The following is a 57509-nucleotide window of genomic DNA, read 5'->3' as shown; positions in this document are numbered from 1 at the left end:
AGCATGGGTTGTTAAGCATGCCAACAGTCTTACGAGGGAAATCAATCCTTTTTATGCCATCATGCCGAACGGTTTTCTTTTCTTTGGTATTGTCATGGCTACCATTGCTGCTATCATTGCCAGCCAAGCGCTTATCAGTGGCTCGTTTACTATTTTCGGTGAGGCTATGAATTTAAAGTTTTGGCCACGACAGAAGATAAAATATACCACCGACGTGAGGGGACAACTCTATATTCCGTTTGTGAACACTGCGATTTATTTGCTCTGTATTCTCGTCATCCTTTTCTTTAAAAACTCAGAGAATATGGAGGCGGCCTATGGCTTGGCCATCACTGTCACGATGCTCATGACCACCCTATTGCTGCTTGCCTACCTACGACAGCACCGGGTGTCGCTGTTTGTAACCTTGCCTTTTGGGCTTTTCTTCATTGGCCTTGAAAGTATCTTTCTAATAGCGAATATGTTCAAGTTTGTTCATGGAGGTTGGGTGACAATGCTTATGGCTGGTGGTATGTTTGTAATAATGTATGTTTGGTACAATGCCAACATGATACGTAACCAACAGGTGAAAAAGTGTGATATTAGGGATTCGTACAATGTAATTTCTGACATCAAACACGATACGACGATTGCCAAGTTTGCTACCAATATTGTATATCTTAGTAAATTTTCTGGTATCTTTGATGTTGAACAAAAAGTACTTTATTCCATTATCCATAAACACCCTATGCGAGCTGACCACTATATTCTGCTTCACATAGAATATCAAGATGAGCCATCTACGTTGGAGTATGAGTTTGCCACGTTGATACCCGGTACGCTCTACCGTATCAACCTGAAGTTGGGATTTCGTATACAACCCTTGGTGAACCTTTACTTTCGACAGGTAATAGAACAATTGGTGGCCAACAAGGAATTTGAGCTTGACAGCTGCCACCCGTCACTAAGGAAACACGATATTCCTGGCAACTTTATCTTTGTCATCATCAATAGAATTTATATGGCTCTCAACCACTTCTCTGCGAAAGAACGTCTCGTTATGGGGCTATACTCTATAATATCCCATTTGAAACAGAGCATGTCGCGAGCGTTAGGGCTTGACACAAGCAACGTGTTTATCGAAAATGTGCCATTGGTGGTGAAGCCGCACAGACAGCGTGTTATTAAGCGAATTGACAGCAATAAAGACAACGAGCCGTCCATGCCGTAAGGTTTGTGCAACTCCGTAGCAGTATTGTTTAACCACTGAACAATTTGAAGATGAATGATGTTTACCCTAATTCCGGTTTCATATACGATAATAGAGAGTTTTTGTCATCGTCATTTACAAATATAAAGCCTTTGGCCGATAACAGCAGCAAGTTGTTTGTTTTATATAGGGCGGAACGCCTTGGAAAATGGTTTCTTCTCAAAGGCCTGAAGTCTGCATATCAAAAAGACGCTCATATCGTGTCTATGCTTCGTAAAGAGTTTGAAATAGCCTACCAACTTTCGCACCCACATATAGCACAAACTATAGGGATAGAGGAGGTGGATGGCATCGGCCTTTGCATAGTCCAAGAATACGTTAAGGGAAAGAACCTTAGGCAAGTTATGGCATCGGAGAGATGGGATGAGAAATCATTGGTAAGAATGATGAGACAGATAGGCGAGGCTTTGGACTACCTGCACGACAATCAAATTGTGCACAGAGACCTGAAGCCTGAGAACATCATGGTAACTACCAATGGCAGGAACGCAAAGTTGATAGACTTTGGGCTTGCGGACGCTGACGATTATACCATCCTTAAGAGTCCGGCAGGAACAGTCAACTACATTGCTCCAGAACAGGCCAACGGTATCGAAGGATTGGATGGTCGAGCGGATGTCTATTCTTTTGGAAAGTTGTTGGACGAATTAACCACGTGTTTCGGATATCAAAAGAAATACCTGCCTATCATCAACAACTGCATACAGTATGACCGTACAAAACGTTACGACCGTCTTTCGGAAATCCATTGGACTGAAAAAACAAGCTCGAGACAATTCGTGGTATATGGATTGGTGGGAGCGGGATTGGCTGCGGTCATCTTTGGCGTTTTGCTCATCTATCTACAACACGTTGCAAATACGCCGTCAGCTATAACGCCAACCGCTATACAAGTCGAACAGGCGGGCAGCGTCAAACGTCCGGTGATGGTGGCTACAGACAATGTCTCGACAACTCACACGAATATGCCGAAGGCAAATGGTAAAGGTAGAGCTGTTTTTCGAGACGACCTTACAAGCAATCGTGAGCGGTCACGCATGTCGCGCGCGGAATCGTTGCAAACACCCAATAGCAGGCAACAACTCTCCAATGAGCAATATAAGCAATTTATGGAGGATTCCAAGCAGCGTGCATTTGAAATCATGAAGCAAAGCCTTGAGTGGGACAGAACCGTCTATCATCAACTAAAGACAGACAAAGAGCGATTGAATTTTGGTGTAACAGTAGTGAAACGTGAACGCAAACTCATGCGAGAGAGCAATCGCAAGGCTTTGTTGAAAATCCTTGATGCCAGCGCTCCAAATTTTAACAGCATTCTCGACATTGCCGATACCTACTCGGAAAAAGGACGAATAGCTTTTTTCCAAGATCCCGATTGCTTATCACAGTGGCAAAACGCTTTGGGTGGCAAGTAGTAAGAAAGGGGCTATCGCACTAAGTTAATATTGATCCTTTTTAGTGACAGTGCTACTCCCGTAAATACTAATAGAATTTGTTCAACTCTTCTTGGGTGAATGATTTAAAGCTTACCTGTCAATAAAGCGACTACTTTTTGTCAAACTGGCCTCTGTAAATTCTTAATTCATGAGATGTGTGCAAAATCGGGTTATTACCATCGCCCATGTTTTCATTCCATGTTAGAAGTGCCCGCCTCCAACTACGTTTTGTCCCGTTGCGTTGTAGAACAGCCAACTTCAGACAGACGATAGCTTCATGCTGTCCGAAATAAAAGAAGGCGAGCCTTTGTTGGTGGTCGGATTTGTTCGTGACGGAACTTCTATGCCTGACTATGTCATGGGACGAAATGGCGGAATAAGCATCATTTAGAAATGTCGACGTAGTGGTAGCCATTGTTGGAGGTCTCGCTTCCGCGCCGCCGTCCGTAATCCGCCCACTGTAACTATTGCCACAATGTGCTCCGCATAAGCTGGCTTTCGTTGTCGACGTATAGCAATGACAATAATCACAAATGAGAACCTGCTACCAAGCCACCGCCCACCAAAGAAGAACTTGCACCTGTTTTGTCAATTTTATATCAAAAAAACAAGTGGTATTAATAGTAGCCTTTTAGCAAAGTTTTGAACGTATTTTTTGCTTTGCCCGCGCAGTTTCTCAGTTGTTTCGCGTGGCAATTTTTGCCATTGGTGTTTATTGGCCATGCGATTCGAACCGAAAGGCTCGGCCATTAAGCCTTTTTCAGCGTGCCTTTAGAGTCCATTCACGGCGGCATTAGCCACTAATCGTAAAGTCAGCTTGTGTCAATATCTTGCAAATTTTATAGATATCTGTGTAAGGTGTTGACACACTGCTATCTGTGAAACGCTCTCATTTCTTGCCTATTTGCGTCAGTCATACTTCTTTTTTCAAAATAAGCCATTCTCATAAGGTGTTTTGTCGTGTTTTTTACCTGCACTTTTTAAAAGCAAGTACATGCCATCTTACACTTTTTTTGTTGTTTTGAGAGATTGAAGGGATGGCGCCATCATTATGTTAAATAATCATAAATTGGGACGATATATTTTATTTTGTTTCTAATAGGGTGATATTTTCCATGTATTCTTTGTACCTTTGCACCCCGAAACGGGTGTATTGTATATATATGTCAAGTGGGCATGTAGTGTTCGCTCGCCCGTAATGCATTGATTTCAAATAATAAATATATAAATTAAATAATTAAATTATGCCTACAATTCAACAATTGGTACGTAAAGGCAGAAGCGTTTTGAAGGAGCAGAGCAAGTCTCCGGCCCTGGACGGATGTCCACAGCGCCGCGGGGTTTGTGTCCGCGTCTACACAACAACGCCTAAGAAGCCTAATTCGGCAATGCGCAAGGTTGCCCGTGTTCGTTTAACAAACCAGAAGGAAGTGAACTCCTATATACCGGGAGAAGGTCACAACCTTCAAGAGCACTCGATCGTTTTGGTACGTGGTGGTCGTGTAAAAGATCTTCCCGGTGTGCGTTATCACATCGTGCGAGGCTCTCTGGACACCGCAGGCGTGGCAAACCGCACGCAGCGTCGTTCCAAGTATGGAGCCAAGCGTCCAAAAGCTAAGAAGTAAAGAAATCAATGCTGAGAGTCGGGGGCAATCGTTAAATTTTAACGGCCAAGGACTCGAGGCTTTTTAAGAAGTTTATTTTATTTAGTTTTGCTGGAGAAGTTAAAGATGGTTGAGTAAATGCCCGGGAGAGGGCGTTGAAGAACAAACGATGACAGCCCCAGACAGAATATAGTTTATTAAGAAATGAGAAAAGCAAAACCAAAGAAACGTGTGATCCTTCCGGATCCAGTGTTTGGCGACCAAAAGGTCTCCAAGTTTGTGAACCACTTGATGTATGATGGCAAGAAGAACACCTCGTATGACATTTTCTACAAGGCTCTTGACATTGTAAAGACAAAGTCAGAAAAAGAAGAGAAGTCTCCGCTTGAGATATGGAAGCAAGCGCTCGACAATATCACCCCTATGGTGGAGGTTAAGAGCCGCCGTATAGGTGGAGCCACATTCCAAGTTCCTACAGAGATACGTGCGGATCGTAAAGAGAGCGTGTCTATGAAGAATATGATTTCTTTCGCGCGTAAACGTGGTGGCAAGAGTATGGCTGAAAAATTGGCCGCGGAGATAATGGACGCATATAATAATCAGGGTGGCGCTTACAAGCGTAAGGAGGATATGCACCGTATGGCCGAGGCCAACCGTGCGTTCGCTCACTTCCGGTTCTAATCAAGGTATTTATAAAGGATAATAAGACAATGGCAAATCGCGATTTACATTTGACTCGCAATATCGGTATTATGGCCCACATCGATGCCGGTAAGACAACAACGTCTGAGCGTATACTGTTCTATACAGGCAAGACTCACAAAATAGGTGAGGTGCATGATGGCGCGGCTACGATGGACTGGATGGCACAGGAGCAGGAGCGTGGTATTACGATAACATCCGCTGCTACTACTTGTAATTGGAACTGGAATGGCAAATCTTTCAAGATAAACTTGATTGACACTCCGGGTCACGTTGACTTTACCGCTGAGGTGGAACGCTCTTTGCGCGTGCTCGATGGCGCAGTCGCTACATATTCGGCAGCTGATGGCGTTCAGCCCCAGAGCGAAACGGTGTGGCGTCAGGCAGACAAATACAACGTTCCTCGTATAGGATATGTTAACAAAATGGACCGTTCGGGTGCAGACTTTTTTGAGACTGTGCGACAGATGAAAGATATTTTGGGGGCAAATCCTATCGCCATTCAAATACCAATTGGTGCAGAGGAGAACTTCAAAGGTGTGGTAGACCTTATCAAGATGAAAGCCATACTTTGGCACGACGAAACGATGGGAGCGGAATATGATATAGAGGATATACCAGCCGATCTTGTTGACGAAGCTGCCGAGTGGCGTGATAAACTGCTTGAGGGTGCTGCCAACTATGACGATGACTTGATGGAGAAATATCTTGAAGACGCTTCCACAATTACAGAGGAAGAGTTAATCAGGGCTCTCCGCAAAGGATGTATCTCTATGGAGTGCACACCTATGCTGTTGGGTTCATCGTATAAAAACAAAGGCGTGCAGCCATTGCTTGATTATATTTGTGCGTTCTTGCCTTCGCCTCTTGACACTGAGAATATTGTTGGTACCAACCCAGAAAACGACCAAGAAGAAGATCGCAAACCCAGTGAGCAAGAACCTACGGCTGCTTTGGCTTTCAAGATAGCCACAGACCCATTTATGGGGCGTTTGGTATATTTCCGTGTATACTCTGGTAAAGTAGTGGCTGGTTCGTACGTTTACAATCCACGTACAGGAAAACGTGAGCGCATCAGTAGGTTGTTCCAAATGAACTCACACCAAGAAATTCCTATGGAAAGCATTGATGCTGGTGATATCGGAGCAGGTGTAGGTTTTAAGGACATTCGTACGGGTGATACCCTTTGCGACGAGAACAAACCTATCGTTTTGGAGTCTATGACATTCCCAGACACGGTGATTTCTATCGCAGTGGAGCCGAAAAGTCAGGCGGATGTTGCCAAGCTTGATAATGGCCTGGCCAAGTTGTCAGAGGAGGATCCTACGTTCACGGTTCATACAGATGAGCAAAGTGGACAGACTATTATCTCTGGTATGGGCGAGCTTCACCTCGATATTATCATCGACCGTTTGAAACGTGAGTTCAAGGTTGAGTGCAACCAAGGTAAGCCACAGGTTAACTACAAAGAAGCTATTACCAAGAACGTTGACGCATGGCGCGAGGTTTACAAGAAGCAAAGTGGTGGTCGTGGTAAATTTGCCGATATTATTGTTAATGTGGGTCCAAAAGATCCCGATTATACAGAAGGTGACTTGCAGTTTGTAAACGAAGTCAAAGGTGGTAACGTTCCTAAGGAGTTTATCCCCTCTGTAGAAAAAGGTTTCAAGGATTCTATGAAAAATGGTATCCTCGGCGGTTTCCCAATGACTGACATGAAGGTTACGCTTGTTGATGGTAGCTTCCACCCAGTGGACTCTGACCAACTCTCGTTTGAGCTCGCTGCTCACGCAGCTTTCAGAAACGTTTGCCAAAAAGCAGGCCCTGTCTTGATGGAGCCTATCATGAAGGTAGAGGTAGTGACACCTGAAGAGAATATGGGTGATGTGATTGGCGACTTGAACAAGCGTCGTGGCATGGTTCAAGGCATGGACGAGGCTCGTAGTGGCGCTCGTATCGTGAAAGCCATGGTACCATTGTCAGAGATGTTTGGCTATGTGACAGCTTTGCGTACCATTACGTCTGGTCGTGCCACGAGCTCTATGGAGTATGATCATCACGCACCTTTGTCCCAGTCTCTTGCAGAGCAAGTGCTGGAAGAACTAAAGAAATAATAAAGACAGGAGAGCGCTGCTTAGCGAACGACTCTTAAGCAGAGCCCTCTTTGATATATAAATAACAATAACAAGACACATGAGTCAAAAAATTCGTATCAAGCTGAAAAGCTATGACCATCAGTTGGTTGATAAATCGGCTGAGCAAATTGTAAAGGCTGTCAAGAGTACGGGAGCCATTGTAAGTGGCCCTATTCCATTGCCAACACACAAGCGCATCTACACCGTGAACCGTTCTACGTTTGTTAACAAAAAAGCGCGTGAACAGTTTCAGTTGTCTTCTTACAAGCGTCTTATAGACATCTACAGCGCCACAAGCAAAACTGTGGATTCTTTGATGAAACTTGAGTTGCCCTCAGGTGTAGAAGTAGAAATCAAGGTATAGTTTTGCGTAGCGCATAATAGCAGCTATGAAGTTTAGGATACACAAAAAAGAAATTTTATATCTTTAATAAACATTTATTGAAATGCCAGGATTAATTGGAAGAAAAATCGGAATGACATCCGTGTTCAGTGCCGACGGTAAAAATGTGCCGTGCACTGTTATCGAAGCTGGTCCTTGTGTTGTAACCCAGGTTAAGACTGTAGAGAAAGATGGCTACAAAGCTGTTCAGCTTGGTTTTGGTGAGGCTAAAGAAAAAAGAACCACCAAGCCTATGGCCGGAATTTTTAAAAAGGCGGGCACAACACCAAAGAAGCACTTGGCCGAGTTCAAGTTTGACGAGGAGTATAACCTCGGCGATACTATCACAGTGGAGCTATTTGCTGACGCTGATTTTGTTGACGTGGTTGGCACCTCTAAGGGAAAAGGTTTCCAAGGAGTTGTTAAACGTCACGGATTTGGTGGTGTAGGCCAAAGCACACACGGCCAAGATGACCGCGCTCGCAAACCGGGTTCTATTGGTGCCTGTTCTTATCCAGCGAAGGTCTTTAAGGGCATGCGCATGGGTGGCCAAATGGGAGGTGATCGTGTTACCACACAGAACCTCAAGGTGTTAAAAGTAATTCCGGAGCAGAACCTCCTTATTGTGAAAGGTTCTTTTGCCGGTTGCAATGGTTCAACTGTTTTAATTGAAAAGTAATGGAAGTTAGTGTTTTAAATATCAACGGTCAAGAGACTGGAAGAAAGGTAACCTTGAATGAGGCTATCTTTGGGATTGAGCCTAACGATCACGTCATTTACTTGGATGTAAAGAGGTATCTTGCTGGCCAGCGTCAGGGAACTGCTAAAACTAAGGAAAGAAGTGAACGCTCGGGTTCCACCCGTAAGCTCGGTCGTCAAAAAGGTGGTGGTGGAGCACGTCGCGGTGACATCAACTCTCCTGTATTGGTGGGTGGCGGTCGTGTGTTTGGACCACAGCCACGCGATTACAGTATAAAACTTAACAAAAAAGTAAAAGTTCTTGCTCGCAAATCTGCGTTGTCTTATAAGGCTCAAGAAAATGCGATCATTGTAGTAGATGATTTTGACTTGGCCTCTCCGAAGACTAAAGATTTTATAAATATAGCTAAAAATCTTAAAGTTGAAGGTAAAAAGACGCTTGTGGTTTTGCCAGAAGTTAATAAAAACGTATATTTGTCCGCTCGTAACATTCAAAAGGCAGAAGTTATGACAGCAAATGCAATCAATACGTATAAAATTTTGAATGCAGATGTTCTTGTCATGGCTGAAAGTTCGTTGAAGACAATCGACAATATCTTAAACAAGTAAAGAGGAGAACTATAATTATGGCATTTATAATCAAACCGCTGGTCACTGAGAAGATGACCAAGATTACAGACAAACAGCCCAGCCGTTACGGTTTTCTGGTTCGCCCCGAAGCTAATAAACTCGAGATAAAAAAAGAGGTAGAGAGCCTGTACAATGTTACGGTGTTAGATGTGAATACGGCGCGCTACTCGGGCAAGCGTTCGAGTCGCTATACAAAAGCAGGTCTTGTGAAAGGCCAAAAAAACGCGTTCAAGAAAGCTATCGTCACTTTGAAAGATGGCGATATGATTGATTTTTACAGCAATTTATAAATAAGAAATGGCAGTACGTAAATTAAAACCGGTTACACCGGGACAAAGACACAAGATTATTGGCACGTTCGAGGAAATTACTGCATCCGTGCCAGAAAAGTCTCTCGTTTACGGAAAACGTAAGACCGGTGGTCGAAACAACACCGGTAAGATGACTGTGCGCTACATAGGTGGCGGTCATAGACAGAAGTATCGTTTTATCGACTTCAAGCGAGAGAAAGATGGTGTTCCTGCTGTAGTTAAGACAATCGAGTATGATCCTAACAGATCTTCTCGAATTGCTCTGTTGTACTACGCAGATGGTGAAAAACGTTACATTATTGCTCCTAACGGACTGAAGGTGGGTGCAACTTTGATGTCGGGAGCTGAGGCAGCCCCTGAGGTTGGAAATGCATTACCATTAGCTAACATTCCTGTAGGTACCGTGATTCATAATATTGAGTTGCGTCCAGGACAGGGTGCATTGCTTGTTCGTTCGGCTGGTAATTTTGCTCAGTTAACTTCTCGTGATGGCGCTTATTGCGTTATTAAACTTCCTTCAGGAGAGACACGTTTAATTCTCTCTACTTGTAAGGCTACTGTGGGTAGTGTTGGTAACTCTGACCATGGATTGGAACGCTCTGGTAAGGCAGGACGTTCTCGTTGGTTGGGACGTCGTCCACACAACCGTGGTGTTGTTATGAACCCTGTGGATCACCCAATGGGTGGTGGCGAAGGTCGCCAATCTGGTGGGCATCCTCGTTCTCGTAAGGGATTGTACGCAAAAGGGCTCAAGACTCGCGCACCAAAGAAGCTTTCAAACAAGTATATTATTGAAAGAGCTAATAAGAAGTAATTAAGATAATCAGAGTAAAATTATGAGTCGTTCACTTAAAAAAGGTCCATATATCAATGTTTCTCTTGAGAAAAAAATTCTTGCGATGAACGAGAGTGGAAAGAAAAATGTTGTAAAGACATGGGCTAGAGCTTCAATGATTTCCCCGGATTTCGTGGGTCACACTGTTGCAGTTCATAACGGAAATAAATTTATCCCTGTTTACATTACTGAGAACATGGTAGGTCATAAGCTCGGAGAGTTTTCTCCTACCCGCCGTTTTGGTGGTCACTCTGGTAATAATAAAAAGTAAAGGGGACTAAGATTTTTTAAACAAGTAAATTAATAATGGGAGCAAGAAAACATATCGCGGCTGAAAAATTAAAAGAAGCCCGCAAAAATCAATACTTCGCTAAGCTAAAGGGTGTTCCCTCCTCTCCACGCAAGATGCGCTACGTTGTAGATATGATCCGTGGAATGGAAGTGAACAGAGCCCTTGGAGTATTGAGATTCTCCAAGAAGCACGCTGCTGCTGATGTGGAGAAACTGCTGCGCTCTGCCATCGCAAACTGGGAGACGAAGAATGAGCGCAAGGCAGAAGATGGTGAACTCTATATAAGTAAGGTCTTCGTTGACGAAGGTGTCACAATGAAACGTATGAGACCAGCACCACAAGGTCGTGGTTATAGAATACGCAAACGTTCTAACCACGTAACACTCTTTGTTGATGCCAAAACTAACGACGTAAAAGAATAAATAGAATGGGACAGAAAGTTAATCCAATAAGCAATCGCCTCGGCATTATCCGTGGTTGGGATTCAAATTGGTTTGGTGGCAAGAGCTTCGGAGAAAATATCGTAGAAGATAAAAAAATCCGCAAGTATTTGAACAAACGCTTGGAAAAAGCCAGCGTTTCGCGAATTGTCATTGAGCGCACTTTGAAATTGGTTACCATTACTATTTGTACTGCCCGTCCGGGTATCGTTATTGGTAAAGGTGGTCAAGATGTTGACAAGCTGAAAGAAGAGTTGAAAAAACTTTATAACAAGGACATTCAAATCAATATTTTCGAGGTTAAGAAACCTGAGCTTGACGCTACTATTGTCGCTAATAACATAGCAAGCCAAATAGAGCATATGATGGCTTACCGTCGTGCTATTAAAATGGCTATCCAAAACACTATGCGCGCCGGAGCAGAAGGTATCAAGGTCCAAATCAGTGGACGTTTGAATGGTGCTGAAATGGCAAGAAAGGAAATGTACAAGGAAGGACGTACCCCCCTGCATACTTTCCGCGCTGACATAGATTATTGCCAGACAGAGGCGTTGACCAAAGTAGGTCTTCTTGGAATAAAGGTTTGGATATGCCGTGGTGAGGTTTACGGAAAACGTGACTTGGCTCCTAACTTCTCTCAGGAACGCCAGAGTGGCAATCGTGGCTTAGGAAGACAAAGTCGTGGTGGTCGTAGAAGAAGTAATAACCGTTAAAAGAAGAAGTTACTATGTTACAGCCGAAAAGAGTAAAATATAGAAGGCCGCAAGATGGGCGTGGCAACAAAGGCAACGCACACCGTGGCACACAACTGGTCTTCGGTTCGTTTGGTATCAAAACGCTTGAGCCAAAATGGATTGATAGTCGCCAGATAGAGGCAGCACGTGTAGCTGTCAACCGTTACATGAATCGTGAGGGGCAAGTGTGGATACGTATCTTCCCGGATAAACCAATCACACGCAAACCTGCTGATGTGCGTATGGGTAAAGGTAAAGGTGACCCAGCTGGATGGGTTGCACCTGTTACTCCTGGACGCATCCTTTTCGAAGTAGAGGGCGTAAGTTTTGATGTTGCCAAGGAGGCACTTCGACTTGCCGCTCAAAAACTTCCTGTTAAAACCAAGTTTGTGGTAAGACGTGATTACGATAAAAACGCTTAATTATGAAGATTGAAGAAATAAAACAACTCGCCGACAAGGACTTGCGCGAGAAGCTGGAGCAAACAGAGGCAGCTTTGAACAATATGAAGCTTAACCATCAAGTTACTCCGCTTGAGAATCCGATGCAGATTAAAGCTGTTCGTCGTGATGTCGCACGCATGAAAACTGTACTTCGTCAAAGAGAACTTGTTAAGTAAAAAACAGATGGAAACAAGAAATTTAAGAAAAGTAAGACAAGGTGTAGTGGTGAGCGACAAGATGGACAAGACTATCGTGATCGCTGCTAAGTTTAAAGAGAAGCACCCAATTTATGGTAAGTTTGTCCAAAAGACAAAGAAATACCACGCTCACGACGAGAAAAATGAAGCTCATGTAGGCGATACCGTACAAATTATGGAAACGCGCCCTCTTTCTCGTACTAAGAGATGGAGATTAATACAAATCGTAGAAAAAGCTAAGTAATTATGATACAGGCATTAACTAAACTTACAGTATGTGATAACAGTGGTGCGCGTGAAGCCATGTGCATTCGTGTACTTGGAGGCACGGGCCGCCGTTATGCGAGCGTTGGTGACGTGATTGTCGTTTCTGTCAAGAACGTTATACCAAACAGCGATTTGAAGAAGGGTGCGGTATCTAAAGCTTTGGTTGTTCGCACAAAAAAAGAAATCCGTCGTCAAGATGGATCATATATACGTTTCGACGACAATGCTTGCGTGTTGTTAAACAATGCAGGTGAGCTTCGTGGAAGTCGTATTTTTGGTCCTGTTGCCAGAGAGTTGCGTGCTATCAATATGAAAGTGGTTTCCTTAGCACCTGAGGTTCTTTAATATATAAAAAATTAAAGTAATGAGTAAGTTACATATAAGAAAAGGTGATACCGTGATTGTCATTGCTGGTGCGGACAAGGGTAAGACTGGCAAGGTGCTCAAGGTTATGGTTGATGATAACCGCGCCATTGTAGAAGGTGTCAACATGGTGTCAAAAAGCACTAAGCCCTCAGCGAAGTATCCTCAAGGAGGAATTATTAAGCAAGAGGCGCCAATACATGTATCTAATTTGAATCATGTCGACCCAAAGAGTGGCAAGGCTACTCGTGTTTCTATAAAACATGAAGGTAAGAATGTCATTCGTATCGCAAAAAAATCAGGGGAGGTAATTAAGTAATGAATACAGCACAATTAAAAAAGCAATATAAGGATGAGATTGCTCCTGCTCTGAAGAAGCAATTCAATTATTCCTCAAGTATGCAAGTACCTGTATTAGAAAAGATAGTTATTAATCAGGGACTGGGTGACGCTACACAAGATAAGAAGATTATCGATGTGGCTATCAACGAGATTAGTACCATCGCCGGTCAAAAAGCAGTAACTACATATTCTAAGAAGGATATTGCAAACTTTAAGCTTCGTAAAAAAATGCCTATTGGAGTTATGGTTACATTACGTCGTGAGCGCATGTATGAGTTTCTTGAGAAACTTGTTCGTGTGGCTTTGCCCCGCATCCGTGACTTTAAGGGTGTTAATACTAAGTTTGATGGTCGTGGCAACTACACGCTTGGCGTGACAGAGCAGATAATTTTCCCGGAAATCAATATTGATCAAATAGATCGTATTCAGGGTATGAATATAACGTTTGTTACTTCTGCGAAAACTGACGAAGAGGGCTATGCACTTCTGAAAGGTTTCGGACTTCCTTTTAAAAATGCTAAAAACGATTAATGTAATATGGCAAAAGAATCAATGAAAGCTCGCGAGGTAAAGCGTGAGAAACTTGTTGCTCGATATGCAGAGAAACGTGCGGCTTTAAAAAAGATTATCGCGACTACTGAAAACCCTGCAGAGGCGTATGAGGCTGCTCGTAAGCTTCAGGCAATTCCAAAGAATGCAAATCCCATTCGTCTTCATAACCGTTGTAAAATCACGGGACGTCCAAAGGGATACATTCGCCAATTTGGAATCTCTCGTATCCAGTTTCGCGAGATGGCATCACAGGGACTTATACCAGGAATTAAAAAGGCAAGCTGGTAGAATCTTTATGGAATAGTTAAGGCTTGTTAGTCATGTGGGACCGCTAACAACCTTGATTTGTATAGGAAGATATTTTTAATATTGTCGGGGTAGTCCCGATTAATTAAACTTTATATTTATGACAGATCCAATAGCAGATTATCTGACAAGATTGAGGAATGCGATTATGGCACATCATCGTGTCGTGGAGATTCCTGCATCTAACATGAAGAAATCGATTACTAAGATTCTCTTCGAAAAGGGTTACATCTTAAACTACAAGTTTATCGAAGATGGACCACAGGGAACTATTAAAGTAGCATTGAAGTATAACCCTGTATCAAAACAAAATGCTATCAAGAGTTTGAAGCGCGTGTCTTCGCCAGGTTTACGAATGTATACTGGATACAAAGATATGCCGAGAGTAATTAATGGACTGGGTATTGCTATTTTATCCACGTCGCAAGGTGTAATGACAGACAAAGAAGCGCGCGACTTGAAGATTGGTGGTGAGATTCTTTGCTACATCTATTAATTGGAGGATTTGAATATGTCTAGAATAGGAAAATTACCAATTAGCATACCATCAGGAGTTACGGTTAGCTTCGATGAGAAAAGTAATATCGTTACTGTAAAAGGGCCCAAGGGAGAGCTTGCCCAAGAGATTAGCTCTTCTATTAAATTGAATAATAACGACGGTCAAATTGTTCTTGAAATTGACGAGAGCAGCCCTATAGATTATAAACAAAAACAGGCTTTTCATGGTTTGTACCGCTCTTTGATCAATAATATGGTTGTTGGTGTTAGCGAGGGCTACACAAAAGAGCTTGTACTTGTCGGTGTTGGTTACCGTGTTTCAAATCAAGGAAATCTTATAGAGTTCTCACTTGGCTATACTCACCCAATCTATTTGGAGTTGCCGAAAGAAGTCAAGGTTGAAACAAAGTCTGAGAGAAATCAAAGTCCGGTCATCACTCTTCAAAGTGCAGACAAGCAGTTGTTAGGGTTGATTTGTGCAAAAATTCGTTCTTTCCGTAAGCCTGAACCTTATAAGGGTAAGGGTATCTTGTTTAAGGGCGAAGTTATTCGCAGAAAGTCTGGTAAGACAGCAGCTGCTAAGTAAATTTTATTAAGAGTTTATGATTATGACAACAAAGAAAGAACAAAGACGAATTAAGATAAAGTTCCGTATTCGTAAGAATGTTAATGGAACAGCAGAGCGACCACGTCTTAGCGTTTTCCGCTCAAACAAGCAAATATATGCTCAGATCATTAATGATTTAGAGGGTAATACTTTGGCTTGTGCGTCATCTCTTGGAATGGAGAAACTCCCCAAAAGTGAGCAAGCCGAAAAGGTTGGAGAAATGATTGCTCAGAAAGCTAAAGCCGCAGGAGTAGAATCCGTTGTTTTTGACAGAAATGGATATCTTTATCATGGTCGTGTGCAGGCACTTGCTGATGCGGCACGTAAAGCTGGTCTTAATTTTTAAACGAATATGGCAATGAATAAAGTAAATATAAATAGTGACACAGAATTAAAAGACCGTTTAGTTGCTATTAACCGTGTAACAAAAGTTACAAAGGGTGGTCGTACCTTCACTTTCGCTGCCATTGTCGTAGTAGGTGATGGCAAAGGTGTTATTGGCTATGGTTTGGGAAAAGCTGGTGAGGTTACTGCTGCAATAGCTAAAGGCACTGAGGCCGCTAAGAAAAATTTAGTTCAGGTTCCTGTCCTTAAGGGTACAGTACCTCATGAAGTTGAGGTAAAATATGGTGGAGCTCAAGTGCTTCTTAAACCTGCAGCAGAAGGTACTGGACTGAAGGCCGGTGGTGCTATGCGTGCTGTATTGGTGAGCGCTGGTATTACTGATGTGATAGCTAAATCTAAAGGTTCTACAAATGCTCATAACCTTGTTAAGGCCACTATAAAAGCATTAGCGGAAATGCGTGATGCCTATCAAATAGCTGGTGAGCGTGGAGTTACAATGGATAAAGTGTTTAACGGTTAATCAAGGAGAAATACACAATGTCAACTATTAAAGTAAAGCAGATAAGGAGCGCCATTGGTTATCCTGTTGATCAGAAAAAGACACTTCGTTCTTTAGGACTACGTAAGATTTCTCAGGTAGTTGAAATAGACGATACTCCCAGTAATTTAGGGATGGTTCGCAAAGTTCACCATTTGGTGGAAGTAGTCAAGTAATAAGTTTTAATTCAGATAATTCAGACGAAATCATGAAACTAAATAATTTGAAACCAACAGAGGGTTCTACTCATTCACGTCGTCGTATAGGTCGTGGCACCGGCTCAGGCCTGGGTGGCACCTCTACCCGTGGACACAAGGGGGCCAAGTCTCGTTCTGGTTATAAAAGAAAGATCGGATTTGAAGGAGGACAGATGCCTTTGCAACGTCGTGTTCCAAAATCTGGTTTTAAGAACATTAACCATAAGGAATATTTGGCTATTAATCTTTCCGTTCTTCAGAAATTGGCAGAAGAGAAATCCCTTGCTAAGATTGGCATCGCGGAGCTTGTTGATGCACGCATAACCAATGGTAGGGAACTTGTCAAAATACTTGGAGATGGTGAGTTGAAAGCAAAACTTGAAGTAGAAGCTAACGCTTTCTCAAAATCTGCGGAAGAGGCTATTAAAGCTGTTGGTGGAAAAACAACTATAATTTAACAATGAAAAAGTTAATAGAGACACTAAAGAACTGTTGGAGAGTGGAGGATTTGCGTCAGCGACTTCTCGTCACTCTTTTGTTTACGGCTATATACCGTTTTGGATCTTTTGTTGTATTACCAGGCATCGATCCAGCTAAACTTGACCAATTACAGTCGCAAACGGCGGGTGGCTTGATGTCACTGCTTGACATGTTCTCTGGTGGAGCATTTTCTAACGCATCTATATTTGCGCTTGGAATTATGCCTTATATCTCAGCTTCTATTGTTATGCAACTTCTTGCTGTCGCTGTACCTTATTTTCAAAAAATGCAGCGTGAAGGAGAAAGTGGCCGGAAAAAAATACAGTGGTATACTCGTATTCTTACAGTAGCTATTCTACTGTTTCAGGCTCCGAGTTATCTTATTAACTTGAAGATGCAAGCCAGTGGTGCTTTAGCCAGTGGTATTTCTTGGAGCGTATTTATGATCCCGGCAACAATTATCCTTGCAGCAGGAAGTATGTTCATTCTATGGTTGGGTGAGCGTATTACAGACAAAGGAGTTGGAAATGGCATATCTCTTATCATTATGCTTGGTATTATTGCTCGATTGCCACAGGCGTTCGTGCAAGAGATGACATCACGATTTACGGCTATTTCTGGTGGTGGACTTGTGATGTTTATCGTTGAGATACTCATCCTCTACGCTGTTGTGTGTGCCGCTATCCTTTTAGTTCAAGGAACAAGAAAGATCCCAGTGCAATATGCAAAGCGATTGGTAGGCAATAAGCAGTATGGTGGTGCTCGCCAGTATATCCCTCTAAAACTTTTCGCTGCAAATGTGATGCCCATTATCTTTGCTCAGGCTTTGATGTTTATTCCTTTGGCAATAGTTCAATATCAAGCGGAAGGAGCATCTTGGTGGGTTAGAGACATGATGAACAATAGAAGTTTGTTGTATAATGTCGTGTATGTTATCCTAATTGTGGCTTTTACATATTTTTATACAGCCATCACCCTAAATCCAACTCAGATGGCTGAAGATATGAAGCGTAATAATGGATTCATTCCGGGTGTTAAACCTGGAAAGGATACAGCAGATTACATTGATATTGTTATGTCGCGTATAACTTTGCCTGGTTCATTGTTCATAGCGTTTATAGCAGTTATGCCAGCTCTTGCGGGACTTTTGGATGTTCAAAGTGCATTTTCACAGTTCTTTGGTGGTACATCATTGCTGATCACTGTAGGTGTTGTCATCGACACTCTTCAGCAAATTGAGAGCTACCTCCTTATGCGTCACTATGACGGACTGTTAAATTCTGGTCGTACTCGGCAAGGGGGCACTGTTAGTGCCTATTAATTTCTCTTTTGGATGAAGACCTCTCTGAAGACAGAAGATGAAATTAACCTTATGTAAAGGCAAACCAGTTAGTAGGTGCTACAATAGCGGAGGTAGGACGATATATAAGGCCAGGTGTTACGACACTTCAACTTAACAGAATTGCTGAGCAGTATACTCGTGATCATGAAGCCGAGCCAACATGTAAGAATTTTCCAATCCATACGGAGGTTCTTTTCATGACTCCATTTACATATCTGTTAACAAGGTTACTAATTATGGAACTTGATGCAGTGGCATAATGCTTAAAGCAGGAATGTGTATAGCTAAAGTGACATTGGTGATGATGGGGTAGTACTCGCAAAGTTTTGATGCTTTCTAATAAGTGGGACATTGTAACACAATATAGCAAAACTATCTGCTCTTTTTGAGCACACAAAAGCAGTCAGAAAAGGTCGTGCTGAGATTTTATCAACGTTTGAGGAAAAAGAAAAACAAGAAGGAAATTAATATTTATGTCAAAACAGTCTGCAATAGAACAAGATGGTACAGTAATAGAAAATCTTTCCAATGCTATGTTCCGTGTTGAGCTTGAAAATGGAGTTCAAATAATCGCGAATATTTCTGGCAAGATGCGTTTACATTACATAAAAATTCTTCCCGGAGACAAGGTGAAGGTGGCTATGAGCCCCTATGATTTGACTAAGGGGAGAATAGAGTTCAGATACAAATAAAATAATTAATAGATAGCTTAAGGATATGAAGACAAGAGCATCAGTAAAGAAGCGTACACCTGACTGTAAGATTGTTCGTCGAAAAGGTCGTCTGTTCGTCATTAACAAGAAAAACCCTAAGTTCAAATTACGCCAGGGTTAATGTTAAAATTTAACAAAAAGGAACTAATTGCGACAATTAATTAGTAACTTTGTGTGATTTTTGACAAATTAAACATTTAATTTTTTTATTCAATCAACAAATGGCAATAAGAATTGTTGGAGTAGATTTGCCCCAAAACAAGTGTGGCGAAATCGCATTGACCTATATTTATGGTATAGGTCGAAGTAGTTCAGCAAAGATATTGGATCAAGCCGGCGTGAGCCGTGACCTTAAAGTCAGTGAATGGTCAGATGACCAAGCAGCTAAAATCCGTGAAATTATCAGCGCAGGCTACAAAGTAGAAGGTGATCTCCGTTCGGAGATACAAATGAGTATCAAGCGTTTGATGGACATAGGCTGCTATCGTGGCGTTCGTCATCGTAATGGTCTTCCCGTTCGCGGACAGAGCACAAAGAATAATGCTCGTACCCGTAAGGGTAGAAAGAAGACTGTTGCTAACAAGAAAAAGGCTACTAAGTAATTTATAGGAGGAAATTAATTATGGCAAAAACAAAAGCAACATCTAAAAAGAGAAACGTAAGAGTGGACGCAATGGGACAGCTTCATGTTCATAGTTCATTCAATAATATCATTGTATCACTTGCCAATAGTGAGGGTCAGGTTATTTCTTGGTCATCAGCTGGTAAGATGGGATTTCGTGGTTCCAAAAAGAATACTCCCTATGCAGCTCAGGTAGCGGCAGAGGACTGTGCCAAGGTAGCTTATGGTTTAGGCTTGCGTAAAGTGAAAGCTTATGTCAAAGGGCCAGGTAACGGTCGTGAAAGTGCTATTCGTGCCGTACATGGGGCAGGAATAGAGGTGACGGAGATTATTGATGTTACTCCACTTCCACACAACGGATGTCGTCCTCCGAAACGCCGTCGTGTATAGTAGTGTGTATTCAAAATACAATAGATTAAAATAATAAAATATTATGGCAAGATATATAGGTCCTAAATCTCGAATTTCACGCCGTTTCGGCGAACCCATTTTCGGTCCGGATAAGGTACTCGCTAAGCGTAATTTTCCTCCAGGGCAACATGGAAATGATCGTCGCCGCAAACAGTCTGAGTATGGTCTCCAGCTTGCGGAGAAACAAAAAGCAAAATACACTTATGGTGTATTAGAGCGTCAATTCCGCAACCTGTTTGTTAAGGCGGCTAAAAGTGGCGGCATTACAGGTGAAGTGCTTCTCCAACTTCTTGAGAGTCGTTTGGATAATGTTGTTTACCGCTTGGGCATTGCCCCAACTCGTGCTGCTGCGCGTCAGTTAGTTAATCACAAACACATCATCGTAGACGGGCAAGTTGTTCGAATTCCTTCATATTCCGTTAAGCCAGGTCAGGTTATTGGTGTTCGTGAGAAGTCAAAATCTCTCGAAGTCGTGAGTGAGGCTCTTGCGGGTTTCAATCATAGCAAGTATCCTTGGGTTGAGTGGGATGAGCATACCAAGAGTGGCAAATTTTTGCATATACCCGAGCGTGAGGATATCCCCGAGAATATAAAGGAACAATTAATCGTAGAGTTGTACTCTAAACAATAAATCATTAAATTAATGGCGATATTAGCATTTCAAAAACCTGATAAAGTTGTGATGCTGGAGGCAACAGAGTGTTTGGGAAAGTTTGAGTTCTCACCTCTTGAGCCAGGTTTTGGTGTTACCATTGGTAACGCCTTGCGCCGCATCCTCCTTTCATCCTTAGAAGGTTTTGCTATCAATACTGTGCGCATTGCAGGCGTTGAGCATGAATTTTCTTCTGTGCCGGGTGTAAAGGAAGATGTAACCAACATCATTTTGAATCTCAAACAAGTTCGATTCAAACAAGTAGTAGAAGAATTCGAGAACGAGAAAGTTAGTATCACCGTAGAGAATTCCACAGAATTCAAAGCAGGTGATATTGGTAAGTATCTGACTGGATTTGAAGTGTTAAATCCTGATTTGGTGATTTGTCATTTAGACTCCAAGGCATCTATGCAGATTGATCTCACTATCAACAAAGGTCGTGGATATGTTCTCGCAGATGAGAACCGTCAGTTCTGCACAGATGTAAATGTACTTCCCATTGATTCTATCTACACCCCTATCCGTAATGTGAAATATAAAATAGAGCCCACTCGTGTTGAGCAAAAAACCGATTACGATAAGCTTTGTTTAGAAGTCACTACGGATGGTTCCATACATCCTAAAGATGCTCTCAAAGAAGCAGCAAAGATACTTATTCATCACTTCATGTTGTTCTCTGACGAAAAGATTACATTAGAAAATCCAGATCAAGATGGCAACCAAGAGTTTGATGAAGAAGTGCTTCATATGCGTCAATTACTTAAGACTAAGTTGATTGATTTAAATCTTAGTGTTCGTGCGCTTAATTGTCTGAAAGCTGCCGATGTGGAAACACTTGGCGACCTTGTACAGTATAATAAGACCGATCTCTTGAAGTTCCGCAATTTTGGTAAGAAATCGCTCTCAGAGCTTGATGATTTGCTTGAGAGTCTGAATCTATCATTTGGAACTGATATTTCAAAATACAAATTGGACAAAGAATAAAATCGTATTTCATTTATGAGGCGTGACCTTTCATTGTGAATACGGATATGATTGTCCTCAACAAGTAACAAAAAAATGAGACATAACAAAAAATTTAATCATCTGGGCCGTACTGCATCTCATCGAGCCAGCATGCTTTCTAACATGGCATGCAGCTTGATCATGCACAAAAGAATCACTACGACCCTCGCTAAGGCTAAAGCTCTTAAAAAATATGTAGAGCCATTGATTACGCGTTCCAAAAACGATACAACAACAAGTCGTCGTGTAGTGTTCCGCTATTTGCAAGACAAGTATGCTGTTAAGGAACTCTTCGGAGCTGTATCCGAAAAAGTTGCGGATCGTCCTGGAGGCTATACTCGTGTTATCAAATTAGGCACTCGTTTGGGTGACGCCGCTGAGATGGCTTTCATCGAGCTTGTCGATTTTGACGAGAATATGGCCAAGACACCAAAGGCCGAGAAGAAGACACGTCGTAGTCGTCGTAGCAAGAAGTCTGCTGATAGCGAGAATGTTGTAGACACGGCTGCTATCGAAAATAAAACAGAGCCTGTTAAGACCAAGACTCCGAAACCTGAGGAAAAGCCTCAAACTACTACTTCGGATGCCGAAGAGCCAACGGCAAAAACTGCCGATAGCAAGGAGAAATAATCCGCAGGATAAGGATGCTTCCGGTATAGGCATTGTTTACAAATAAGATAACGATAGATTAGTTATAAAATCTCTCATATATAAAATCTCCAACTCATAAGAGTTGGAGATTTTTTTTAGTCATTAGTAAAAGGTTATCGCTTGGTTACGGCATTTCAATAGATACGATAATCTTTCTTTATATTTTGTAGACTTTCCTCTTGTTTTGTTTCTTTTTTACTCATAATGATCTTCATCGCAAAAGGCTTAGGTAGTATAAGATACGCCGTCTTTTCGCCTATGGATTTTTCTTGATACGGCTTTGCTTTATAAATGGATGTCACGCTGTAAACATTCTCTCCTTTCCTCTTTTTGCTGTCAAACTGTTCCCATATGTAATTGGCATATTGGCAACTGCTTAGATAGTAAGAATTTCCTAACTGCTGATACTCCACCTCTATGTCTATTTGCCAATCTTTGTACTTATGTCCGTAAAAAACATTAACTGTTGATCGTACAAAGGCATTTGTTCGGTTCTTCATGTTGTACTCCAATCCCATGGATCTTTTAGCTCTAAGTATTACATTCATTATCGTGTCTATACATAAAAAGCCCGAATCTTTCCATTCTTTTTTTGACTTGAATAGAATTTTCGCTACATTATCCCCTAATCCTTCTGTCAGCTCATCTATATAAAATATATGTTCTTTTACGAATTTCTCGTCCATATCAGAAACAAAATCATGATAAAGCGTATTTTTCAGATTGCTGTAATCACACCCTGCGGTTTGATCCTTAAAAGTTATGATGCTCTCCATGGGATGGATTTCAAATAATTCGTTCTTTCTTACCAGCCCTTTACTCGCAAAATGGTACAACATCGCATTACCGATATTCTGTGTCTCGTAGTAATACTTTTGCACTCCATCGTTCCTATATTTTGCTGCTTTCTGCTTGACAAAATTCTTCAGCATCGGCCTGATCCAAGCAGGCTCCCCTGCAAAATTCACCACGATCTCTGAGAGCGTTCGTGTCATCTGCTGCAGAAACAACGTGTCAGGTAGTGTCCTCACGCATACTTTCTGATAGTTAATATGTGATATTATAAGGCTGTCAAAAGTGAAATCCAAGCTCACGCGTCCCTGTTGGTCACTGAATGTGCTTTTCACTTTCCCTTGGCAAATTGTGTAGACACTGGCCCTGCTTACAGGAATGTCATTTATTTTATCCCACAGCACAAAAAGCCTCTGCGCGAATAAATGCGCAGATAAAAACAGGCAAACAATGATGATAGAAATTCTTTTATTCATTTTATTTATCAAATCACTTCTGTCCAAAACAATTTTCCTCAAAAGTCAATAGACCATTTATGGCATAGAGTTCCTTATCTCCAGCACTCGCTTGTAACATCGGTTCAAGTGCTCTATCCAATTCGTGGTGTAGATCATTCGCCTATACTAAGAATAGATAAGTGAAGTAGACTGCGTTGCGCTCATGCTTTAAGCGTTTGATACTCGGATAGCGACTGCCCCAACGTTTGGTAAAGATAGTCAATTTATCGTAACCATGCGCACATATGCAAGAAGAATCTTCCATTTCGAAGAGTTCATTGAGTTCTCGGCTCATCTGTAGCTTGTATTTATGACTCACTGCAACGAGCGCATTCCGCTTGAAATGATCCACACAGAACTGGTGTCGAGCAAAAGGAAAGGTCGAGCACACGGTGTTCTCTATTCCGGTATGTCAGAGAATTAATAATTTTGCTCATCAGAGAGCAATACCCAGACTCTCTTTAAGTCTCTTTGGAAATATTTCCAAAATTTGTAAATGTGTAAGGTCCTTTGTCTTTTATTTTTTTTAATAATTACAAAGATAAGACTTTAATGGGATCTTACACACTTTTTTTAGGACAGTATTGTTTTAAGAGAAAATGAAAAGCCCATAGGAGCAGCATGTTTCCTATGGGCTTGCTCGATTTATCCCAAATCAGTCGTTAGGATTTTCGATATTTGCAATATTCTTTTAGTCTATTTTCATTTAACTTCGAGGGCGTTTAGCGGGCTAAACAACCAAGAAGTTGGAGGAAAAGAGGCAAAAGAAGATGCAAAGATGAAGAATAGCATAGTGCAAATAAAGAAAGAGGGACATCTCGCGTCCTAATGACAGATTTGGGTTTATTGTCTGTCCCGACTTTATAGTTCCTCCGTTTCGGTCTGCCTTTAACAGCCTACGTTCAGCACGTCAGAGCACGAAGTCAAAGCCTATCTTCAAGTTCAGCGAGGGCATTATCTTGCCGTCGATATAATGCGTGGTGACATTAACTCCTACTGTCGGACCGTTTAATTCCTTCTCAATGCCTACCACGGCGGCGGCAGAGAATCCCTTAAAAGTGTCCCCTTCTATTTCATCCACCACCTTCTGTTTGGGGTTGCCAATGGTTTCTATGGAACCCCAGCCGCCAAGCAGCTGAGCAGTGGCACGCAGTCCGTCGGAGAGAGTGTGCGCATATCCAGGACCGATGCCAAACAAAATTGCATAGCGATCGTGCTGTATCTTTGCCGGTTCACTGGCATAGAAGCCGTCGTAGAGACCTCTGCTGAAACCGCCGTGAATGATTGTGCCGAGAAACCACTTATCATTGAGGATCAGACGACCGCCCAAATTGTAGTCCCAACCTATCTTTTTCGTCATCGATGGGAAATATTGCATTCCGCCGGTCAGGTCGATATGAATGATCTGAGCCTTCAGTTCGCTGCTGAAAAACACTGCCGCCGCAAACAGCAGCGACAGTCTTATCTTTCTTAATGATATGTGAGTAGTCATAACATCAATTCGGTCTGCGGCATGTGCCTACCGATTAGGATTATACTCTTGGGCTATTGTTTCGTATTCGAGCGGATTTATCTCCGCGTCTTTCAGCTTCTTGCAGAGCACCGGGTCGTCGCTCAGGTATTCTTGGAAACGCTCTTTCGCATCACGTTTGCTATGGCCGGTATTAAAAATTCCGTAAGGAACAGTTTCGCCTTTCTTCAGTGCAAAGTACATGATGTCGCCTCCCTTTACGCTTGTTATCTTCAGTACGCCGTTCGAAGGAATGGAATAATTGAAGCTGCAGCCATAAATTTTGAGATAGGGACCGCTCGTAAGCAATGCCATCCATAGTGGTTTGCGCACTTTTTTAGGATTTGTTAACTTGTGGGATGGCAGATACTGGAGAACGTGCTTTATGTCTGTGTGGGTCTTTTTCCAAACTACCAGCTCCTTGATGTTCTCACAATTAAGCACCGTCTTCTGTTTGTCGGCGGTCACGATGGTGAGTTTCTTAGTGTTGGCATTAGGCATCTCCACCCTGCCAGTGAGTACTTTGCCGTCGGTGGTGGTAATGCGTCCTTCCTCTTTGTCGGTGATGTCCTTCACAATACTGTAGATTTCGCAGCCGGAGAACATGAAAACGGTAACCAAGGCAAACAATAATAATGTTGATTTTTTCATAATTTCAAATGTTTATATATTGTTTTTATTCTTTCATTTTATCCCAAATCAGTCGTTAGGATTTTCTATGTTTGTAGGATCCTTTTAGCCTATTTTCGTTTAACCCAAATCACCACACATAGGCAACGCCTGCAGTGATGAGGGCGCGACCGAAGTCGCTAACGTAGTGATACTTCGCTTCGCCGAAGACTTTCAACGACTCGTTGATGTAGTATTCGCAGCCTGCACCTGCATTTAAGTATATTTTGCCTTCCGTTTCATCGGCATCGCTTGGGTCAGCTCCTGGTATTTTCAACAGGTCGGGATATTTTCCTTTCACATTCAAAATGGAATACCCCATGCCGGCAATGGGATAAACGCCCAGCTTCTTGGTGAGAGGGAAGACATAATGGAAGTCGGTTCCGAACTCGATAATGCTCAGGCTGTTGTTACGCAGGAAATAGTTGCCGTTGACATTTGCCCTGAATTGATCGCCAAAAAATTTCTGTATACTCAGTCCCACGCCTGCATTTGTGTAGTCGCTGCTAACTCCGAGGTTAGCCGTGGCACCAATAGAGAATGTTCCGAAGTCGACTTTCAGCTGGGCATTTGCCGGCATGTATGTCGAAAGAATTAACAGAGAGAATAATAAAAACTTCTTCATAATTTAGTAATTTAATAATTTAAGCATATAGAAAAATATAAATTTTGGTCACACAGATGACGAAAAAGGCATGTAAGTGGCGATTACTTTAAAATACAGACGCTTACACGCTGTTTGTCTATGTCGCCATTACCTTGATTCATAGTTTATAGTTTTATTCATGTAAAGGTAATTTTTTTTCTCTAAATAAGCAATACTTTTCTCCTTTTTTTTGAATAAAATCCAAAAATTATTTACTTTTGAGTGCGGCGAGAGGGAAGAGGGGGTTTTGAAAATTTGCTCGTTCGGTATATTAGCAAAAAGCTTTCAGGTCATAAACCTTACCTTTTGCCAGCAGTGAAGAGTAAAGAAATATCACAGGAAATTTGTGTTTTGAAAATTTGCGAAATAGAGAGGAATAAGGGCAAATTTTAGCTCTTGGATGGACGAATTTTAGCTCGCGCTTTCCAAAAAAATAGTTCTTAGGCTGCCAAAACTTGGTTCTTGCTTCCCGCGAGCATAGTCTTTGTCAACCATTAAACAACCATCAAGTGCAAATTTAAGAAATAGGTTCATAAAATATCTGTTTGGATGTTTTGAAGTATAACGTTTTATTTTTTTTTGCTTTTTTTATTTGCATTACCTCCCTCGTGACTTCGTAAACTCTATCTTGAGGCAATCTTCCTGTCATTTTGATGTGCGCCACATCGTGATGCATGTTTTTGTGATGCGAAAATAAACTGTTGAAAATAGCTGACAAACATGCCTTTAATTTTTGCGTATTTACAACTCGTTGGGTGAAAGCTCCCAAATATGCGATTTTTGTCAATGTTTAGTAAATTGCTGTTTTATAGATAAATATGAGTTTTTCGATGTAAAAGGGTGGATAAAAGAAAGAATTAATAGTGCCATTAGTGCTTATTCGCCATGCGTTTAGTGCCTACCCGTTGGACGATCAAGTCCGAAACGACGCCCCTTTACGGTCCAAACGCGGCGCCAATAGACTTTAATCGCAAAGCGCGCATGCTGTGATGATTGGTGCGGTCGCAAAAAATGGCCCGTCGTCTCATCATTCCGCTTCTAACAGGGCATGTGTCGACCCTCTTGTTTTTGTGATTTTTTCATGACACAAGAAAACGAGGCTCACTTCTTCTTGCAATAGTTCTGAATTGTATAAGCTTTTGGTTGTGCCTTTCCAGCCCATCAACATCACAGGGACTGCGACGGAGAGGAAAAGGGAAAAACGTTGGGATGACAAAATTAATCATTTTTATCAAAAGACATTTGGCGTAACCTATATTTTATAGTAGATTTGCGATATTAATCAAACCCCAAGACGAGCAATGGCACATTTCATTTCTAAAGACGTATTCCAACACTGGAAAGAAGGTTTGCAAAGCATTGTGCGGAGATTTCCGCTAACCCTGTTTTTCACCATTGCCTCATGCCTATCGCTGATGTACCTCAATCACGATTTGAGCAATGGCGGAGAGATGAAAGGCTTCGAATTCTTCCTCATGTTCTATCCACTCACGGCCACCGTTTTGTCTTTGACACTCCACCTATGGACGGAGAACATGTGTCAGCGGCTCAAAAAATGGGGATGGCAAGGTGCCATACATGCCATTTGGCTGGCTCTGTGTATCTATTGGGCCACTGAATACGAACTGTCCATCGGGCAAAGCATCGCCGCCGGCACATGCGTAGGCGCGATGCTCGTGGGCTGGTTCACACTGCCTTTCGCGCAACAAGCGAGCGACCGTCCAGCCATTAATTTCCTCATCAAGCTCATGGGAAGCGGCATCATCGCCGCTCTCACGTCCCTTGTTCTCTTCTTGGGTATCTTGTTACTGATACAGTCGTTTAAGTATCTGTTTAACATGGACATAGAGGAAACCCTCCATGTCGACACGGCTATCGTGTGTTTCACGCTGGTGGCTCCGTTGTTATTCATGTTCCAGTTGCCGAAAGGCGAACAGAAATACAATCAATACAACTGGCTGCAACACAAATTTGGCAACGGCATCATCCACCACCTGCTCATTCCGCTACACTTAGCTTACGTCATTACGCTTTATCTCTATGCCGGAAAGATACTCGTTATCTGGGAATTGCCCAACGGATGGGTTTCTACATTGGTTTCGGTGCTCATGTTACTCACCGTCATCATTCTGTTCTTGCTCTATCCTATTCACCAGCAAGACCAAGTAAAGCCGGTAGACCGTATGGCGGTTCGCTATCTTCCCATCATCGTACTGCCGTTACTGGTGCTGATGTCGGTAGGCATTGGCCGCCGTTTCTCCGACTATGGCGTGACGATACAGCGTCTGTACCTGCTGTTGTTCAACCTTTGGTGCTACGCTGTCTGCATAGGTCTCATTGCCTGCCGGTCGCGCAAGGTGATGTGGGTGGCATGGAGTTTTGTCGCCATCCTGTTGCTGGTGTCTGTGTTTCCGGTAAACGTATCAAGTTATACCCACAACCGTTTGCAAAAACAGGTACGCGAATTGTTGGCCAAGCACAACATGTCCAAGTTTCCGATAAGCTGTAAAACGTATACAACATTATTGAAACAGGTAGGATACCAACAAGCGAAAAGCCTTGCGGGTAAGCTGAACTACCTGAACAGCAGATACGGCAGACAAGCCATTGAGGACATCATCAACCCCGAGTATCTCCTCACCGACTATCAAGTAGAAAAGATGTACGGGCAGCCAATGGCAGGTAGCTCTTCGACATCCATACCCGAAAACAGGCTCATCAGCGACGAACACGAAGAAAAAATCCTGTTGCCCATTCCGCCGGGTTACCGTTATTTTCAGAACATCGATCAATATCCTCCGGGGAAAGACGTTAAAGTTGAGGGCGACAAACTACTTGTGACCATGAAATATCAACTGAATGGGAAAACACTGACAGACCATTACCAAATGAGTTTGACGGAGATTGAACGAAAGGTAAATGGCAAAGGTAAGTTCTGCATGACTGCCACCGGCAAACAGACACAGCTTGTCATCACTTACCTGTACCTATCCTATGGCGAAGACTTTGTCGACATGCAATGGCAAGGTACGGTCTTCGTGAAATAGCGCACGGCAATGGTCATGGAATGTGCCTAACCAAGTCAGCCTCAAGGATGCTTCCACGGGTGTGAGCGGCGCATCATGTTGTTGATTGAGGGTTCGCCAATATTGGATTCTAATGGGTAACATTACTAAGGAGTCTGGTAGAATTTTGAATCAAATTAAACCAGAAATATTCTGAGTAACTTATTCTAAGTAAACGTTTACACCATCATTGCGGCCCATGATGTAATCTGGCATTGACATGCCATCTCTGATAAAGTCAGTTGCTAATAGTGGTTTGTCGTTTTTTATTTCTGATAACTTAAAACTATCGCCTACTATAAGTTGGCTATTCTCTGAGGCAATAACAATTACTCTACGCGATCCTTGATTCTGTACTTTGATTTTGCGATTGGGATTCCACTGTATATACAATGTGTCACCTATCTTTGTTTTGGTCAAGACATCATCTATATTTGATAGAAAGCCTGATGTTTGTTTTGCAAGTGTTGATTGGAATTTTCTAAATGTATCCCAGTCTTTGTAACCAATAAAGTGCGCTAAGATAGTTAAAGTCTGCTGGCTTGGTTCATGGCTTGAGTTGATATATTTGTACAATCTCTTTATTGTTGATATACTTAAAGATTCATAGCCCTTACCCTCTTTACTTATTTGTAATGAAAGGTATTGGAAATCTGTTGGTGTCCTAAGTGTCCTACCTATTTTACGCTCAACTTCAGCGAGCAGAGTTGATATTAATTGTTGTTTATCCATATTCTTTACAAAAATACATAAAATAAATAGTTTACCATTCTTAAACTTATTATTTGAACCAACTTGAACCATAAATTATTGTTTGTGGAAGATTTTCTATCATATCTTTGCAAAGATGTTTTGAATAAACGAAATGAGGAATATCCACACTCTTTTCTTTGAAAATTATTGTTTGTTATACAAATATTATATATATTTGCAAATGAATAGTCACAAGAAGTGCTTGTGTTCCCGTTCGGATATCGATGTTCAAAAAGTAGAATCTGGTAAATTCAAACTAATAACATTGAACAAAGATATGTCTGGGCGAGTTCACACCTGCATAGGGTGTGGATTCCTCTTTCATGTTTTCTTTGTTATTGGGTTTTACCAGAGCCTTACTTTGAGAAAGTGTGGATTAGGGTCCACACCTCATTTATTATTCGGGCATAGCTGAAAATCATGATAGCATACTATTTAACTCTTTATTAATAATTATCATCAAATTAAAGCTATGAATGAACTGAGTTTGAAAAATGCCATTCAGAAGTATTTATCGTCTGGTAAAAAAATTAGCAAGAACGTTTATGTTGGTGACGCCATAACGTCAGAATTAATTGAAAAACATTGCAACCGTTATGCTGATGGTTGTAAAAACGAGCAACCTCTCCTTATCGTAAATGATAAGATTCCTGGGTCATTTAAAGGGTATGGCTGGTCTGGATTAATGATTACGGATAAGACTTTGTACTATAAATGTGTGAAGGATTCCTTCTTGAGTGGCTTGGTTGCCTTATCCGATAAAGGTTCTCTCCCATTATCAGAAGTGTCCTCACTGGCCATTGGCCATCATGATCATGCCTTCGGATCGGCCTATTTGGGGCATCAGCTCATTGTCAATGACCGAGTGGTGGGTTTGCTGCGTATGGGTGGCTCTATATTTTTTGATGAAACAGCTATCGAAGAGTTGGGGGCAATATTTCAATCTGCACTTGAAGGACAATAATCATTTTACCTATGAATAGAGTATCTATCCCAAATCACTGTGGTTTTTTCATTCTTGTCTTGTTGTCCGCTCTATTCTCTTCATGTGACGACGATAGACTGTCAGAGGCCATTCAAGGAACTTGGAACACACAATATAATTTAACCTCCAATGACCAGAGTGTTGATAGTGTAAATGAGACTTTGGTATTCAAAAAGGGAAATAATGATGACACATCCGGAACCTTGGTTGAAACTAAAAGATATATATCTAAAAATTACGAATATGGAGACGACACCTACGATTATGTTTTAGATTCTTATGTTGAGGGGAAATGGGAAATTATAGCAGGCGACCTATATGTCAGCTATGATGTCTCCACGCTTCGGGTCGCAGTCGAGGAAAAGAGCCTAAAAGTTCATTACTCTCCTTATGAAGTGCTCAGTAGTGATCTTTTAGATTTGGTGGCAGAAAAAAATGAGTTGGAAAAGCTAATTCAGAAAAGCTGTTACTCTGACATGTTCAATTATTATCACTGCAAGAAAGATGAATCCTATCAATATTCTGATCTGGAGATAAATGGTAATAGTATGTCTTTTAAAGACAGTGAACAGGAAGAATACCATTATTATAAACAAAACTAATAGCAATTAAAGGCTCTATTATTTAATTCTTATTCTAAAGAGTTCTGTCTTGATAGAACTATGCAATGTTACTTTCTTGATGGGGCTCTCATAATAGTTCAAGTGAGTCTTAAAAATATATACTGGAAACGTATGGTCGAAAATTTAAAACAATGCCCTTTTTGCGGTGAATATATCATAGAATCGGCGAAAAAGTGCAAGCATTGCAAGCAATGGCTTATACCTAAGCCAGGCGTTAGCCCAACAGTATCGGCGCAGAGGCCTGGGCCAACGCCTAAACCTAATGACACTGAGGACACTGAGCCAAGGGTTTTAAGTGAAGATATTAAGGGAATCGCGCAAATATCATTCTTCATAGCCATAACTGGCGCATTGCTCTATTCTTTAGCGGTTTGTCCTTACATCTCAAGAGATTTACATGGAGGGGGGAAGTTTAGATTCGTTTTCTTTGTGCTTTCCTTAATCCAATCAATCGGTATCAATGCGACGATAGCGTCAATTATAGAAGCGGTTGGCGCCGTAGGACTTTGGTACGGGGTCATGAAGCGTCTTGAGATAATCGGTCGCCCACAGACTGTTTTTGTTATTCTGTCCATAGCGCTATCCTTGTTTGGAATTATCGAAGATGTTGAAGTTGTGGATGTCTTGATACTAATCTTTAGCCTGATAGAAGTAGCCTTTAGTATCGTGCTGATTACTAAGTATGAAGGCAGTATCAAGAAAATTGGCATAGTGTTGCTGGCATCCATTGTGTTCGGTGTGACATCTTTAGTTATAGTTGCTTTTATGGTTGAAGACGAGGAAGTATATAAGTTCTTTTTCGCATTAATTTCATTCGGTTTTAGCTGGTTGCAATATAAATATATGCGGGACGCTATTAAATATGAAACATATTAATCCTAATCAAAATAATTTAATTATGAAAAAACTAAGTATTCTGTCAATTGCAATTATTGCATCGCTAACAATTGTCTCATGTAATTCTAAGAAGACTAATTCTGCCAAAGGGGTTGACACTGTCCAATCCTCTGCCGAAACGGAAGCACAGTCGGCTGGGATAGCTGGTATCTATACTTCCACAGGGGATTTTGAAGGCTGGCACTGTGTGCTGGATGAAGATGGAACCGGTATGGAGTCTGCCGTCTATAGTAATGGGGATCAAGAGATTGATATTCCATTTAAGTGGAAAATATCAGATGGTAAGATAATCTTTACTTTCGATACCGACGGCGCCTCTGTAACCAATCAAGACGCAAAGTATGAGGAAATTGTCAATGCTGCTATGCAAGGTTATTCGGAGCCAAGAGAATGTAATATTAAGGTGGAAGGCAAAAATGTGACGATAGATGGTGAAGGTATCTATCCTACCTACGAACTGAATGTCTTGGGAGACGAGTAAGCTGTCTTCAAAATCCATAATCACGCTTCAGTACTTCCTGCCTACAATAAAACGATGTAGGGCGGGAGTCTGAGGCTTATACGAATTATATAGAATATGGAAGAAACAAAAATTTGTCCATACTGTGGCTCTGAAATTCTGGCAACAGCTAAAAAATGCAAGCATTGTGGAAACTGGCTTGAGAAGAAGTGCCCTGCCTGCGACGAATGGGTTAACATTGATGCGAAAAAATGCAAGCATTGCGGAACTTGGTTTAGTTACAAAGACAGGAAAGCCTACGACATAAAGACTGGCGCCCTCGCCCCTCAGCCTGCTTCTGTTCCTGCAGATAATGATGACGAAGGCAATGAGACTTTAGAAGAAGTTGTTGAAGGCTATTCTTCCATAACGGGCTGTTTGTTGTCGGCCGAATCCTTGCTGTTAGGCGGTTTGTTATGGTACGTCTATGATTGGAAATGGTGGCAAGCTCTGATAGCTTACTTTATATTTACGATGCTGATGAGTTTTCAGATACTTAGAATCGTTTATTGTCTGGGCGCTATCGCCACATGGTTTTGTATTGGCTATGCAGTTTATGACATGACAGGTGGACTTGTTGCCGGCGTCGTTGCCTTGTTATTCCATTTACCGGCGTTCCACAGTAAATTTGACGAATTATGAACAGTACCAAAAGATGTCCCTATTGCGGAGAGGAAATTCTTGCGACAGCTAAAAAATGCAAGCATTGTGGAGAATGGCTGATTAAGGATGTTGTCATATCTCAGCCAAACCCTAACACAGAACCAGTAACACCTGAGCCGGTGTATGAAGATGCAGATTCTGATGAAATGGATCCTGAGGTGAAGAATATGATTACCAGTTTCTTTGCAAAAGCATTCTGGATAGTTGTTTTTTTAATCATTGCACATTTTACAATACCTAATGAGGTTAGACTCTATAACAAAGTTTTAGACGGAGTTCATGAAGCTGTACAAGACGAGGTTGCCTCCTGGGGCGATTTACTCATTCCAGGGTTAGGAACATTAGGCGCCATGGCATTAGATACAGAAACGATTAATGAAGGTATAGATAAAACCTTCAATCAATATAATACCATTAACATAGAGAAGCATTGGTTCTGGAATACGGTCTCTATAGTGAATAATCAACATCCCGATGGTATTGATGTCGGTTTTGGCGTATTAGGAATGACTTTCGCAAGTGTAGATTGGGATGACTTCATGCTCACAAAGGATGGAGGAAAGGAGTTCTATGACAAACTATTAAATAATTAACAATTCTAAATAAATACTTTCAAAATGAATGATAAGACTAAGACATGTCCCTATTGTGGTGAAGAAATAAAAGCCGTCGCCAAGAAATGTAGATATTGCGGAGAATGGCTTACGGAGAAAGCGGAAAAGGAAGAACCGGTAAAGATGATACCCTGTCCGGCTTGTTCTGAACTTATTCCGGAGAATACAACGGTCTGTCCACATTGCAACGAACCCTTGCAGAATGGCACGAGCATCCCTCACGAGAGGGAAGAACAGCAAGGACAACCATCGCCTGTCACCAAGTCTACCCCAATTGTCATGGACGAACATGAGGGTACAGAGAGAAATGTCACGACATCCACTTCACAGCCGACACCTGTCACCGGCACTCTTCTTTCACCTGATGATACGAACAATACCGATGATGATACAGATCTTAATGATGACATCAAGGAAGGATATTTCAACAACTACTTTGTTAAGCAGTTCATAGGGAAGTATCTTGATTTCAGCTCTACCATAGGTCGTGAGCGTTTCTGGTTAGCGTACTTATACTACATGCTCGTATTGATAGGGGCTGTTGCAGTAGATATAATCTTAGGTGATTGGTTCTTCGTCATCACAAGTATGGTTTCATTAGTACTTGCTATCCCGTCAATCGCTTTGCAGGTTCGCAGATTGCACTCTATCAACAAGAGTGGGTGGTGGATCTTGATAAGTGTCATTCCGGTGATTGGAGCGATATGGCTTCTCGTCCTATATTGTAAGAAAGAAGAAATAACGAATGAAGAAGACCGAAATTTCGTGGTACGATCCGATACAGATCTCATTTTTTGGATAGTCATGGCAATATTAATTTTCTCTAGTGCTTTAAGAATAGGAGTTATGATTTCCAGCAACGGAACAACGCCATTGGATAACATGACTACAGCCCCAAATAATACAGAAGCATCAGATTCCCTTGCATTAGTAGATTCCGTTGCCGTTTCTGATGACACATATGACATGGGTGCATCTGATATGAAAGATGATGTTAAGCGAGCAGTATTGGAAATGTATAAGACTGCTTTCAATTCTCTTGACCAAGATGTAACCATCAACGCTTATAGTACCGATATTCTGAAGGAGCTTTGGAACAAAGTAATGGAGTACGATAAGATCTACCATCAACACGAGTCTGGCTTCATCGATTCTGATCTTTTCATGCAAGCTCAAGACTATTCCTACGATATACGAGCGGAAGTGGAAAACGTAGATCTAAGTCAAGACTCTAATGGTGATAACGTCGCACATGTTCGAGTAAAAATTATTGATCCGCCATTTAAATCTCATCCTGTTCGAATAGCTCATGTCACCATGAGACAGGAAAATTCTGACTGGAAAATGGACGACATCGGAACAGAGGGAATGCCATCGCTTAAAGCCAGTTTACGTCAATACCTAATTGATGACCCGGACATGGCTGAGTAAGGGACGGATGAGCCAAAAAGACATATCTCGATATAATGCCAATTAGGGTCAAATATTTGATATCAATTAACAGAATATTTCTCATTTGTAACTATTCAGCGATAGTAAAAACCACTTTACCTCTATCTTTTATTTCCCGCAAAACATCCCTCAATAACCTTTTAAAAAAAGCGGTATATATTCTTGCATATTAGATATATTTTCGCACCTTTATACTTGTCAAAGAGTAAGTTGCGGACTTGTCGAAAGTGTTGCAAGACATGATGGAAGAGATACGGATTATGTGTATTATCTCAGTCAGCAGTGTACTGAGATAGCAAGACTATATCGTAACACAGAATCCTTAAACCAGCAAATACGCAAGAAAAATGTAAGCATCCAACATTATTTCACGCGTTTAGGCTAAAAAGAAGGTGTAGGCAAATATAGGATTTTAATTTCCCAATAGAATACCCGAACGCTTTTTTCTTTGGCGTTTCCGTGTAAACTTTTTGAGTAGCAGCACACTTCTTATTGGAATTAGCGCATTGTACAAAAGGTACGCCTTTTCTATTTGCGTCACCCTAAGTCACCCTACAAAATGATATAACTAACTGATTTTCAATGTGTGCTATATGACAGCACAGTAAAATGATAAAGTCAGGTGATGTGCACCACATCGTGAAGCATGTTTTCATGACGCGAAAATAAACTGTTGAAAATAGCTGACAAACATGCCTTTAATTTTCGCGTATTTACAACTGGTTTGGTGGAAGCTCCCAAATATGCGAGTTTCGTCAATGTTTAGTAAATCGTTGTTTTATAGATAGATATGAGCTTTTCAATATAAAAGGGTGAATAAAAGAAAGAATTAATAGTGCCATTAGTGCTTATTCGCCATGCGTTTAGTGCCTATCCGTTGGACGATCAAGTCCGAAACGACGTCCCTTTACGGCTCAAACGCGGTGCCAATAGACTGTAATCGCAAAGCGCGCATGCTGTGATGATTGGCGCAGACGCAAAAAATGGCGCGTCGTCTCATCATTCCGCTTCTAATAGGACATGTGTCGACCCACTTGTTTTTGTGATTTTTTCATGACACAATAAAACGAGGCTCGCTTTTTCTTGCATGTTCATTTATGCGGCTCTCTTCGTTTTTATTCTGCCTTGAGCACCATAATTTCCTATCCGCTCGTTGAGCCACGCGCGATAGTCTTTATTTTATAGTATCGTCAGCAATGCCTCTGTTTGTTCTTTCTTTTATTTTTTTTGCTTGAACAAGTCTGTTTCCCGACATTTCTTCATATATTTGCACAAACTATCTACAAAATAATTATAAAACGAAAATGAAACATTCGCTCATCACTCTGCTGTTGCTCACAGCTCCGTGCGGGCATAATGTTTGGGCGCAAACGCCCAATCGTTATAGTCCTAAGTTGAAAACCTACAACCTTCCTAAAAACAAGATTTACCGTCAAGGGTGGATAGACTATAACAAGAACGGCAAAAAAGATGTCTATGAAGACCCCAAAGCCAATATAGACGACCGCATCGACAACCTCATCAGCCAAATGACGCTCGAGGAGAAAACTTGCCAGATGGTGACGCTCTATGGCTACCAGCGCGTGTTGGAAGACGATTTGCCCAATGAAAGTTGGAATCAGAAATTGTGGAAAGACGGTATCGGGGCAATCGACGAACACCTCAACGGTTTTCGTCAATGGGGATTGCCACCCTCTGACAATCCGTGGGTGTGGCCCGCTTCCAAACATGCGTGGGCCATCAACGAGGTGCAACGCTTTTTCGTGGAGCGAACCCGTCTCGGCATACCTGTCGATTTCACCAACGAGGGTATACGAGGCGTGGAGAGTTACAAGGCCACCAATTTTCCCACACAATTGGGCTTGGGAACCACGTGGAATAGAAAACTCGTTCGCAAGGTGGGCTATATCACTGGTAGAGAGGCTCGGCTGTTAGGCTATACCAATGTGTACGCCCCCATATTAGACGTGGGGCGTGACCAGCGCTGGGGGCGCTACGAGGAGGTTTATGGCGAGAGCCCTTTCCTTGTGGCTGAGCTTGGCGTGCAAATGGCCTGTGGCATGCAGACCGATTGGCAAGTGGCGTCCACGGCCAAGCATTTCGCTGCCTATAGCAACAATAAGGGCGCGCGAGAGGGTATGGCGCGCGTGGACCCGCAGATGCCGCCCCGAGAGGTTGAGAACATACACCTTTACCCATGGGGCAGGGTGGTGAGAGAGGCCGGATTGTTGGGCGCCATGAGCTCTTATAACGATTACGATGGCGTGCCCATACAGGGCAGCCGGTATTGGTTGACCGATGTGTTGCGCCATCGTTTTGGGTTCAGGGGCTATGTGGTGTCGGATAGTGATGCATTGGAATATCTCTATTCCAAGCATCACACTGCCGCAGACATGAAAGAGGCCGTGTACCAAGCCGTTATGGCCGGGCTTAATGTGCGTTGCACTTTTCGCTCGCCCGACTCGTTTGTGCTGCCCCTGCGCGAGTTGGTCAAGGAGGGGCGCATACCGATGGACGTCATTGACGAGCGCTTGAGAGATATTCTCCGCGTCAAGTTCATTGTTGGCATCTTTGACCACCCCTACCAGATGGACCTGCGAGCGGCCGACAGGGAGGTGAACAGCAAAGAAAACCAGCAGGTGGCTTTGCAGGCTTCGCGTGAATGTATTGTGCTGTTGAAAAACCAAGACAACTTGCTGCCTTTGGATAAAAGCAAAGTGAAGCGCATAGCCGTGTGCGGCCCCAATGCCGACGATGCGGCGTATGCGCTGACCCATTACGGTCCGTTGGCTGTAGACGTGACGACAGTACTCAAGGGCATACGCGACAAGGTGGACCGCGACGTGGAGGTGACTTACGCCAAGGGGTGCGAGCTCGTGGATGAGCATTGGCCAGAATCAGAGTTGGTCGATTACCCGATGACAGCGCAAGAGCGTAGCGAGATAGACCGGGCCGTAGCTTTAGCCCGTCAGAGCGATGTGGCGGTGGTGGTACTCGGTGGCGACGCTCGCACGTGTGGGGAAAACAAGTCTCGCTCGTCATTAGACTTGCCTGGCAGGCAGCTCCAGCTCTTGCAAGCCGTGCAGGCAGTAGGCAAGCCCGTGGTGCTTGTCCTCATCAACGGCCGGCCATTGTCCGTCAATTGGGCTGACAGGTTTGTCCCCGCCATATTGGAGGCGTGGTATCCCGGGTCGCAGGGAGGAGCCGCTGTGGCCGACGTGCTTTTTGGTGACTACAATCCCAGTGGCAAACTTACGGTGACATTTCCCAAAACCGTGGGGCAGATACCTTTCAATTTTCCCTCCAAGCCTGCCGCGCTGGTTGACGGTGGCAACACTCTGGGACCGTTGGGCAATGCCTCGCGTGCCAACGGCGCACTCTACTATTTTGGTCATGGCTTGAGCTACACCACCTTCGCTTATTCCAATTTGCGACTATCGGCCAAGAATATTGGCGCCACAGATACTATTGTTGTTAGTTGCGACGTGTCCAACGTGGGGAAGCGCGCCGGCGACGAGGTGGTGCAACTCTATACGCGCGACGTTGTCAGCTCGGTTACCACCTACGAGAAAAATCTTCGCGGATTTGAACGCGTGCACCTTGAGCCTGGACAGACACGTGCGGTATCTTTTGTTCTGAGGCCCGAGCACCTGCAACTCATCAACGAGCGAAACGAGCGTGTGGTCGAGCCGGGTGATTTCAAAGTGATGGTAGGCGCGTCGTCGGAGGATATCCGTTTGGAAGATACGTTTACTGTCGTGGACCGGCGTGCCTCGTCCACTGGCGGTAGGCGCGCCTTCAAGCTCGACGTGGTGGCGGAGCCTGCCAGCGTTGACGCTCAAAAGGCCGTTGACGGAGACACGGCCACTTTTTGGCGTGCGATGGAAAACGCCATGTTGACCATCTCGACGCCAGCCTCCGAAAAGATAGGGGCCCTGACATTTCATTGGGCGCCCGGCAGCTCGGCAGACGCCACTTATACCATCCAATTGTCTTCAGGTGGAGGACAATTTCTCGATATATACACAGGACAACGCTCGGGCGATTGGCAAAGGTTTCAAATTAACCGCTCGGGCATCAGTGACATCCGGCTCATTTGCCGCAAAGGTAAGTTGAACGTGGCCGAGATAAAAGTCGAGAAATAATTTGCGACATCCTTATTTGAGACAGACGGCGCGTCAATACCTGCTCCGGATTTAATGGCATGGACACATTTGGCGTTGCCGTCTACCTGATGATTAGACGCGGCTATAACAAATAAAATATTTGGATGGATGTTTAACGCTGTCATACCAATGCATCATGGGAGATACGTAGCGCGCGTGTCTCACCATGATGTATACGTATAAATGATACTGTGTTGATGGTATCGTGAACCTCCCAAAAGACTCGTTAGATGGCTCAAATATATACGCTTGCCATGCCTTTACAAGGATAACATGGAGAGCGGGGCTTGTATCATTTATGACACGATATGTTTTGTCGCGCCGGTGACGCGTCTATTTTCCGTCATGGGCGTTTTATACATCTTGATTATGGGTGGGAATAACTAATCATGCGCATGGGCGAATAATGACGCTGCGCTTTTTTTTGAACGTGGTCGGTTGAAAATCGCAAGGTGTTCTTGGTATTCTCGTTGGATATATCTAACTTTGCGAGCGCTTAATTTAAAAATAATATTAGTTTAAGGCAGGATGATTTATTTAAAAAGAGAAGCCAAATTGTTGACGATAACAACTTTGGTGTTTTTTCAACCATTAGTCCCAACGTTTTTGTACGGCAATAATGGCGCATTGTCCAAAAAATTGCCAGAAGCGTACAAAGTGAAAAAAGGACACGTGGAGAGTGCTGATACCATGAGTTTTAACATGCCTGTTGACCTTAACGAAGTTGTCGTGACAGGTCAAGGTGGCGCGATTGAGAAACGCAGATTATCTTCTAATGTGACCAAAATAGCGGGCAAAGACTTGCTGCGACAGTCTGTTGGTCGTATGGACGAGATGCTACGCAATGCCATTCCCGGTGTGCAACTTTCACTTTCGGGCGCTCAACCGGGCAGCACGTCTATCGTCAAGGCGCGTGGTCTTTCGTCGGCTTTCTCCAATGCGACACCTATTATATATATAGATGGTGTGCGCGTGGACAACCTAAACACAGGTTCCTTTCTCAATTATTCCAAGCATGGCTATGGCGCCAATCCCTATACCATTGGCGACATGCCCATGGGAGAGATGGCGTCGTCGAGTGCGCTGAGTGACATCTCAATGGAAAATATTGACCACATCGAGTATGTAAGCGGTGGAGCGGCCACCACTCTCTATGGTTCCGACGCGGCCAATGGCGTGATACAAATCTTCACCAAGAAAGGAAGTGCGGACGGTTTTCATGCCTCAGTGGGCGTAGATATGGGCTGGGACAAGGCCACCACGCAGTTTTATCATTTCAAGCGCACGGCCGACTTGCTCAACCAAACGGGTTTTGAGCAGCGTTACCGGTTGTCACTGAGCGGTGGAAACGACAAGTATGGTTATAGCTTGGGCGCCAACATGGGCGAGAACACCGGTATCGTGATACACAATAACAATGCGCAGAAGAGGTACGACTTGCGTTTTGGGTCGCACGCGCGCATTACGTCTCAATTGGAATACCAAAACTCTTTTGGCTTTGTCGCTGAAGATTACAAACGTAGTCGCAATGGCAATCAGGGCTTTTATACCGGTTTGTGGTTTGCCGAGGGTAGCGCGGCTTGTAATTTTAAATACACGGATGCCAATGGTAAAGAGCGAAACTATCCGGCGGACATAGATGCGGCTGGCGCCGACGTGTATGCGCGGATGCGCTCTTTTGTTCACGGCGCGGAGGCCATGCAAGACTACAAGGAGAGCACCAAGCGTTTCCAGACATCGCATATATTGATTTACAAGCCATGGAGGAATGTCACGCTCAAGAGTACTTTTGGCATAGACTACAGAGCCAATAACAACAAGGAGATTGTGACCAACCAATATTTGATACACACACATGTAAAACCTGTGGGTACTACCGATGCCGGTCGCATTAACAATTTTGACAGAAACTATTTCGGTCTTACCGCGGATGTAAACGGGCAATATAAGTATTATTGTCGAGACTGGTTGAGTAATATTCTCACGGCAGGCTTTCAATACTTCAACACGCGCGACCATCAAGCCATCTATCATGGTACGAACGTGCGCGACGGCGCCAGGGTGATGTCCGGGGCAGGGGCCGTTCAAGCTGACGAGTGGCTTAATTACCTCCACAGCTATGGGTTTTATGTGCAAGACAACATTGGGTTGTGCAATAAATATTATTTGGATTTTGGCGCCCGTGTAGATTACAACACGGCTTTTGGCGAGAATGTGAAGTGGCAGTTTTATCCCAAAGTGGGGTTGTCATATGTGATGAGTGACGAGTCTTTCCTGTCCTCATGGGTGAAAAACGGAATGATTTCCACGTTGCGTTTGTTTTGCAACTATGGTGTAGCCGGAAGCTATCCTCCACCTTTCGCTTATCAGAAAACAATTAGCGTGATGGGTTTTCTTGGCAAGCAGGCTGCCACATTTGGCCAGTATGGCAACCCAAATTTGGGTCCGGAGAAGAAACATTCGTTTGAGGTGGGCTTCGAATCGTCTTTTTTTCATGATTTCGCCACGCTTGCTTTTACTTATTATAACTCGCGCACCAAAGACGCGCTCTTTACCATCCCCACATTGCCATCGGCTGGACGAGCTGCCACCCAATTGGCCAACATCGGGGAAATAGGCAATCAGGGTGTAGAGATCAATTTGGGACTTCATGTCATTCGTACCAAGGATTGGCTCGCGACGGTGCGCGCCGCTATCAACACCAACCGCAATCGAGTGCTGAGCGATGGCGGTACGGTGCCTTTCAGCATAGGAGGGTTTGGGCCGGAGACCATCCAAACTGCTGTCGAAGAGGGCAAGCCAGTGGGCTTCTTGCGCGGAAATAAGGCGGTGCTCAATGCCGATGGCACGCTCAAGGAGGTGCTGCGCATGCAAGATTTGGGATCTACCATACCTACATGCTATGGCAACGTTTCATTGGACCTGCGTTACAAGGATTGGCAGCTGTGGATGAGCGGTGATTATCAGATGGGTTCTTACGTACATTCTTTCGACCGACAGTTTCGCTTCTCCAAAGGGCTGAAAGACAATGCCATCCCCGAGGCTGCGCTGATGGGCAAGTCGCAGAGAAAGGCGTGGCTCAATTTTACCAATTATTTCGTGGAAAAGGCAGATTTTTTCAAGGTGCGCAACATTGGATTAAGCTATCTATATCGGGCCAATGGCAAGCTTCACGTGCTTAAAAGCGTACAAGTCAGTTTAAACATCAATAATCCGTTGAGTTTCACGGCGGCGTCGGTAGACCCCGAGGCTGTCATTTCGGGAGCGCATTCGCAGGGCGCCGTCGCTACGGGTGGATTGAACTATTCCACTTTCTCTTTGCCCAAACAATATATTTTCTCACTTAAATTCAATATGTAAACCATGAAATTTTACAATACATACATTGTTCTTGCGGTGGCGTCATTGCTTTTGGGCTCATGCAATTTGATAGAACCTAATGATATTGAAAATCCGAATGTCACGGAAAAAGCCTATCTTGAGGGCGGAAACGCCATGGATACATGGGTGAATGGCCTTGACAGGACGTTGGCGATGACCGTGAGCAATTTCTGCTTGCAGACCGAGATCATATCTGACAATTATTTCAACAATTATACAAGAGAGAGCAAGCTCTTTGACAGACCGCAGCTATTAAATAACGATCCTGACGTGAATGGCATGGAGCGCGGTGTGGCCCAGCTGCGTTCGGCGGCCGATTATGGACTTGACGTGGTGCGCCATCGTGATAAAAATGTTACCAAAAACCATCTCTTCAAACTCTACTATATCAAGGCTTACTCTTATCTGCTCGGTGGTGAGAATTTCATGGCCTTGCCTGTGAGCGAGGGTGGTGAGGTTAAAACGTGGAAGGAGCTTTTGCGACTGTCCCTGAAGTGTCTTGAAGAAACAGAGCCATACATTGGTAATGACACCGAACGCTCGTTGGTTCATACGCTTAGGGCGCGGGCGTACTATCGGCTGGGTAGCGTGGACGATGCGTTGAAAGAGAGCGAGGAGGCTTTGCGATTTAGCTCAAATTTACTTTGTCAGGTTGCTTTTGATGGTGTAAATGGCGTGGTAAATACGATGCAGGACGATATTTGCAAGGCCATGTACCAGCCCTTGCCACGATTGAATTTTCTCAATCCCAAATACGTGCAGCGCACATCCATCTATGAAAGCGCTATCTGTATTGCTAAAGCCGAGGAAAACTACCTTATCATGGCCGAGGCGCTGCTTGCCAAAGGCGATGAACACGCATGCAAGGCCAAACTTCATGAGCTGCTCAAACTTGTGCAATCGCGCCCTGTGTTGTCTGGAGTGAAAGACTGGGCTAAGACGCGTGCCACCGGCGGCATCAAAGAATATCCTGATAGTGCCATATACCAAGTGGCCGCGTCGCCCAGTGATCGTTTTCGCGATGGATTGGTATTAAGCCGTAAGAAACCGCAAGTGATAAGTATTCCAACTGTTTCCGGCACGTCGGTGACACCCCAAATGATAGACGATTGTCAAAAGCATGACGACCTCCTTGAGCTAATCTACCTGCTCAGGCAGGAAATTTTCATGGCCGAGGGGCGTCGCATGAACGATTTGGGCATTAGGTTGCCTATTAGCGAGGTGGAGGCTAAAAACACTTCCACGGCCGCGCCATTCGTCCAAGCCGAGATACCCCCGTTCATACCGAAAGATCAAGGCATGGATGCTTTCGAGCTTGACAAGAAAAATTTTCGGGTAACCATTAAGTATAACATGAACCGAATAATTGTCGAGAACAAGTCTACGCCTTTTGTCGTGCCTTTCGAATAGACAAACCACCACGGTTTTTACGAATCCACGAGTATGCTATAGACGTGCGTACGCTGCTCGTTAGCAACTCGTGCGATTTGTAAATGAGATTTTCTCTGGGCGAGATTATGCGGTAAGGCGGCTACCCCTGTTGTTTCTCGTTAAATTATAAACTTAAAATATAAACGATGGACTATCTTCCAAAAGACCCCGCCATCCTTGTGTCGAGCGTCAATATGTTGCTACGAGACGAGGAATTTGACAGTTTGGCAGCTTTGTGTTACAATTTTAACACGACACCAGACGATATCAAGAGTTACCTCTTGCGGCATGGCTTTGTGTATAGTGACACACAGCGGCAGTTTAGGCCCATGGGCTATGACAAGGGGGATGGATAAGGTTTCACATCCCTCTTCTTGTCTGAACACATGGCTCTCAATGATGGCGATTTGACGATTTTAATATGTTACGAATAAAAAAAAAGATCTTGTGATTTATTTTTTTTTATTTAAAAAGGCTAACTAAAAGAGCTTTTTCGTAACTTTGCGCCAACAAAAATACAAGAAATCATGTGTGGAATAGTGGGATATATCGGCAAACGGCCAGCGTATGACATTTTGATAAAGGGCCTTCGCCGATTGGAGTATCGCGGATATGATTCGGCAGGCGTGGCGCTTGTCGATGACACCGAGAAGCTGAAAGTGTACAAGGCCAAAGGAAAAGTGAGCGACTTGGTGGCCGCGACTCAAGAAAAGGACTGTAGTGGAACCGTTGGCATAGCGCATACACGCTGGGCCACTCATGGGGAGCCATCTGTAAGGAACGCGCACCCACATGTGTCTGAGTCGGGCAACTTGGTAATCGTGCACAATGGTATTATAGAAAACTTTACCTTGTTGCGTGAGCAGCTGGTGAAAAGAGGCTTCCATTTTCAAAGCGATACAGACACGGAGGTGCTCGTGCAACTTATCGAGTATGTCTATCAGAGCAGTGATTGCACTTTGGTTGAGGCTGTTCGCCAAGCGTTGGGAATGTGTATAGGCGCTTATGCTATCGTTGTCTTGGACCGCCGCCACCCTGATACGATTGTCGCCGCGCGCAAAGGATCTCCCTTGGTTATTGGTATTGGAAAAGATTCAAGCGAGTTTTTTATAGCCTCAGACGCCACGCCCATCGCTGAATACACAAAAAAAGTGGTGTATGTGGATGACGAACAAATAGCATTGTGCCATCCGGGCAAGGATTTGGAAATAATAGACCTCAAAAATCAGCATGTGGACGTCAATGTGAAGCATATAGATGTGGACATTGACATGCTTGACAAAGGTGGGTATTCTCATTTTATGCTCAAGGAAATTTTTGATCAGCCACGCTGCCTGAAAGATTGTATGAGTGGACGATTGATTGATCAAGATGTTGTTTTGAGCGCTGTACGGTATAATCGCGAACGTTTGTTGTCGGCATCAAGATTTATCATCGTCGCTTGCGGAACAAGTTGGCACGCGGGTCTAATAGCCAAACAGCTTATCGAACATTTTTGCAAAATACCCGTAGAGGTGGACTATGCGTCAGAGTTTAGATACCGTGACCCTGTCATTTTGCCTACTGATGTTGTCATCGCGATTTCCCAAAGTGGCGAAACCGCCGATACTTTGGCAGCCATCCAACTGGCTAAAGCCAGTGGAGCTTTTATTTTTGGTATTGTCAATGCCGTTGGCTCGAGCATAGCGAGAGCCACTCAAACGGGTGTGTATATACATGTAGGGCCAGAGATAGGGGTGGCCTCGACCAAGGCGTTTACAGGTCAATTGACGTGTTTGACATTGCTGACATTGGCATTGGCCAAAGCCAAGGGCACGCTTGAGGAAGCGGAATTTAAGGCCTTGACGGCCGAGCTGTCTAAAATTCCTGAGAAAATCAAGGCCGTTTTGGATCACAATGACGAAATCAAACAATTGGCACGTACCTATACTTATGCCACAAATTTCTTATATTTAGGTAGAGGCTGGAACTATCCGGTGGCTTTGGAGGGAGCGCTTAAACTAAAGGAAATTAGCTACATTCACGCCGAAGGATATCCTGCGGCGGAGATGAAACATGGGCCGATAGCTTTGGTTGATAATATGATGCCTGTTCTTTTCATCGCCACTCACCATGAGGGATATGAGAAAATCATCTCAAATATGCAGGAGGTGAAAGCGCGCGGAGGGCGTATTATAGCAGTGGTCACGGAGGGAGATGAGCAAGTTCGCAAAATCTCTGACGAGTGCATATATGTGCCACAGACATTGGCTCCATTGGCTCCTCTGCTTTCTGTCATACCATTGCAGTTGTTGGCTTATCACATCGCGGTGGAAAAGGGCCTTGATGTGGATATGCCTCGAAACCTCGCTAAAAGTGTGACCGTGGAGTAAAAACGTTGATGGAAGACAGCTGTCTGTAACATATAACATCCGCTATGAATTATTTTATCATCACAAATGGTGTCCAACAAGGGCCGTTCACATTGGATGAGCTTCGTCAGCATAACATATCCTCAGAAACATTGGTTTGGACTGAGGGGATGTCCCAATGGGAGCCAGCGTGGCAGATTGAAGAGTTGAAAGCGCTGTTCTATAACAATGAGTCGTGTGTCACAGGCGCGACACCTCCACCACCACCACATGAGGTCAACGGCCAAATAGCGGAATTTTCCGCGCGACAACAGTGTTGCCATCGCGACGATACGGTGTCAAACGCTTCTTTGCCTCCAAAAAGACGTGGCGTTTTGTCGTGGGTACTATTGGTTTTGTTCGGCTTGTTTCTGGCAATGGTATTAACCAATCCGTCCAAAGAGGCCCATCGCCAAGTGTTAAAAGAAAACATTACCCGTGCGTTGACCAAGACTGTTGCTGACGACAGTCATGGCTTGTTTGCGCGAGGCTTCAATATGTTTGGCCAATTGTTTGCCGGCCCACTCGTCGATGAAATCCTGAATGAGGCGCTCGAATATCACAATTACATCATTTTTTCAGCAACTTCTGTGCAAACTGACAAGGGTAATACCACCACATCATATGGCATGTTTGGCAAGGTGCTTGCCGCGGACGAGGAGGTGATCGTTCAGGCCATCAACGCCTCGAATAAGGAGGTGGGACGTGGGGCTGTTGACGATGATTTGATAGACAAGCGGAGCGACGGCAATCAGGGGAATGAGGATTGGCCAGATGTCTCAAATGCCGATACCGCCACGATTAAAGGTAAATCTGGAAGAGCCATCGTGAAACAAGTGCAAAAGCTGTTAAAGGATAAAATAAAGCAGAAAACTGACAGTATAACATCTGATGATGTGGAAAAAATCGTTGACAAAATTTTTGAATATGCCAAAGGTTTGTGACACAACCATCAATTGTTGGTTGCTGCCATTAATATAAGAGCGTTTCCAACAACTATGCTGTTAACCCATTAATCAATCGCCAACAATGCGGTATGCGTGTCGTGTCTTTCATAACTTACATACCGCATTGTTCGTGATTGTTATTTTCTTGGACTACTAAGCCAGTCGGTTGGTCGTGATACCCGATGGCATGGGGCACGCGAAAAGAACCGTATGTGTGTGACGGCGCGGTGTTATTTGGTGTCGTTAAAGCGGTTTAGTATTTCTCCATAGGCGTCTATCCGCCGGTCCCGAAGAAATGGCCACCAACGCCTTACCTGTTCGCCATGCGCCAAATCCACCTCCACGATGAGTCTTTCCTCATCCTTGTCGCTTGCCCTACAATATAGCTCGCCTTGAGGGCCGGCTACGAAACTCGATCCCCAAAACTGTATACCCTTGGTCTGCCCGCTCGAATCAGGTTCAAACCCTACTCTGTTCACTGCCACCACGGGCAATCCATTGGCCACGGCGTGTCCTCTTTGCACCGTTGTCCAAGCCTCTCGTTGCCTCTCTTGCTCATCCTCTGGGTCGCTGCTTTCATAGCCTATGGCTGTCGGGTAAATCAGTATTTCGGCTCCTCGCAGTGCCATTAGTCGGGCGGCTTCAGGATACCACTGGTCCCAGCAAACCATAACGCCCAACCGTCCTGCCGACGTGTCGATGGGCATAAAGTCCAAGTCGCCCGGCGTGAAGTAAAATTTCTCGTAGTAGGCAGGGTCGTCCGGAATGTGCATCTTGCGGTATTTGCCAGCGATGGAGCCGTCTTTTTCTATCACCACCGCCGTGTTGTGATAGAGGCCCGGCGCCCGTTTTTCAAACAGCGATATTACAAGGACCACGCCACATTGCTTGGCTATTCTCCCAAATAGCTCCGTGGATGGTCCGGGTATAGGCTCGGCCAAATCGAACAGCGACACATCTTCTGTTTGGCAGAAGTACAATGAGTTGTGCAATTCTTGCAAAACAATGAGCTGTGCGCCTTTTTGGGCCAAATCTCTGATTCCCTGCTCCAGTCTGTTAAGGTTGTCTTGTATGTCCGCTACATTGTGAAGTTGCAATATTCCAATTTTTATTTTCATATCATTGCGTTGTTTGTTCTTTTGTTTTTGTCAATTTGTGTATTATCTGACAGGCCCATCATATGGCCTCGTGTCAAGTTGATGCTCTTGCGGCGATTAGTCCAGTTTTCCGTCTCTGAGTATGCCTTGTGGATATTGCATGGTCAGACAGTGTAGCGAGCCATGCTGTCGAATCACGGTCGTGGCGTCTATTCCCACGATTTCTCGGTTTTCAAAGGCCATGCCAACCACCTCTAATGCTTTTGCGTCAATATCAGGCTGTTGATAGGTGGGTACGATGACGGCTCCGTTCAGAATGACAAAGTTGGCGTATGTGGCGGGCAATCGCTCGCCGTTATCATATATAGGCCGTGGCATGGGCAGCCTCAACAAGCGATAGGGTGCGTCGTTCAGCGTTCTCAATGTTTTCAACTGTCGTTCCATGGCTTTTAGGTCCGCGTAGTGTTCATCCTCTATGTTGTCGCACCCCACATAGAGTAGGGTGTCATTTGGGGCCATGCGCACGATGGTATCAATGTGCCCATCTGTATCGTCGCCTGCCAGATGCCCATGGTCTATCCATATCACCCTCTCGACACGAAGGGTGTCTTTTAGTCGTCTTTCTATTTGTTGCATGTCCATGGGCTGGTTTCGATGCGGAGCCAATAGGCACGAGGTGGTGGTCAGTATGGTACCTTTCCCGTCGCTTTCCACCGCCCCTCCTTCAAGCACGAAATCATTGTGATCCTCTATTTTCGCGGAAAACAAACCTTGCTGGTAGAGCTTACGAGTGATGGCGTTGTCCTTGTCCCAACCAAATTTTTCTCCCCAGCCGTTAAATTTGAAATCAAGTAGTGTTTTGTCACCTTCTTTGTTGTCGTCCCTCAGAGGGCAAGCGAGGGTTATCGCGGCGTGATCTCTGGCCCAAGTGTCGTTGCTGTCACATTCTGAATATATCACGTTGGCCATTCCGTCCGCTCCCAGTCTGTTGGCAAGCAGCTTTTTCACGGCGTCGACATGTGGCGTCACGACCAAGAGTTTTTCGTGTCTTGTGATTTTGTCGGCCAACTCAATGAATGTCTTTTCTATGTCTTTGAGATACGGTTTCCAGTCTGTGGCTTCATGCGGCCAAGTGAGTTGGATTGCGCTTTGTGGTTCCCATTCGGCAGGAAAGGTTAGCTCGCGGTGTTTTTTTGTTGTCATAAAACAAAATGTTTCAGTCTGAAAAGCTAAATATTTGCTGTATCATGCAAATTTAGTCAAAATACTTAGCATATTGTATTCGTTTAAAAAAAAATCTTCTCCCCAAGTCAATTTTCTTCCTTGTTAATTTTATATGATCGCTTGTTCTTTTACCTAAACATGAGGTGTTGTTCAATTTTTTTGCCTAAATTTGTGGAAAAATAGATTGTATGCTTGAATTTAAGGATGCAAGAATAGCTTTGGGCGGTGGCAGATTGTCCACGCCAATTTCTGCTGTGATTAATCAAGGCGAGATGGTGTGCGTTAGTGGTCCGGTAGCCTCGGGCAAGAGTGGGTTGTTGAGGGCGGTCATGGGGCTGGCGCCTGTGCAGTCTGGTCATATCACCATTGACGGCGAGCTTGTGGCTCCCGGAGCTTCTGGCTATTTGCGAGGAACCATGTCTTATGTACCCCAGCGACTGCCTGACGTTACGATGAAGGTGTCTGAGTTATGCCAGTATGTGTTTCGCTTGCAGGCCAATCAAAGTAAGAATCTTCGCGTAGAGGCCATGATACCATACCTTCAAGAGCTTTCCATGTCCGGGACAGTGCTGCGACGTGATGTCAACGAGATGGATTCGCGGCAGTTGCAGTTAGTTATGATAAGTATGTTACCTCTCTTGCGCCGCCCCATTATTCTTGTTGACAACGCCCCTCAAATGCAATGCGTGCACGATTTCTTTTGTCATCTCACGGCCAATGGCTCTGAATTGCTCTATACTTGTGAAGAGAATCAGATGGATTGCGACAAACTTTTAAAACTGTAGACTATGAAAATAACATGGCTTGGCTTTTTATTCAGTCTTATTTTTGTGCTGTTTCCGTTGTATGTCATATATAGATTTGACTTGCGGAGCTTTCGCCGTTTCCTTGTCGCCGCGCTCACCATGACAGGCAGTGTGGCTGTCACGGCGTTGGGCATATATCTGCTAACGGTATGGAACAATGTGTTTTTCACCATTCTCTCAGGCGTTGTGATGGCGATAGCCGGAGCCGTTTTCTCTATCCGTAAGGCAAAACTGAAGGCAGGGCGCTTGTTGGTGCCGGTGCTGTGTGGTGTCATTATTGCTGTGTTTATAGTGGGTTTGTACGCGCTTTTATTGGTTTTGGGATTAAAAACGACATTTCATGCACGTTTCTTTGTGCCCGTGTTCGGATTGCTTGCGGGCAGTGTCATAGGTCCAAACGCCCGTGCGCTTCGCATGTATTATATGGGATTGACCCATCACAACCAACTGTATTATTACCTTTTGGGCAACGGCAGCAGCCATCGTGAGGCCACAAGTCATTTTGTCAAGCGTGCTTTTCAGTCGGCTCTCAATATGATGACGCGCCAAATGAGCGCTTTGGTGTTTGCCAATGCGCCTGTTTTGATGCTTGCTTTGGTGCTGACGGGAACAGACGTTTTGACAGCGGCGTTATTGCAAATCTTGCTGTTTTTCATGGTCCTCACGGTGTCATTCGTGTCTCTTTGTATTACACTGTTGGTGGCACGGCATTATAATTATGACGAATACGAGCGTTTGCGCTCTGTCCAAAAAGGTACGTCCGCATCCACTAATGCATCTCAATCTTCAACGTCTTCAACCAATCTTTCAACACAGAGCCATACTGATTTTGAGAATCAGCCACAAGAATCAACACCCGAGAGCCATCTGCCAGTTTAGGCCCAAGACACATTCCCTCATAGTTGGCCAATGTTCTTGATAGCAATGTCAATTTTGTTCGCCATGTGGAAAGTAGATCTTTTTTTAAGTTACCAACCGTAAACTTGAAGAGCTTGCAGTTGACAAACGCTCCTATCTTTTTTTTAGGCACATAAAACTCGCGCTCAAGCACCAATAAGTTTCCGTCATCTAATGCGCACATGGCCACCGCACCATGTGCGTATAGCCACGCCTTGTCCGCGTTGGCAATGGGAGAGTCAAGGTGGTAGACATATAGATGCCGTGGACGATAGAGAGAGTCAAACGACTGTATGAATATAGTGTCGCTTTCGTTGCAGGTCCATAGCGTCCGCGTGCTGTCGTTGAACGACAACGCTTCCAAACCGAGATTGGCTGGCAGATGTCGGTACACTTCCGGTAGTTGCGCTTCTCTCGACGTTCGGTTTCCATCCAGTTTGTATTCCAATATTCTGTTGTCGCGCTCGCCTGATATCAAAATGGTGTTAGATAGAGCGTTAAACGCGATGCCCTCGTTGTCGCGATTCTCAAAGCCGGAAGACCTGAAACCTAAGTTTTTAGCCGACAGAAGCTCGCCCGACACAGAGTCCACGTCTATTTCAAAAACAAAAAATCCATCCTCCTTGCTTTTGTCACTCACCACGGCATAGTGATTGTTTCCCAGCCATGCTATGCCGCTGTAATTGCCCGCTGGGATGGATTGTGGAAACGCGAATTGCTTATTTTCGGTAATCTTGCATTGCGCCAATCCTCGTATGGCTATTCCCGCAATCAATAAATACAGTATAAATCTCTTCATATGTTTATAGATATAAAACGAATCTATATCTTTAATTATTGCCCCAAAAAGCCGAGTATTTGTTTGGTTGTACAAAACTATTGTTGTAAATTTGCATCATAGCAAGGAGATAAAATCGGGGGGTTGTATCGATTCGATCGGGATACTCATCAAATTACATTGAAAACCGAGACAACTTCTCTTGTCAATGGCGGGCCACATAAAGCGCGTCGCGCCTAAGCCGCAAGGCCAGTGGATTACAAAGACGGGGAGCTCTCATCACTTTTATAGTAGGAGTTTTCATCACATCATCGTTACGATCCCCTTTAAAATAATGGAGAATTGAGTTTGGGGAGATTTCCTTTGGCTCGGTTCTCTTTTTTTGTTTAATGACTATCCTGCGTGGGCAAATTGCCCGCAAGGTATAACACATCGTAAACCAACAGATATGTTTAGTGGCATCGTAGAAGAGATGGCTACCGTTGTGGCCATCAACAAGTATCAAGGAAACATTGATTTCACCTTGAGGTGTTCTTTCACGTCCGAGTTAAAAATAGACCAGAGTGTCGCTCACAATGGCGTTTGTCTCACGGTGGTAAGTATAGAAGGCGACACTTATACTACCACGGCTATGAAAGAGACGCTCGACCGCTCTAATTTGAGACTCCTCAAGGTGGGTGACAAAGTGAACGTGGAGCGATCGATGATGATTAATGGCCGATTGGACGGGCATATTGTACAAGGGCATGTAGACCAAACTGCAAAGTGCGTGGCTTTGGATGACGCTGATGGCTCAACCTATTTCACGTTTGAGTATTTGGCTGATCAATCTATGGCGCGCCGTGGTTATTTCACCGTGGACAAGGGGTCGGTCACCGTCAACGGTGTGTCGCTCACCGTGTGCCAGCCAACTGCCAATAGCTTTAAGGTGGCCATCATTCCTTACACGCGCCAAAACACCAATTTTTGTAATATCAAAGTGGGTAGCATTGTCAACTTGGAGTTTGATATCTTGGGCAAATATATAGCTCGGCTAAACGACTTTTCTTGACGTCGCGCGTTTCAAAACAGGGTTGGCGAAATGTTGCTGCCGCAAGTTTTTTCACTAATCAATGTTAAAATTCGAGTCTGTTCCCAACTTTATCCCTTCTGTTAGCGTCTAAACACCAAATCAGTAATTAATGCGTACCTTATGAAAAAGTCATTCCTCGTTCCAGTCTTTTTGTCGTGTTTTATCACTTTTTCGCATCTTTGCGAGGCTAAGGTGTGGACATTGCAAGCCTGTGTAGACTATGCGTTGAAGAACAATATCACACTTCAGAAAAACAATCTCAAACACCTTGCTGCATTAGAAGACGTCAAACTGAGCCAAGCCGCCTTGCTGCCGTCGCTCTCGGCCTCCACCTCGCAGAATGCCACCTACAACCCTTGGCCTGAGACGGGCAGCTACATGCTCGCGGGTTCCAAGGTGCAATCCAATGTTGACAAGGTTTACTACAATGGCTCATATATTGTGAGTGGTAATTGGACGGTATGGAATGGAGGGCGTAATCGAGATCAAATCCAATCCAATCGTCTTGTCGCGGACCAAGCAGCGCTTGATAGTGCCACCACATCCAACAGCATACAAGAGCAAATAGCTTCTCTCTATGTGCAGATACTCTACTCGAAAGATGCTATGGAGGTGAGCCGCAGTACATTGGAAACTTCAAGGATGAACGAGAGTCGTGGACGTGAGTTTGTCAAGGTGGGTAGCATGAGCAAGGCCGACTTAGCGCAGTTGGTGGCGCAGCGAGCTGCCGACGAATATGCCTTGGTGCAAGCTGAGAGTGGTGTGCGCGAGTACAAACGGCAATTGAAACGATTGCTCCAAATCACTAACCAAGAAGATTTTGACGTGGTGGCTCCCACGACTACCGACGAGATGGCATTGCGTCCCATTCCCGACGTGCCGTCTGTCTATGATCGCGCGCTGCTCGCGCGTCCCGAAATACAAAGCGCGCTGCTCGCGATCAAGAACAGCGCATTGCAGATACGCATGGCCAAAGCACAGCGATTGCCCACTGTTGTGGCCAATGCGGGTTTGGGCACCAACACCACTTCCATGAGCAAAAACGCTTGGGGGACGCAGATAAAAACCAATTTTGGTGTCAATGGAGGCTTCAGCGTGAACGTCCCTATATTCGATAACCGACGCATCAAAACCGATATCAGCAAGGCAATATTATCCAATCAGAGCTACCAATTGGATTTGAAAGATCAGCAGACCAATCTTTATTCCGTCATCGAAAACTATTGGGTTCAGGCCGTGAACAACCAAGCCCAGTTCAAAAGTGCGCGCGTACGCACGCAGAGCGCACAGGAAAGCTATGATCTTTTGAGCGAGCAGTTCAGGTTAAAACTCAAAAACACCATAGAGCTAATGAACGGCAAAGACGCCCTTCTCAAAGCTCAACAGGCCGAGTTGCAAGCCAAATACCTTGCCATTCTGAACATTTATATGCTCGAGTTTTACCAAAGTGGAAAGATTGTTTAGATTTTCTTGCGGAGCTGTCCTCCTGCGTTGGTGTGCCTTATAAGGATGGCGAGAGATTATTGTCAGTTGAACAGGGCACCTCTTTTTTTTCAAAGCGGCAGGCAGACTGATTAAATTGGCATGATTATAGTGGCGATTAGTTTGTGTCGCCTATTTGAAACAACAGCGTTGATAGGGTTTAAAAATGAGAAAACCGAGTTGTACAATGTTAACAACTCGGTTTTCCTAATAGGTGTAGGGACAATCGGGCTCGAACCGATGACCTCTGCAATGTGACTGCAGCGCTCTAAACCAACTGGGCTATGCCCCTATCCTTCAATGCCCATCTGTTGTAAGGGTAGCACAAAATTAGACATTTTTCAGGATATGGCAAAATTTTAAACCATTTTTTTATTGTCTCAAGTCTATTTTGTTTGTTGAGGCGCATGCGATCAAGGTTGCGTTGATGGGCGTGGTCGCTTCTTGCGGAGAGTCAAGATATTCAGAAAGCCTATGACGCGGGTAGAAACCATGCCTTGACAAGCAGGTTTGTGTCGTCTGTGATATTGTTGGATATGTTGATAAAAAGTCATCAAAAAATGACAACCAAAACTTGTTGTCCTGCAAAAAAAATTAGCAAGAAATTGTAGCCATGTTCACTTTGCAATACATTTTCGCGTTCCAGCCGTCGCGATTAGTATCTATTGACGTTGCGTCAAGGCCTTAAAGGTCGGGTGATGGCATGTTAATCGAGCTGCGTTTAATGCCTATTCTCATGGTGAATAAGCACTAATGGCAATTCGTTATCATTAATTTTTATGAGAGAAATGATGAAAATCTTTGCAACGCAGTGAGTTTCAGATTGTTATTTAAACGTCTCATGCTTCGCGTATTTGCGAGCGGCGCCATGTCTGTCTGTAAATAATCGATTTCTATACAACGTTTTGTCAGCTATTTTCATGAACAATATTTTTTCATGGACGTGCCATGTAGGGTATGCCGCATGTGAAATTTTTAAATAAAAACTCATTATCGGCTTTGTTGATATTATAAGTGTTCTTGTCGCATGCTTTAACTTATCACACTTCACAGCCAAGTCGCACACGCTCGCAATAATCAGGGGGGCGATGGCCAAGTGTGACGAATAATGTATAAACATGCTTCATTTCTTAGTTTCGAGTCTTTACCATACGTCTGCAACGGTCATTCTTTGTGTGCAACCTAAATGGTCTACCTCTCTTGATAGATATTGTTTGGCATTTTATGTTGTAATGGAAAGATTTGCTGGATAATAACAAAAACTTAGAGCGAAAAAAGCGTTTTCATGATTTTTTGTTATCTTTGCATGAAGACAATTGTAAGTGATAGTCTTATGAACAAAACCATAACACCAAACGAGTATAGGCAAGAGCTTCGTCAGCGCTTGTTGAGGATTGCCATGCGCGAGTTTAGGAGCAAAGGCATCAAAGCAGTGAAGATGGACGATATCGCGAACATTCTCTCGGTGTCCAAACGCACAATGTATGAGACTTTTGAGAACAAGGAGCATTTGTTGATGGAGAGCGTGAAGGCTGAGTACGATGGTTTTGATCGGCACATGCAAGCGTTTGCGGCTGAGAAAGAGCGGCATGTCATAGATTTCATACTTGAGACCTATCGTCTGCACATGGAAAGCCTAGAGGACACGGTCCCCAATTATTACGCCGATTTGCGTAAATATCCAGAGGTGTTGGCGTGGATGGAAGAAAGGCACAATGAGTTTCAAGAGCGAACGTGTCGTTTTTTTGAGGAGGGTGTGCGGCAAGGTTATTTCAGGCAAGACGTGAATTACGAGCTGATATACAGGGTAACCACAGGATCGCTCATTTATATCATGGAAAACCAAATGTACAAACAATACGATTTGAAGCAAATATTTCGAGACATTGTAATGCTTTATTTCCGTGGACTTTGTACCAAGAAGGGTATAATTGAACTTGATAATCAGATACTTGCGCTCTCTCAATGATGACGTGTGGATTTTACATGATATTTTTAACCTGTTTGGCGATGTTGTAAAAAGCTTGTTAAAACTTGACGGACAAAGAAAAAAAGTATTAACTTTGTGGCACGAAGGAGAGGTTTGTTGATTGGAAATTATTGCTGTCCGGTAAAACTTTATTAAACAAAATAATTTAGGGCTGACACTTCTCACGAGGTGTCAGCCCTTTTGGTTATCTTTGTTTTTACTAA

At 43.7% G+C, this 57509-nt stretch carries 62 protein-coding genes and 1 tRNA gene (1 of these 63 running past the window's edge); 53 read left to right on the top strand and 10 right to left on the bottom strand.

Translation table 11 applies throughout. The features are described 5' to 3' along the window. The 34 genes from C7379_RS09140 to rplQ all read left to right on the top strand — a co-directional run. A protein-coding gene (locus C7379_RS09140) for a KUP/HAK/KT family potassium transporter (RefSeq protein ID WP_116617042.1) crosses the window boundary here: on the top strand, positions 1-1210 show its 3' portion. Its footprint begins 779 nt before the window's first position; the window shows 1210 of its 1989 coding nt (coding positions 780-1989); its start codon lies off the left edge, out of view; its stop codon occupies positions 1208-1210. 50 nt (positions 1211-1260) lie between these two features. Then, a complete protein-coding gene (locus tag C7379_RS09135) occupies positions 1261-2664 on the top strand; it encodes a serine/threonine protein kinase (RefSeq protein WP_116617041.1) in 1404 nt (467 codons plus the stop codon). Between the two features lie 1265 nt (positions 2665-3929). Then, a complete protein-coding gene (rpsL, locus tag C7379_RS09130; RefSeq protein WP_036893596.1) occupies positions 3930-4310 on the top strand; it encodes a 30S ribosomal protein S12 in 381 nt (126 codons plus the stop codon). 183 nt (positions 4311-4493) lie between these two features. Then, positions 4494-4970, top strand: coding sequence for a 30S ribosomal protein S7 (rpsG, locus tag C7379_RS09125; RefSeq protein WP_036893598.1), 477 nt, complete (start codon positions 4494-4496; stop codon positions 4968-4970). A 29-nt stretch (positions 4971-4999) separates the two neighbouring features. Further along, positions 5000-7105 carry an elongation factor G gene (gene fusA / locus C7379_RS09120; RefSeq protein WP_116617040.1) on the top strand — a complete coding sequence of 702 codons (2106 nt, stop codon included), beginning with the start codon at positions 5000-5002 and terminating at the stop codon, positions 7103-7105. A 79-nt stretch (positions 7106-7184) separates the two neighbouring features. After that, entirely contained in the window at positions 7185-7490 is a 306-nt protein-coding gene (rpsJ, locus tag C7379_RS09115; protein WP_116617039.1) for a 30S ribosomal protein S10, read from the top strand. A gap of 82 nt (positions 7491-7572) precedes the next feature. Then, positions 7573-8187, top strand: coding sequence for a 50S ribosomal protein L3 (gene rplC, locus C7379_RS09110; RefSeq protein WP_116617038.1), 615 nt, complete (start codon positions 7573-7575; stop codon positions 8185-8187). Then, entirely contained in the window at positions 8187-8816 is a 630-nt protein-coding gene (rplD, locus tag C7379_RS09105; protein ID WP_116617037.1) for a 50S ribosomal protein L4, read from the top strand. The genes rplC and rplD overlap by 1 nt, the downstream gene beginning before the upstream one ends. A 17-nt stretch (positions 8817-8833) precedes the next feature. Beyond that, on the top strand, positions 8834-9127 hold the full coding sequence (gene rplW / locus C7379_RS09100; RefSeq protein WP_116617036.1) for a 50S ribosomal protein L23: 294 nt from the start codon (positions 8834-8836) through the stop codon (positions 9125-9127). A 7-nt stretch (positions 9128-9134) separates the two neighbouring features. Further along, the gene (gene rplB / locus C7379_RS09095; RefSeq protein ID WP_116617035.1) at positions 9135-9962 is read left to right on the top strand and encodes a 50S ribosomal protein L2; all 828 of its coding nucleotides are present in this window, start codon (positions 9135-9137) and stop codon (positions 9960-9962) included. A 22-nt stretch (positions 9963-9984) separates the two neighbouring features. Further along, positions 9985-10254 (top strand): 30S ribosomal protein S19, encoded by a 270-nt coding sequence (gene rpsS, locus C7379_RS09090; protein WP_036893606.1) that lies wholly within the window; start codon positions 9985-9987, stop codon positions 10252-10254. A 35-nt stretch (positions 10255-10289) separates the two neighbouring features. Continuing rightward, entirely contained in the window at positions 10290-10697 is a 408-nt protein-coding gene (gene rplV, locus C7379_RS09085) for a 50S ribosomal protein L22 (protein ID WP_036893607.1), read from the top strand. A 5-nt stretch (positions 10698-10702) separates the two neighbouring features. Continuing rightward, complete coding sequence (rpsC, locus tag C7379_RS09080) at positions 10703-11428, top strand: 30S ribosomal protein S3 (protein WP_116617034.1); 726 nt, start codon at positions 10703-10705, stop codon at positions 11426-11428. Positions 11429-11442: 14 nt separating this feature from the next. Further along, positions 11443-11871, top strand: a complete 429-nt coding sequence (gene rplP, locus C7379_RS09075) for a 50S ribosomal protein L16 (protein ID WP_116617033.1) — start codon at positions 11443-11445, stop codon at positions 11869-11871. Positions 11872-11873: 2 nt separating this feature from the next. After that, entirely contained in the window at positions 11874-12068 is a 195-nt protein-coding gene (gene rpmC, locus C7379_RS09070) for a 50S ribosomal protein L29 (protein WP_036893611.1), read from the top strand. A 7-nt stretch (positions 12069-12075) separates the two neighbouring features. Then, the gene (rpsQ, locus tag C7379_RS09065; RefSeq protein WP_036893613.1) at positions 12076-12333 is read left to right on the top strand and encodes a 30S ribosomal protein S17; all 258 of its coding nucleotides are present in this window, start codon (positions 12076-12078) and stop codon (positions 12331-12333) included. Positions 12334-12335: 2 nt separating this feature from the next. Beyond that, positions 12336-12701 (top strand): 50S ribosomal protein L14, encoded by a 366-nt coding sequence (gene rplN / locus C7379_RS09060; RefSeq protein WP_036893615.1) that lies wholly within the window; start codon positions 12336-12338, stop codon positions 12699-12701. A 19-nt stretch (positions 12702-12720) separates the two neighbouring features. After that, the gene (gene rplX / locus C7379_RS09055) at positions 12721-13038 is read left to right on the top strand and encodes a 50S ribosomal protein L24 (RefSeq protein ID WP_036893616.1); all 318 of its coding nucleotides are present in this window, start codon (positions 12721-12723) and stop codon (positions 13036-13038) included. Then, positions 13038-13592, top strand: coding sequence for a 50S ribosomal protein L5 (gene rplE / locus C7379_RS09050; RefSeq protein WP_116617032.1), 555 nt, complete (start codon positions 13038-13040; stop codon positions 13590-13592). The genes rplX and rplE overlap by 1 nt, the downstream gene beginning before the upstream one ends. 6 nt (positions 13593-13598) lie before the next feature. Next, a complete protein-coding gene (rpsN, locus tag C7379_RS09045; RefSeq protein WP_116617031.1) occupies positions 13599-13901 on the top strand; it encodes a 30S ribosomal protein S14 in 303 nt (100 codons plus the stop codon). A 118-nt stretch (positions 13902-14019) separates the two neighbouring features. After that, entirely contained in the window at positions 14020-14415 is a 396-nt protein-coding gene (gene rpsH / locus C7379_RS09040) for a 30S ribosomal protein S8 (RefSeq protein ID WP_116617030.1), read from the top strand. 15 nt (positions 14416-14430) lie between these two features. Further along, on the top strand, positions 14431-15003 hold the full coding sequence (rplF, locus tag C7379_RS09035; protein WP_116617029.1) for a 50S ribosomal protein L6: 573 nt from the start codon (positions 14431-14433) through the stop codon (positions 15001-15003). Between the two features lie 22 nt (positions 15004-15025). Next, positions 15026-15370 (top strand): 50S ribosomal protein L18, encoded by a 345-nt coding sequence (gene rplR, locus C7379_RS09030; RefSeq protein WP_116617051.1) that lies wholly within the window; start codon positions 15026-15028, stop codon positions 15368-15370. A 6-nt stretch (positions 15371-15376) separates the two neighbouring features. Further along, positions 15377-15889, top strand: a complete 513-nt coding sequence (gene rpsE, locus C7379_RS09025) for a 30S ribosomal protein S5 (RefSeq protein ID WP_116617028.1) — start codon at positions 15377-15379, stop codon at positions 15887-15889. 17 nt (positions 15890-15906) lie between these two features. Beyond that, positions 15907-16083: a 50S ribosomal protein L30 gene (gene rpmD / locus C7379_RS09020; RefSeq protein ID WP_081935310.1), complete on the top strand. Its 177-nt coding sequence runs from the start codon at positions 15907-15909 to the stop codon at positions 16081-16083. A 32-nt stretch (positions 16084-16115) separates the two neighbouring features. Then, positions 16116-16562, top strand: coding sequence for a 50S ribosomal protein L15 (gene rplO, locus C7379_RS09015; protein WP_116617027.1), 447 nt, complete (start codon positions 16116-16118; stop codon positions 16560-16562). 2 nt (positions 16563-16564) lie between these two features. Then, positions 16565-17905: a preprotein translocase subunit SecY gene (gene secY, locus C7379_RS09010; RefSeq protein WP_116617026.1), complete on the top strand. Its 1341-nt coding sequence runs from the start codon at positions 16565-16567 to the stop codon at positions 17903-17905. Positions 17906-18399: 494 nt separating this feature from the next. Beyond that, positions 18400-18618, top strand: a complete 219-nt coding sequence (gene infA / locus C7379_RS09000) for a translation initiation factor IF-1 (protein WP_036893625.1) — start codon at positions 18400-18402, stop codon at positions 18616-18618. Positions 18619-18643: 25 nt separating this feature from the next. After that, positions 18644-18760 carry a 50S ribosomal protein L36 gene (gene rpmJ / locus C7379_RS08995; RefSeq protein WP_116617025.1) on the top strand — a complete coding sequence of 39 codons (117 nt, stop codon included), beginning with the start codon at positions 18644-18646 and terminating at the stop codon, positions 18758-18760. Between the two features lie 100 nt (positions 18761-18860). Then, on the top strand, positions 18861-19241 hold the full coding sequence (gene rpsM, locus C7379_RS08990; protein WP_116617024.1) for a 30S ribosomal protein S13: 381 nt from the start codon (positions 18861-18863) through the stop codon (positions 19239-19241). A gap of 20 nt (positions 19242-19261) precedes the next feature. After that, the gene (rpsK, locus tag C7379_RS08985) at positions 19262-19651 is read left to right on the top strand and encodes a 30S ribosomal protein S11 (protein ID WP_036893627.1); all 390 of its coding nucleotides are present in this window, start codon (positions 19262-19264) and stop codon (positions 19649-19651) included. A gap of 43 nt (positions 19652-19694) precedes the next feature. Continuing rightward, entirely contained in the window at positions 19695-20303 is a 609-nt protein-coding gene (gene rpsD, locus C7379_RS08980) for a 30S ribosomal protein S4 (protein ID WP_116617023.1), read from the top strand. Between the two features lie 12 nt (positions 20304-20315). After that, a complete protein-coding gene (locus C7379_RS08975) occupies positions 20316-21308 on the top strand; it encodes a DNA-directed RNA polymerase subunit alpha (RefSeq protein WP_116617022.1) in 993 nt (330 codons plus the stop codon). A 75-nt stretch (positions 21309-21383) separates the two neighbouring features. Next, on the top strand, positions 21384-21959 hold the full coding sequence (gene rplQ, locus C7379_RS08970) for a 50S ribosomal protein L17 (RefSeq protein WP_116617021.1): 576 nt from the start codon (positions 21384-21386) through the stop codon (positions 21957-21959). 155 nt (positions 21960-22114) lie between these two features. Here rplQ and C7379_RS08965 read toward each other — a convergent pair whose 3' ends face one another. The 5 genes from C7379_RS08965 to C7379_RS08945 all read right to left on the bottom strand — a co-directional run bounded on the left by C7379_RS08965 (position 22115) and on the right by C7379_RS08945 (position 26073). Then, a complete protein-coding gene (locus C7379_RS08965; RefSeq protein ID WP_116617020.1) occupies positions 22115-23248 on the bottom strand; it encodes a hypothetical protein in 1134 nt (377 codons plus the stop codon). 142 nt (positions 23249-23390) lie between these two features. Continuing rightward, positions 23391-23672 (bottom strand): transposase, encoded by a 282-nt coding sequence (locus tag C7379_RS13210; RefSeq protein ID WP_116617019.1) that lies wholly within the window; start codon positions 23670-23672, stop codon positions 23391-23393. A gap of 507 nt (positions 23673-24179) precedes the next feature. Next, positions 24180-24761, bottom strand: a complete 582-nt coding sequence (locus tag C7379_RS08955) for a hypothetical protein (protein ID WP_133241886.1) — start codon at positions 24759-24761, stop codon at positions 24180-24182. 27 nt (positions 24762-24788) lie between these two features. Further along, the gene (locus C7379_RS08950; RefSeq protein WP_133241885.1) at positions 24789-25430 is read right to left on the bottom strand and encodes a hypothetical protein; all 642 of its coding nucleotides are present in this window, start codon (positions 25428-25430) and stop codon (positions 24789-24791) included. Positions 25431-25539: 109 nt separating this feature from the next. After that, the gene (locus C7379_RS08945) at positions 25540-26073 is read right to left on the bottom strand and encodes an outer membrane beta-barrel protein (RefSeq protein WP_116617016.1); all 534 of its coding nucleotides are present in this window, start codon (positions 26071-26073) and stop codon (positions 25540-25542) included. 1322 nt (positions 26074-27395) lie between these two features. On the opposite strand from C7379_RS08945, the gene C7379_RS08940 reads away from it, so the two are divergent. Continuing rightward, positions 27396-29141, top strand: coding sequence for a DUF4153 domain-containing protein (locus C7379_RS08940; RefSeq protein ID WP_116617015.1), 1746 nt, complete (start codon positions 27396-27398; stop codon positions 29139-29141). Between the two features lie 180 nt (positions 29142-29321). Here C7379_RS08940 and C7379_RS08935 read toward each other — a convergent pair whose 3' ends face one another. After that, positions 29322-29963 carry a hypothetical protein gene (locus C7379_RS08935; protein ID WP_165815051.1) on the bottom strand — a complete coding sequence of 214 codons (642 nt, stop codon included), beginning with the start codon at positions 29961-29963 and terminating at the stop codon, positions 29322-29324. A gap of 421 nt (positions 29964-30384) precedes the next feature. On the opposite strand from C7379_RS08935, the gene C7379_RS08930 reads away from it, so the two are divergent. The 13 genes from C7379_RS08930 (at position 30385) to C7379_RS08870 (ending at position 47957) form a co-directional block, all read left to right on the top strand. Beyond that, positions 30385-30876, top strand: coding sequence for a hypothetical protein (locus C7379_RS08930; RefSeq protein ID WP_116617013.1), 492 nt, complete (start codon positions 30385-30387; stop codon positions 30874-30876). Positions 30877-30887: 11 nt separating this feature from the next. Continuing rightward, a complete protein-coding gene (locus C7379_RS08925) occupies positions 30888-31499 on the top strand; it encodes a hypothetical protein (protein WP_116617012.1) in 612 nt (203 codons plus the stop codon). 132 nt (positions 31500-31631) lie between these two features. Further along, positions 31632-32396 (top strand): hypothetical protein, encoded by a 765-nt coding sequence (locus C7379_RS08920; RefSeq protein ID WP_133241884.1) that lies wholly within the window; start codon positions 31632-31634, stop codon positions 32394-32396. Then, entirely contained in the window at positions 32383-32898 is a 516-nt protein-coding gene (locus tag C7379_RS08915) for a hypothetical protein (RefSeq protein WP_116617010.1), read from the top strand. The genes C7379_RS08920 and C7379_RS08915 overlap by 14 nt, the downstream gene beginning before the upstream one ends. A gap of 96 nt (positions 32899-32994) precedes the next feature. After that, positions 32995-33558: a zinc ribbon domain-containing protein gene (locus tag C7379_RS08910; protein ID WP_116617009.1), complete on the top strand. Its 564-nt coding sequence runs from the start codon at positions 32995-32997 to the stop codon at positions 33556-33558. Continuing rightward, positions 33555-34172, top strand: coding sequence for a zinc ribbon domain-containing protein (locus C7379_RS12975; protein WP_243406763.1), 618 nt, complete (start codon positions 33555-33557; stop codon positions 34170-34172). Before C7379_RS08910 ends, C7379_RS12975 begins: the two co-directional genes overlap by 4 nt. 24 nt (positions 34173-34196) lie before the next feature. Beyond that, positions 34197-35624 (top strand): DUF805 domain-containing protein, encoded by a 1428-nt coding sequence (locus C7379_RS08900; protein WP_116617008.1) that lies wholly within the window; start codon positions 34197-34199, stop codon positions 35622-35624. Positions 35625-36949: 1325 nt separating this feature from the next. After that, complete coding sequence (locus tag C7379_RS08895; RefSeq protein WP_116617007.1) at positions 36950-39790, top strand: beta-glucosidase; 2841 nt, start codon at positions 36950-36952, stop codon at positions 39788-39790. 549 nt (positions 39791-40339) lie between these two features. Next, positions 40340-43171 (top strand): TonB-dependent receptor domain-containing protein, encoded by a 2832-nt coding sequence (locus tag C7379_RS08890; protein ID WP_116617006.1) that lies wholly within the window; start codon positions 40340-40342, stop codon positions 43169-43171. A gap of 3 nt (positions 43172-43174) precedes the next feature. Beyond that, a complete protein-coding gene (locus tag C7379_RS08885; protein WP_116617005.1) occupies positions 43175-44602 on the top strand; it encodes a hypothetical protein in 1428 nt (475 codons plus the stop codon). Positions 44603-44769: 167 nt separating this feature from the next. Beyond that, a complete protein-coding gene (locus C7379_RS08880; RefSeq protein WP_116617004.1) occupies positions 44770-44979 on the top strand; it encodes a DUF4250 domain-containing protein in 210 nt (69 codons plus the stop codon). 171 nt (positions 44980-45150) lie between these two features. Further along, positions 45151-46995 carry a glutamine--fructose-6-phosphate transaminase (isomerizing) gene (glmS, locus tag C7379_RS08875; protein ID WP_116617003.1) on the top strand — a complete coding sequence of 615 codons (1845 nt, stop codon included), beginning with the start codon at positions 45151-45153 and terminating at the stop codon, positions 46993-46995. A 44-nt stretch (positions 46996-47039) separates the two neighbouring features. Then, positions 47040-47957, top strand: a complete 918-nt coding sequence (locus C7379_RS08870) for a GYF domain-containing protein (protein WP_116617002.1) — start codon at positions 47040-47042, stop codon at positions 47955-47957. A 233-nt stretch (positions 47958-48190) separates the two neighbouring features. Here C7379_RS08870 and C7379_RS08865 read toward each other — a convergent pair whose 3' ends face one another. Both C7379_RS08865 and C7379_RS08860 read right to left on the bottom strand, forming a co-directional pair. Then, complete coding sequence (locus tag C7379_RS08865) at positions 48191-49078, bottom strand: carbon-nitrogen hydrolase (protein ID WP_116617001.1); 888 nt, start codon at positions 49076-49078, stop codon at positions 48191-48193. Between the two features lie 96 nt (positions 49079-49174). Further along, positions 49175-50260: an agmatine deiminase family protein gene (locus C7379_RS08860; protein WP_116617000.1), complete on the bottom strand. Its 1086-nt coding sequence runs from the start codon at positions 50258-50260 to the stop codon at positions 49175-49177. A 209-nt stretch (positions 50261-50469) separates the two neighbouring features. Between C7379_RS08860 and C7379_RS08855 the strand changes: the two genes are divergently transcribed. After that, positions 50470-51066, top strand: coding sequence for an ATP-binding cassette domain-containing protein (locus C7379_RS08855; RefSeq protein ID WP_116616999.1), 597 nt, complete (start codon positions 50470-50472; stop codon positions 51064-51066). A 3-nt stretch (positions 51067-51069) separates the two neighbouring features. Then, positions 51070-51966: an ABC transporter permease gene (locus C7379_RS08850; protein WP_116616998.1), complete on the top strand. Its 897-nt coding sequence runs from the start codon at positions 51070-51072 to the stop codon at positions 51964-51966. Here C7379_RS08850 and C7379_RS08845 read toward each other — a convergent pair. After that, complete coding sequence (locus C7379_RS08845) at positions 51857-52783, bottom strand: esterase-like activity of phytase family protein (RefSeq protein ID WP_116616997.1); 927 nt, start codon at positions 52781-52783, stop codon at positions 51857-51859. The genes C7379_RS08850 and C7379_RS08845 overlap by 110 nt on opposite strands. A gap of 427 nt (positions 52784-53210) precedes the next feature. Between C7379_RS08845 and C7379_RS08840 the strand changes: the two genes are divergently transcribed. Then, positions 53211-53813, top strand: a complete 603-nt coding sequence (locus C7379_RS08840) for a riboflavin synthase (RefSeq protein ID WP_116616996.1) — start codon at positions 53211-53213, stop codon at positions 53811-53813. Between the two features lie 141 nt (positions 53814-53954). Then, positions 53955-55298, top strand: a complete 1344-nt coding sequence (locus tag C7379_RS08835; RefSeq protein WP_116616995.1) for a TolC family protein — start codon at positions 53955-53957, stop codon at positions 55296-55298. Positions 55299-55533: 235 nt separating this feature from the next. Here the strand turns inward: C7379_RS08835 and C7379_RS08830 are convergent. Next, positions 55534-55608 (bottom strand) — tRNA-Val (locus C7379_RS08830). A gap of 1041 nt (positions 55609-56649) precedes the next feature. Between C7379_RS08830 and C7379_RS08820 the strand changes: the two genes are divergently transcribed. Next, positions 56650-57285, top strand: a complete 636-nt coding sequence (locus C7379_RS08820; RefSeq protein ID WP_116616993.1) for a TetR/AcrR family transcriptional regulator — start codon at positions 56650-56652, stop codon at positions 57283-57285. Positions 57286-57509: the final 224 nt, after the last annotated feature.

The organism is Hallella colorans (assembly GCF_003096815.1).
Classification (GTDB): Bacteria; Bacteroidota; Bacteroidia; order Bacteroidales; family Bacteroidaceae; genus Prevotella; species Prevotella colorans.
The sequence above is the reverse complement of the archived record's forward strand: the minus strand, read 5'-3'. Positions and strand labels throughout refer to the sequence as shown.

Bases quoted from the DNA above. Each gene is read 5' to 3' on its own strand.
- rplR (WP_116617051.1), top strand. From the start codon at position 15,026: ATGACAACAAAGAAAGAACAAAGACGAATTAAGATAAAGTTCCGTATT.
- rplC (WP_116617038.1), top strand. From the start codon at position 7,573: ATGCCAGGATTAATTGGAAGAAAAATCGGAATGACATCCGTGTTCAGT.
- rpsD (WP_116617023.1), top strand. From the start codon at position 19,695: ATGGCAAGATATATAGGTCCTAAATCTCGAATTTCACGCCGTTTCGGC.
- C7379_RS08950 (WP_133241885.1), bottom strand. From the start codon at position 25,430: ATGAAAAAATCAACATTATTATTGTTTGCCTTGGTTACCGTTTTCATG.
- C7379_RS09135 (WP_116617041.1), top strand. From the start codon at position 1,261: ATGAATGATGTTTACCCTAATTCCGGTTTCATATACGATAATAGAGAG.
- C7379_RS08910 (WP_116617009.1), top strand. From the start codon at position 32,995: ATGGAAGAAACAAAAATTTGTCCATACTGTGGCTCTGAAATTCTGGCA.
- C7379_RS08915 (WP_116617010.1), top strand. From the start codon at position 32,383: ATGAAACATATTAATCCTAATCAAAATAATTTAATTATGAAAAAACTA.
- rpsS (WP_036893606.1), top strand. From the start codon at position 9,985: ATGAGTCGTTCACTTAAAAAAGGTCCATATATCAATGTTTCTCTTGAG.
- rpsH (WP_116617030.1), top strand. From the start codon at position 14,020: ATGACAGATCCAATAGCAGATTATCTGACAAGATTGAGGAATGCGATT.
- C7379_RS08840 (WP_116616996.1), top strand. From the start codon at position 53,211: ATGTTTAGTGGCATCGTAGAAGAGATGGCTACCGTTGTGGCCATCAAC.
- rpsJ (WP_116617039.1), top strand. From the start codon at position 7,185: ATGAGTCAAAAAATTCGTATCAAGCTGAAAAGCTATGACCATCAGTTG.
- C7379_RS08935 (WP_165815051.1), bottom strand. From the start codon at position 29,963: ATGGTTCAAGTTGGTTCAAATAATAAGTTTAAGAATGGTAAACTATTT.
- C7379_RS08880 (WP_116617004.1), top strand. From the start codon at position 44,770: ATGGACTATCTTCCAAAAGACCCCGCCATCCTTGTGTCGAGCGTCAAT.
- rpsL (WP_036893596.1), top strand. From the start codon at position 3,930: ATGCCTACAATTCAACAATTGGTACGTAAAGGCAGAAGCGTTTTGAAG.
- rplQ (WP_116617021.1), top strand. From the start codon at position 21,384: ATGAGACATAACAAAAAATTTAATCATCTGGGCCGTACTGCATCTCAT.
- C7379_RS08925 (WP_116617012.1), top strand. From the start codon at position 30,888: ATGAATAGAGTATCTATCCCAAATCACTGTGGTTTTTTCATTCTTGTC.
- C7379_RS08930 (WP_116617013.1), top strand. From the start codon at position 30,385: ATGAATGAACTGAGTTTGAAAAATGCCATTCAGAAGTATTTATCGTCT.
- rplO (WP_116617027.1), top strand. From the start codon at position 16,116: ATGAAACTAAATAATTTGAAACCAACAGAGGGTTCTACTCATTCACGT.
- infA (WP_036893625.1), top strand. From the start codon at position 18,400: ATGTCAAAACAGTCTGCAATAGAACAAGATGGTACAGTAATAGAAAAT.
- C7379_RS08820 (WP_116616993.1), top strand. From the start codon at position 56,650: ATGAACAAAACCATAACACCAAACGAGTATAGGCAAGAGCTTCGTCAG.
- rplD (WP_116617037.1), top strand. From the start codon at position 8,187: ATGGAAGTTAGTGTTTTAAATATCAACGGTCAAGAGACTGGAAGAAAG.
- C7379_RS08835 (WP_116616995.1), top strand. From the start codon at position 53,955: ATGAAAAAGTCATTCCTCGTTCCAGTCTTTTTGTCGTGTTTTATCACT.
- C7379_RS08920 (WP_133241884.1), top strand. From the start codon at position 31,632: ATGGTCGAAAATTTAAAACAATGCCCTTTTTGCGGTGAATATATCATA.
- rplN (WP_036893615.1), top strand. From the start codon at position 12,336: ATGATACAGGCATTAACTAAACTTACAGTATGTGATAACAGTGGTGCG.
- C7379_RS08900 (WP_116617008.1), top strand. From the start codon at position 34,197: ATGAATGATAAGACTAAGACATGTCCCTATTGTGGTGAAGAAATAAAA.
- C7379_RS08860 (WP_116617000.1), bottom strand. From the start codon at position 50,260: ATGACAACAAAAAAACACCGCGAGCTAACCTTTCCTGCCGAATGGGAA.
- rplV (WP_036893607.1), top strand. From the start codon at position 10,290: ATGGGAGCAAGAAAACATATCGCGGCTGAAAAATTAAAAGAAGCCCGC.
- rplW (WP_116617036.1), top strand. From the start codon at position 8,834: ATGGCATTTATAATCAAACCGCTGGTCACTGAGAAGATGACCAAGATT.
- C7379_RS08885 (WP_116617005.1), top strand. From the start codon at position 43,175: ATGAAATTTTACAATACATACATTGTTCTTGCGGTGGCGTCATTGCTT.
- rpsQ (WP_036893613.1), top strand. From the start codon at position 12,076: ATGGAAACAAGAAATTTAAGAAAAGTAAGACAAGGTGTAGTGGTGAGC.
- C7379_RS08940 (WP_116617015.1), top strand. From the start codon at position 27,396: ATGGCACATTTCATTTCTAAAGACGTATTCCAACACTGGAAAGAAGGT.
- rpsK (WP_036893627.1), top strand. From the start codon at position 19,262: ATGGCAAAAACAAAAGCAACATCTAAAAAGAGAAACGTAAGAGTGGAC.
- rplB (WP_116617035.1), top strand. From the start codon at position 9,135: ATGGCAGTACGTAAATTAAAACCGGTTACACCGGGACAAAGACACAAG.
- C7379_RS08870 (WP_116617002.1), top strand. From the start codon at position 47,040: ATGAATTATTTTATCATCACAAATGGTGTCCAACAAGGGCCGTTCACA.
- C7379_RS08865 (WP_116617001.1), bottom strand. From the start codon at position 49,078: ATGAAAATAAAAATTGGAATATTGCAACTTCACAATGTAGCGGACATA.
- rplP (WP_116617033.1), top strand. From the start codon at position 11,443: ATGTTACAGCCGAAAAGAGTAAAATATAGAAGGCCGCAAGATGGGCGT.
- C7379_RS12975 (WP_243406763.1), top strand. From the start codon at position 33,555: ATGAACAGTACCAAAAGATGTCCCTATTGCGGAGAGGAAATTCTTGCG.
- C7379_RS08890 (WP_116617006.1), top strand. From the start codon at position 40,340: ATGATTTATTTAAAAAGAGAAGCCAAATTGTTGACGATAACAACTTTG.
- rpmJ (WP_116617025.1), top strand. From the start codon at position 18,644: ATGAAGACAAGAGCATCAGTAAAGAAGCGTACACCTGACTGTAAGATT.
- glmS (WP_116617003.1), top strand. From the start codon at position 45,151: ATGTGTGGAATAGTGGGATATATCGGCAAACGGCCAGCGTATGACATT.
- rpmC (WP_036893611.1), top strand. From the start codon at position 11,874: ATGAAGATTGAAGAAATAAAACAACTCGCCGACAAGGACTTGCGCGAG.
- rpsG (WP_036893598.1), top strand. From the start codon at position 4,494: ATGAGAAAAGCAAAACCAAAGAAACGTGTGATCCTTCCGGATCCAGTG.
- C7379_RS08850 (WP_116616998.1), top strand. From the start codon at position 51,070: ATGAAAATAACATGGCTTGGCTTTTTATTCAGTCTTATTTTTGTGCTG.
- C7379_RS08895 (WP_116617007.1), top strand. From the start codon at position 36,950: ATGAAACATTCGCTCATCACTCTGCTGTTGCTCACAGCTCCGTGCGGG.
- C7379_RS08975 (WP_116617022.1), top strand. From the start codon at position 20,316: ATGGCGATATTAGCATTTCAAAAACCTGATAAAGTTGTGATGCTGGAG.
- rplE (WP_116617032.1), top strand. From the start codon at position 13,038: ATGAATACAGCACAATTAAAAAAGCAATATAAGGATGAGATTGCTCCT.
- rpsN (WP_116617031.1), top strand. From the start codon at position 13,599: ATGGCAAAAGAATCAATGAAAGCTCGCGAGGTAAAGCGTGAGAAACTT.
- secY (WP_116617026.1), top strand. From the start codon at position 16,565: ATGAAAAAGTTAATAGAGACACTAAAGAACTGTTGGAGAGTGGAGGAT.
- rplF (WP_116617029.1), top strand. From the start codon at position 14,431: ATGTCTAGAATAGGAAAATTACCAATTAGCATACCATCAGGAGTTACG.
- rpsM (WP_116617024.1), top strand. From the start codon at position 18,861: ATGGCAATAAGAATTGTTGGAGTAGATTTGCCCCAAAACAAGTGTGGC.
- rpsE (WP_116617028.1), top strand. From the start codon at position 15,377: ATGGCAATGAATAAAGTAAATATAAATAGTGACACAGAATTAAAAGAC.
- C7379_RS08965 (WP_116617020.1), bottom strand. From the start codon at position 23,248: ATGAATAAAAGAATTTCTATCATCATTGTTTGCCTGTTTTTATCTGCG.
- C7379_RS08845 (WP_116616997.1), bottom strand. From the start codon at position 52,783: ATGAAGAGATTTATACTGTATTTATTGATTGCGGGAATAGCCATACGA.
- C7379_RS08945 (WP_116617016.1), bottom strand. From the start codon at position 26,073: ATGAAGAAGTTTTTATTATTCTCTCTGTTAATTCTTTCGACATACATG.
- rpmD (WP_081935310.1), top strand. From the start codon at position 15,907: ATGTCAACTATTAAAGTAAAGCAGATAAGGAGCGCCATTGGTTATCCT.
- C7379_RS08955 (WP_133241886.1), bottom strand. From the start codon at position 24,761: ATGACTACTCACATATCATTAAGAAAGATAAGACTGTCGCTGCTGTTT.
- fusA (WP_116617040.1), top strand. From the start codon at position 5,000: ATGGCAAATCGCGATTTACATTTGACTCGCAATATCGGTATTATGGCC.
- C7379_RS08855 (WP_116616999.1), top strand. From the start codon at position 50,470: ATGCTTGAATTTAAGGATGCAAGAATAGCTTTGGGCGGTGGCAGATTG.
- rpsC (WP_116617034.1), top strand. From the start codon at position 10,703: ATGGGACAGAAAGTTAATCCAATAAGCAATCGCCTCGGCATTATCCGT.
- rplX (WP_036893616.1), top strand. From the start codon at position 12,721: ATGAGTAAGTTACATATAAGAAAAGGTGATACCGTGATTGTCATTGCT.